The sequence below is a fragment of the Chryseobacterium sp. GVT01B genome (assembly GCF_019970045.1).
Taxonomy (GTDB): Bacteria; Bacteroidota; Bacteroidia; order Flavobacteriales; family Weeksellaceae; genus Chryseobacterium.
In genome coordinates this window covers 1-57,671 of sequence record NZ_JAHXYI010000008.1, presented here as the reverse complement: position 1 = coordinate 57,671, position 57,671 = coordinate 1, and the positions used below count along the sequence as shown (strand labels likewise).

Below are 57,671 nucleotides of genomic sequence, written 5' to 3'. Positions count from 1 at the left end.
ATCTTTGATGGTATCTGCAAATTCTGAAAAATTTTCTCTGGTTTTCAGTACTCTGTACTGATATAAATAAGACATCATTTTCTCCTTAGAACCGAAGTAATAAGAGATCATAGCGACGTTGATATTAGCTTTGGAACAAATATCTCTTACAGAAGTTCCCTCATATCCTTTCTTGGCGATGAGCTCTTCCGCAATATCCAGTATGTGAATCTGTTTTTCTGTAAATTTTTTTTTCATGAAGTGCACTTTGAGTAAAGTTAAGAAATTTTTAACACATTTATAAACGATCGTTTAATAATTTTAAATTAAATCTGAAAAATACTTATTTTTGAATATGGATTTTTTTGATTTTCACCATCATAAAAGATATATCAGAAACGGAATTTACAATCTGTCGAAAGGAACTCCACCAGATTTCCCTTATTCCATCGGTATTCACCCCAACGATATTGATGTTAATACTATAGAACAGCAGTTTTCATGGATGAAAAATACGATGTCTGAAAACTGTTTTGCTATTGGTGAATGTGGTTTGGATTCTTTAGTTTCTGTGGATCAGAAAATTCAGGAAGAAGTTTTTTTAAGACAGATAGAAATCGCAAATGAGGTAAAAAAACCTCTGATTATTCATTGTGTAAGAAAATTTTATGAGGTTATTTCTTTTAAAAAGAAGGCGGAACAACCAATGATCATTCATGGTTTCAATAAAAAAAGACAAATTGCTGAAAATCTTCTGAGCAATAATTTTTACCTGAGTTTTGGAAAAGCTGTTTTGTATAATTTATCTTTGCAGGATATTATAAAAGACACTCCATTAGACAGGATCTTTTTAGAAACTGATAATGAATATTTTAACATTGAAGAATTGTACATTAAAGTTTCGGAAATAAAAGCTATTTCCCTGGAACAACTGAATGAACAAATTTTAGAAAATTTACACTCGATAAAAAATGGATAAATACTGGCTGGAAAGAACTGAACTTTTGATAAAGGAAGAAGGATTGGATAGACTTATCAAGGCAAATGTGCTTGTTGTAGGTTTGGGCGGAGTAGGTTCTTTTGCCGCAGAGTTTCTGGCGAGAGCCGGAGTAGGAAATATGACCATTGTGGATGGTGATACGGTAGATATTACAAATATCAACAGACAGTTGCCTGCTTTACACTCTACTGTCGGAAAACATAAGGTGGATGTTGTTGCTGAAAGGCTTCTTGACATCAATCCACAGCTTAATTTAACGAAAATCAATGAATTTCTGAATCCGGAAAGAATGGAAGAAGTGTTGGATTCTGCAAAATTTGATTATGTTTTGGACTGTATCGACAGTGTTACTCCAAAACTTTCTTTGATTATCGCTGCCAAAAGAAGAAGGATCAAAATTGTAAGCTCAATGGGAGCCGGCGGAAAAACCGATCCAAGTAAAGTATTGGTAAGAGACATCAGTAAAACAGAACACTGCCATCTTGCAAGACAAGTCAGAAAAAGGCTGAAAAAAGTGAAAATTGACAAAGGTGTCCGTTGTGTTTTTGCCAATGATATTCAGGATGAAGAAAGTTTGAAAATGACTGACGGAACCAATTATAAAAGATCTTTTTACGGAACCATAAGTTATATGCCTGCCATTTTCGGGTTGTACACTGCTTCTGAAGTGATTAATCATTTATTAAATCAGGATTAAATTCACATTCCGTAAATGACAAATTCCAAGTATCCCAGAGCGGAAAAGCTCAAAAAAAATACGGAAATCAGTTTGCTTTTTGAGAAAGGCAAATGGAGAACCAGTGGAAATCTGAGAATCATTATTCTGAAAGACAAAGCCACCCTTCCAATAGAAGCACCCAGATTCGGGGTTTCTGTTTCAAAAAGATATTTTAAAAAAGCGGTACACAGAAACCGTATCAAAAGATTACTGAGAGAATGCTACCGCTTGAATAAAGAGTTATTTAAAGAAGCTTTTGGTGAAAAAACGATGGCTATGTTATTTTGGGTTTCTCCTGAGATGCCACCGAAGTTTCAGGATGTGGAGGCTCAGTTTATAAAGCTTTGTGAAGCGCAGAAAAAATAGTCTTTCATTAAAATAAAATGGTCTGTAGGTGGTTTTAGCTTGCAGATTTTTTTTGTTTCCCACAGATCGCACAGATTTTCACAGATAATTACGTAGAGAAAATATTCTTAAAATCACGAATAGCGAAGTTCGAAACCCGTAACCCGAATCCCCAAACTCAGAAATCAATAATACTCCACATATCATATACTTTTTGTAATTTAGGGAAAACAATAAATCTGAAAATTAATATGTTAGATAATATTCCCTATTTTTCTTATGTCATCAGCACATTTATCGGGATTGGATTAGCAGCAGCTACGGGATTTCGGGTATTTCTCCCGATGTTTATCGTAAGTCTTTCTTCTTATTTCAACTGGATTCCCATGAATGAGCATTTTGAATGGCTTGCAGGTCTTCCTGCATTGATTACAACAGGAATTGCCACAGTGGCTGAGATACTAGCCTATTACATCCCTTTTATTGATCATTTGCTGGATACGGTCTCTATTCCGATGGCAACGGTAGCGGGTTCTATACTATTTGCCAGTCAGTTTGCAGAGTTGGGAACATTCCCACAATGGGCGCTGGCATTAATTGCAGGTGGAGGTACAGCGGCTACCATCAGTTCCGGATTTGCAGGAATAAGGGCCGCTTCTACAGCCACAACAGGAGGGTTGGGGAATTCTGTGGTAGGAACCACGGAAACAGCCGGAGCTGGTCTCATGTCTGTTCTCGCCATGGCTGCACCGGTTATTGCAGCAATTCTTGCAATAATTACCTTAGTTCTTGTGATTGTTTTTGGACGGAGAGCATGGAAAAAATTACGAGGAAGTAAAAGTGATCCTCAGAATTTATAAATAAAAAAGGTACTGTTTAAAATCAGTACCTTTTTTATTTTAATTTTTACTTCTAAAGTCCTTAATATCCTGAATTTTAGATTCAAAGTATTCTTTTTTCTCAGGACTCTTTTTGATTAGTATTTCAAACGCTTTTATTGCTTTTGTATATAGTTTCTGTTCAAAGTAAAGATTTGCCAACGTCTCTGTCATCAAATGCGAGATGTCATCGTTCTTTTCTTTAACAACATAGGAGCTTTCTTCTTTTAACTGACTGATTCTAGGATTGTTTTCAATGAAGGTTTCAATAGCCTTTTCTTTGGTTTCTGATTTCTCTTTCTCTACATCTTCAGTTCTGTCGATCTTAAGCCAGCTTTGCCAGGTATTGATAAAACCGGGAACATTACTGTCTAATTGCGGCTGTGTTGTATTCTTCATAGTAACTTCCTGTATTTGCTCTACAGGTTCTTCTTTACTTTCCTTCTGCTTATCTTCAACCTTAAGGGTAGAAATATCGGTTCCAAAGAAAGAAACATTCATCACCGGAACTTCTTCTTTTTCAACAGCTTTATCAGTATTTCCTTCGGTTGTTTCAATTGGGACAGGTTGATTTTCAGCAACTTCTGAAGTTTCTTCTTTTGCTGAAACAGTATCTTCCTGAACAATTTCTGTAATAGCCTCCGTTTCAGATGGGGCTTCAGCTTCCATTATCTGTTCTGGTTCTTCTGCAGGAATTATTTCCGCTGCCGGAATTTTTATTTCAGGAGCCGCCGCTTCTGTTGACTTGCTGATTAATGAATCAGGCATATTAGATTCCACACTCATAGGCTTCCATGAAGTCTGAACTTCAGGAGCTTCTTCTTTTTCTTCTGCAACTTCAACCTTAACCTCCTCTTCAGCAGGTAATTGATTTACAACAGTTTCTTCTTTTACAGGCTCTTCTTTGATTTCTGAAGGTTTATCCTCACTTGTTGACCAGAAATGGAAATTCTGAGTTTCAGCGAAGCTAATTTCATGATCTCCAGCTGCTTCAGACTCTACCGTTTCTTCTTGAGCAACAGGTTTTGCCTCCTTCATCTTTTTCTCAACTTCTTCGATGAGACGTCTCATTTCCTCTTCATGCTTATTTACATGAGGCTGGGAAACTTCAGCTTTTTCAGAAATTTCTTCGTTGTTGGCCTGGATTTTAACATCCGGCATAAATGATTCCGTGCCATGGAAGCTTACTTCAGCATCGGACAATTCCACTGAAGACACTTCTTCATTACCTTGTGTATCTTCTTTTCCGGCAGAAATCTGATCTTCGTCGATAATGGTTTCTGGTGTAAAATTTTCTCCAGCATTCTCTTCTATTTCAGCTTGTATTTCTTGTTGAGAAGGTTCTTCTTCAGAAACAATTCCAGCTTCATTAGCTGTTGGTTCTGTTTTTACAGATTCTTCTACAACTTCTTCAATATTTTCTTCCGGTACTACAGGAGCTATCTCATGAAAACTGATATTTTCTTCTTCGTCAATCTTTTCTTCTTCTTTTTCTGAAGAAATCTGATCTTCGTGAATGATGGTTTCCGGTGTGAAGTTTTCTCCTGCTTTTTCCTCTGTTTTAGCTTGTTCTTCTTGCTGAACAGGCTCTTCCGCTACAGGTTCAGTCTTTTGAGTAACCAGAACCCCTGATTCCAGGGTAGACTCAATATCTATTGTTTCAGAATTTTGCTCGTCCAGGAAATTTTCTTCTCCTTCGAATAAAATTCTGTTTCGTTCACCATTTACATAAATATGTTTAACCTCCAGTGCAGTTGGTAAAACACATGCAGCATCATGCTCTTCTGCTGGTTTTTCTACAGAAACGCCCTCTTCTCTTTTGATAGGGAAAGCTTTGGTTTTCTGTATTAATTGAGCTGGTTTTTCAATTGTTTTAGAAGGTTTCTTCTCTTCAACAATCTCTGATTTGGACTCCTGTTTTATCTTTCCATTGATCAGCTGATACAAAATCTTCTTATCAGTTGTATAAGCTGCCGTTGTAGAAAGCTCTTTCTGATAGTTTTCTTTTTCGTACAGATGGATTCCATACAGATGAAGCGCCCTGATATTTTGAATATAAGGAAAAGTATGAATTTCTTCTTTCAAAAGACCAAGGTCTTCTAACTGAATATTTTTCGGATTTTTTATTAATTCTAAAACTCTCGGATTCATCTTACCAATTCGCTACAATGTCGTTAAATATCTTATTAATAATTCTATCTGTTACCAGCTTTACCTGCTGGTCTTCGATTTGACTTAGTGATACATCACTGTTGAAAGCAGCTTCATCGGAATACGTTCTGTCGAAACTTGCATCCGGATGAATTTTGTTTTCATAATGTACTTTTACGGTAATCGTAAGTTTATTCTGTGCCTGCTGAATCACTCCGCCAGAAGGGTTGGTCTGGGTATTGGAACTGATTGTAGTAGGAGTAATAGAATAGTCAGTAATCTCTCCTTCTATCAGGATATCAGGATTTTCTTTTGTTCCTTTCAGTGTTGTTCTCTGAAGGAATCTATTTTGTATTGCGGTAGAAAACTGTTGGGATAATGCAGGGTTTACAAGAGGTGCATTGTTCGGAAATTCATTAATCTGAACAGTTTTTTCATCTGTAAGAGATGATCCCGTAAAGCTGTAGCATGAATTTAAAACTCCCAACAATGCAAAAAGCATTACGGTAAGCAGTGATTGTTTCAGGCTGATATTTTTAATTTTAAAATTCATTTTTAGATCCAATTTCAATAATTTCATCATACTCAATTTGTTGAATAGCATCTTCATAAGCAAAATAGTTTGCAGTATATAAAAACGGAAGGGTAAGAAAAATTCCTATCCCGCAGGCAACAATACCAATCTGAGCTAAAATACTCACTATTAATGAGAAAAGAAAAATTGACAACAGATTTCCTTTGGTCATTACTTTTGAAATATTCCAGGCTTCTTTTATTTCTGTAATTCCTTTAAGGCTGATTAATGGAATGATATAAAAGCCTTTCAATACGAAGTAGTATATCGCTGCAATCAATAAAAACACATAAGGAAACACAAAAAGAGCGACCATTGGATTGGGTTCATTTCCCTCTGACATTGCTCCTGATATCCCCAGCACAGCAAATAAAGGAATGTAAAGTAATAAAACACCTCCAAAAACAATTAACTGTAGCATAAAGTAAGGCATGAAGTCATTAAAATTAAAAATATCTCCGGGACTTGCGGGCTGATTTTTGCTCAGCCTTTGAAGATATTTGTATAAATTACCCATCGCTAATAGCCCGCAAAACGGAATAATCGACATGATAAAGCACACTAAAAATGCTACAAAAATATTTCCGAAATCTTTCTTTAAAAGTTCGAAACCTTTATTAATATATTCTCCGAGTTTAAAATTGATCGGCTTAGGTGTTAAATTTACTTTCATTATTTATGTTGTGCTAATCTTCCAGATTATATTGTTTTATTTTTCTGTATAAAGTTCTTTGTGAGATTCCCAATTCATCTGCGGCTCTGTTTCTACGTCCCTTATGCTTCTCCAATGCTTTGATAATCAAATCCTTTTCGTTATTTTGAAGAGAAAGTGACTCTGGTCTGTTTTCTTCAATTTCAATATCTTCAATATCTTCATAACTGTCATCCGGAGTTGAGATAATCGTAGGATTCTGAACTACAGGCGCATCATTATGATTGTCAAAATAGACTAAAGACCCGGGATTTACCTGAGGTTGAGTCTCAGGGGTATAAATCCTGTTGATCAGATTTTTCTCGTGGTTGCTCAGATCTGCTGTTCCCCTGTTCTTAATCAATTCCGAAGTTAAGGATTTTAAATCATTAATATCATTCCTCATATCGAATAGAATTTTATACATGATTTCTCTTTCACTTCCAAAATCGTTTTGCTTAGGAGTATTCTGAGTATTCACTACCATTGGAAGGTGGGTTTCCATCGGAATATACTCGGCCAGTTTCTCAGCAGTTATATTTCTGTTTCTTTCCACAACGGTCATCTGCTCTACCAGATTTCTTAATTGGCGGACGTTACCGGGGAAAGAATAACTTTCTATGTAATGAACAGCACTCTGCTCCAGCTCCAGCTCCGGCATTCTGTATTTTTCTGCAAAGTCTATTGCAAACTTTCTGAACAGCAAATGAATGTCTCCTTTTCTTTCTCTCAAAGGCGGCATATCGATCTGAACGGTATTCAGACGGTAATATAAATCCTCACGAAATCTTCCGTCATGGATCGCTTTCATCATATTAACGTTGGTAGCCGCTACAATTCTTACGTTGGTTTTCTGCACCTGTGAAGAACCCACTTTCATAAATTCACCACTTTCCAGTACTCTTAAAAGACGAACCTGGGTCTGCAGCGGAAGCTCTCCTACCTCATCCAAAAAGATGGTTCCTCCGTCTGCTACTTCAAAATACCCTTTTCTTGTAGCTGTAGCTCCTGTAAAAGCTCCTTTTTCGTGACCGAACAGCTCAGAATCTATGGTTCCTTCCGGAATTGCTCCACAGTTTACTACAATATAAGGCTGATGTTTTCTTTTGGATTCTGAATGGATAATTTTTGGAATAAACTCTTTTCCAACCCCACTTTCCCCTATTACCAGTACAGAAATATCTGTAGGGGCAACCTGAATAGATTTTTCCAGTGCCCGGTTGAGTGCGGGAAAGTTTCCGATAATTCCGAAACGGTTTTTTATGTTTTGTAGCTCGTTGCTCATAAGTAAATTTTTGATTATTGATTTAATGTTAATCTTCTACAGCTCTTCAATCTCTTTTCTGTAGACTTTGTTAAAATGATGAGTGTAGACATCTTTCAAAGTCTTTCCTTCATCATACGTTTGCAGGGCTAACATTTTTAAATCTAAATAATCTTTGTTTCTGATCTTAGAAACTTTACTTTTAAAGTATATATTCTCGGCAAAGTTGTATTCTTTGCTTTGTTTTTCAAAATTTTCCAGGGCTTTATCATACCTTCCCAGCTCGAAGTAAGTCACTCCCAACTGGTAATGGTCAAACATTCCCTTCACATAACCTCTGGCTGCCAGAAGCTTTTCTATAATCCCAGCCGCTTTTTCTTTCTGTCCTAACGCACTGTAGGACATAGCTCTTACTACATCCAGATTATAGTCTCCGTTCTGAGACCTTCCTAAGTCTCCGGGATAATATTTTTTTAGCTGGTCTAAATCCTGAATAGCACCTTTATAATCTCTTAGAAACTGAAACTTTGTCCAGCCTCTGTATCCAAGGTGCATTTGAGGATCTAAAGCAACGGCTTTATCAATTAAAATTTTCCAGGTTACGAAATCTCCGTTCTTAAGATATGGAACTGCTTTTTCCATGTAAGCAAGGGAGAAATCAGGACACAGCTCAATAGCTTTATCAAAGCCTTCCTGAGATTCTGCGAAACCTTGTAAATCTGAAGCCCAGTTGTATAACTCACACGCTTTTTTGCAGTTCTCACCCTCTACTGCATTACAGTTGACCTGTGCAATAGTATTGGTGTAAACGATAAGCAACAAAAAGCTAAGGTAATACCTCTGAAACTTTTCCATTTTCAATTTTATAGGTTAAATACTGATAATAATCTACTTTTAAACCTTTTATCTCTTTCGGCATCCAGCCATCGAGTGATTTTGTAAACTGCAGCAATCTATTTTCCAATTCTTCATCAAGTACAGTTTCTTTCAGATCCGGACTCATATGCTGTAATCTGAACAGTCCTGTCTTTCCTTCACAATTTACTAAAAATCTTACGGTAATATAACCGTCGATCTTATTTTCAGAATATATATTTTCTTTTTTAAGTTTTTCTACGATCGCAATCTTCTCTCCTTTGTAGCTAAATTCCTTTGAACCCTGATAGTATTGAAAGCTGAAATGTCCCCATTTTTCCGAACCACATTTCTTAAAACCAGCATCATCCAGCTTTTCATCAAATTCAATATCACCTACAGTATTCGGATACTTTTTTGCTGTCTTTTCTGTCTGACAGGATACCAGAGCAAAGGAAAGCATTGCAAAAAGATAGACTGCTTTGATCACAACTTACTGTTATTCCGCTGTTCTCCCTAAAAGTGTGCCTTGTGTATTGTCATAGACAAAAACGTTCACAATGTCACCTATTTTCTGTCCTTCAAGCTGATCAAAGACACATACGGCATTTTGAGAGTTTCTTCCTTTCCATTGGTTTTTATTCTTTTTGGAAATTCCTTCAATCAGAATCTGATGCATTCTTCCTACATAGGATTTCATTCTTTGTTTTGAAAGCTCTCCCTGAAGTGCAATAACCTCAGCAAGACGTCTCTGTTTCACATCGGCAGGAATATTGTCTTCCATTTTCTTGTGAGCTGGAGTTCCCGGTCTTTCTGAGTAAGCAAACATATAACCATAGTCGTATTCCACTTCTCTCATCAGGCTTAAGGTATCCTGGTGGTCTTCTTCTGATTCATTACAGAATCCAACAATCATATCCTGAGAAAAGGCAACTTCCGGAACAATTTCTTTCGCTTTTTTAATCAGATCAAGATATTCTTCACGGGTATGCTGTCTGTTCATTGCTTCCAGCATATTATTGCTTCCACTTTGTACAGGAAGGTGTACATATTTACAGATGTTATTGTGTTTTGCCATCATTTTAAATACATCCAGACTCATATCCTGCGGATTTGAAGTGGAGAATCTGATTCTTAATTCCGGAACGGCTTTAGCCACCAAATCAAGAAGCTGGGCAAAATTAACGGCTGTTGCTTTCTGCATTTCAGAAGCTTTGGCAAAATCTTTTTTAGGACCTCCTCCATACCAAAGATAAGAGTCTACATTTTGTCCTAAAAGGGTAATTTCTTTATATCCGTTGTTGGCAAGATCTTTACATTCATCTATAATAGAGTGCGGATCTCGGCTTCTTTCTCTTCCTCTGGTAAAAGGAACTACGCAGAATGTACACATGTTATCACACCCTCTGGTAATGGTAACAAAAGCGGTAACACCGTTTCCGCCTAAACGAACGGGATTGATATCTGCATAGGTTTCTTCTTTGGAAAGGATCACATTAATTGCATCTCTTCCATCATCAGTTTCTTTTAAAAGATTAGGTAGATCTCTATACGCATCCGGACCTACAACCAGATCAACCAGTTGTTCTTCTTCTAAGAATTTGGTTTTTAATCTTTCCGCCATACAACCTAAAACACCCACTGTCATATTCGGTTTTTCTTTTTTCAGGTTTTTGAACTGGGAAAGACGCATTCTCACGGTCTGTTCTGCTTTTTCCCGGATGGAACATGTATTTAGAAGAATCAGGTCTGCTTCTTCTACTTTCATTGTTGTATTGTATCCCTGTTCATTAAGGATGGATGCAACAATTTCAGAGTCAGAGAAATTCATCTGACAGCCATAGCTTTCTAAAAACAGTTTTTTAGAATTTTCCGGTCTTTCAGCAATGGCAAAAGCTTCGCCCTGTTTCGTTTCGTCTATATATTTTTCCTGCACGACAATCAATTTAAGGTCCGCAATTTTAAATTACGAACAAATAAGTTTGCAAAGATACAAAATATTGTGACAGATTGTCAGGATTATCTTTCAGTAAATGTTATTGAAAACTGTACCGGAAATGAAATCCTCTCAACGATTGGAATATCTTTATAGAAAGCTGGTATCCAGATCTTTTTCATCCTTGCAAGAGTTCGCATAAAATCAATATTGAAATTTTTATTATCAACTTCAGGATAAATTCTGGGATTAATAATATGCCCGTCTTTACTGATATAAAACTCCAGATTTACTTTCCCGTTAAGCTGATAATCTGAAAAAATCGTCATAAAATTATCATGAAATAAGGTATGAAAAGCTTTCGACCCTTCAGGGTATTTGGTGTGCGCTACAAATTTATTGGCATCATAACCCGGCTGGTAATTGCTCATTACATCTTTTGGATATAAAATAAACTCGGTAATAGCTCCTATTTTCCAGCCTTTTGCTTCAGCCGGCTTCCATTTTTTAAGATTCTTAAGAACTTCTCTGGAAAGGTCATATGCACATTTGTTCCTGGCAATATTAGCCGTATCCTGATCTTTAATAAATTTAACTTCAGATTTTTCGGTGATGATAATTCTAGGTTGATAAATTTCTTTGCCATCACATTCCTTCAATTTACTATTGATAAGAAATTCATGAACATCTTTGTAAAAATTAACCATTCCTCCTTCATAAAAGATTTGTTTCTCCGGATATTCATCAAGTATCTGCGCTTTATACAGAGAGACAAAAGCCAGAAAAAACATAATAAAAGTCTTTTTCATTATTGTGTTTAAATTATTTAATCAATATCAGCTGACATTGAAGAGAAGTTCATTTTAACTTTAATCTGTGAAGCTACAGGTTGCCCGCCACAAGACGCCGGCGTCCAGTTTTTCTTTATTCTTCTTACGACATACTGCATGTCATCAAAAAAAACTTCGCTGTTCTGTACCTTAGGCATTCCTTTCACATCCACAACTTTTCCTTTGGCATCAAGCACCAAAGTAAATGCAAAATCTCCCGTCAGCGCATAGAAATCCGAATTGAGATAAGCATACATATACTTGTTCAGGATGTCTTTGTAAGCTGAAACCCCACCTTCATAAGCTGCCGGTTTAAAATCATTACATTTCACGGCAACCTGCATAAAAGGTTCTTTAATATCTATTTTTAAAAGGGTTTTATTATTATCTCTTATGAAGGAATCATCCCGTTCTTCCTGATCTTGTGCAAATAAAAAAGTACCTGCACACAAAGCCAAAAATAAAAGTACCGTTCTCATAATTTTGTTTCCTAATAATAAGCAAAGGTAAATATTTAGCTCATTTATAAAAAAGAAAAACTTCAAGCAAAGCATGAAGTTTTATCTATAGGTTCTGAATCTCAGGCAACTTTCCAATTATTTATTTCTTCTTAGAGCAGGCCTTTGATGTGTTTATAATTCGTCTTTACTGTTTCAAAAACCTCATCCATTTTACCGCCAAGCATCAGTTGAGCCATAGATTTGGTCATTCCCATGATTTGATCAAACTCAATTTTAGGAGGAAGAGCAAGTGCATTAGGATTAGTAAAGATGTTCAGAAGATAAGGTCCGTTGTGATCTAAGCATTCTTTGATTGCGCTTTCCACTTCTTCAGGAAGATGTACATTTTTACCTGGATATCCCATGGCATGGGCTACCATAGCAAAGTCGGGATTGATCATATCTGTTTCATTATCGGGCATTCCACCGACTTCCATTTCAAGCTTCACCATTCCCAGCGTTCTGTTGTTGAAAACAATTAATTTAACCGGTAGTTTATACTGAAAAATAGTCGCCATATCTCCCAACAGCATAGATAACCCTCCATCTCCACACATGGCGATAACTTCTTTTTCAGGATGGGCTAAAGCAGCTCCGATTGCCATCGGCATAGCATTGGCCATTGATCCATGATTAAAAGAGCCAAGCATTTTTCTTTCCCCGGTTCCTGTGATAAACCGGGCTCCCCATACGCAACACATTCCGGTATCAACAGTAAAAATGGCATCTTTTTGGGCAAGCTTATCTAAAGTATGGGCTACATATTCCGGCTGGATGGCATTCTCTTTTCCAGAATCTTTTACATATTCCAACTGATTTTCTTTTACTTTATCATAAAACGCCAACTGCTCATTCAGGAAGTGAACATCTGTCTTTTCTTCTAATAAAGGGAGTAATGCTTTTATTGTTTCTTTGATATCTCCTGCAAGACCTAATTCCAGTTTTGCTCTTCTTCCCAATCTTTCCGGACTTTCATCTATCTGTACAATTTTATTTTTTACCGGCATAAATTTCTGATACGGGAAATCCGTTCCTAAAAGAAGAACCAGATCTGCTTCGTGCATTGCATGATACGCTGAAGGAAATCCCAGCAGCCCGGTCAATCCCACTTCATTAGGATTATTAGGCTGAATGGCCATTTTCCCCCGGAAAGAATATCCTACAGGTGCTTTTAAAAGTTTAGATAATTCTATAACTTCTTTACTTGCTTCACCTGCTCCGACGCCACAGTATAATGTTACTTTTTTGCTGTTATTTACCAATGCTGCCAATTGCTTCAACTCATCATCTGAAGGTCTTACAACAGGATTGGTTTTAAAGATCTGGGTGGAAGTAGAACCTTCTTCTGCATCCAGTTCGGAAACATCTCCCGGAAGGCCTATCACAGCAACTCCTTTCTTGGAAATTGCATGCTGAATAGCTGTTTGAACGGTTCTCTGCACCTGTTCAGGGCGGGTAATCATTTGGTTATAGTAACTGCAGTCATCAAACAGTTTTATCGTATTGGTTTCCTGGAAGTAATCCATTCCCATTTCATCACTGGGAATTGTGGAAGCAATCACCAGCATAGGAACATGAGACCTGTGCGCTTCATATACTCCGTTAATAAGGTGAACGTGTCCCGGACCGCAACTTCCCGCACATACTGCTAAGCCATCCAGTTCCGCCTCTGCAGCAGCTGCATAAGCTCCTACTTCTTCGTGTCTTACATGAATCCATTGAATACTGCTTTTTTTGACGGCAATATTCAGATGGTTGAGACTGTCGCCGGTTACTGCATAAATTCTTTTCACATTGGCATTTTCGAGCATTTCAACAATTTGCTCTGCAATATTTTTTGCCATAATTGTTATGTTTTGGTATTATTTTTTGGTGAAGAACAGGGCCAGAGATGGATATCAACAACCCTATGTCTATCAAATTTAGCTAATAAAATTGGAACTTTCACCCGGCTTCAATGTTAAAAATTTGTAATTTAACTCTGAGTTTTTTACTATTTAAGCCCATAAGTTTTAGAAATACATAAGGCTTTATCCATCAATAATAACCAAGCATACTAATCTCAAAACAAAAACAGCCACCCAAAAAGGCAGCTGTTCATATATTATCATCTAAGTTTACATCACGACTTCGATCTGATTTCTCAGTAGGTCTTCAAACTCATCTCTTTTACGGATCAGGTGGGCTTTCCCATCCAGGAATAATACTTCTGCAGGTTTTAATCTTGAGTTGAAGTTTGAACTCATTTCAAAACCATAAGCTCCTGCATTATGGAAAGCAAGAATATCTCCTTCTCTCACTTCGTTCAGTTTTCTGTCCCAGGCAAAAGTATCTGTTTCACAGATGTTCCCTACTACGGTATAAATTCTTTCTGCCCCTTTTGGATTGGATAAGTTTTCAATCATGTGGTAAGAGTCGTAGAACATCGGACGGATAAGGTGGTTGAATCCGGAATTCACTCCCACAAAAACAGTAGCCGTTGTCTGCTTTATTACATTGGCTTTAACTAATAAATATCCGCTTTTCCCAACTAAGAATTTCCCTGGCTCAAACCATAGTTCGAATTTCTTTCCTGTAGATTTTGAAAATTCAGAAATTACTTTTTCTACTTTTTTTCCTAATGTTCTTACATCAGTTTCTTCCTCACTATCCTGATAAGGGATTTTGAAACCACTTCCCATATCCAGATATTTCAGATTCGGGAAATGTTCAGAAAGCTCTAACATGATTTCCAAAGCCTGCAAAAATACATCCGGATCTTTGATCTCACTTCCTGTATGCATATGAAGTCCTTCCACATTCAGGTTTGTACTTTTCATCACTCTTTCAATGTGACGAACCTGGTGAATGGAAATCCCGAATTTACTATCGATATGCCCTGTTGAAATTTTATAGTTACCTCCGGCAAAAATATGCGGGTTTATTCTTACTAAAATAGGATAGGTATTTCCATATTTGTTCCCGAATTGCTCAAGAATAGAAATGTTATCAATGTTTATATGAACACCAAAAGTCATTGCTTCCTCTATTTCAGCCAAGTCAACACAATTTGGAGTAAACAATATTTTTTCTTTTGAAAATCCTGCTTTTAATCCAAGTTTAACTTCATTAATAGATACACAATCCAAAGAAGCACCCAGATTCTTGACATACTTAAGGATATTGATATTCGTCAATGCCTTCGCAGCATAGAAAAACTTTGTATGTTTTAAAAAAGAAGATGTAAGTTTTTCGTATTGAACTTTGATGGACTCCGCATCATAAACATACACCGGTGTGCCAAACTCATTGGCAATCTTTAGTAATTCTTTTGAATTCATAATTTCATTTTAACATAAAAAAAGGCAGATCCTTCGAAAAAAGAGTCTGCCACATTGATTATTTTTTATGCAAGACAACTCTTTTAAATATTCCAAACCTTAGAGAACTTTACAGCTCCCTTTTTTCCAGTTTTTATTTGTTTAAAATTTTGCATTGCTACTATTTATTTTTTGCAAAAATACTATTTATTTTTTATTTTACGAAAATTGATTTGAAACGTACCTTCTTTCCGATAAAATGGGTAAAGCTTAAATTTCTCTGTTATTTTGGCAACGGCAGCGTCTCAAAGTCGCCTCGAAGCAGTGCCAGCTGTAATTCATTATTCAAATCTGCAGAAGATAACGGAAGATCAATTTTTAATTTAGCCAGCTTACTGAGAGTCTGAATCTGCGTGAACAGCTCATAAAAACCAAATGAAATTACTTTTCCGTTTTCGATGATTAAAAATAATTTTTCACCCAATTTTCTTCCCGGCCCCAGCCACAGTTCATTTCTTTTTCTGAATTCAATTTTCTGCTTCAACGCTGTATAATCATTAAACTCCTCCTGCAAACCAATAAACTGAACCGCTTTCGTTCCCTGGGTAAATGACCTGAATTTTAAGCCCGGTTTTTCTGTCTTATTGAGTGTGTTTTTTTCAACAACATATTTATTATTCCTGAAATAAAGACCGAAAGGCAATACTTCTTTCTTTTTAATATTCTTGGAGTTCAAAATCAGCTTTGCAATAATATCTGTTCCTGTAAGTTCAAAATTAATCTGCTCAACCCCTTTTTGAATATTCTCCCATTTCTTCGATTTGGAATTAAAAACCTTTTTCGAAAACTTGTTGATATCCTGGACGTAATCCGAGAAAATAATACGGCCTACTTCATCCTGAAAGTAAACAAAACCTTTATCATTAGGAAGATCCTGAGTAAGCTCTTTGATCTTATTGATATAGGTTTTTGCATTAGACTCATCATGCTGCTTCTGAATGATTTCGTTTTCAGTATCTTTTGAAATCAGGAGTTTAAAAAGTTCCAGTGTAGCTCTTGCATCACCTTCAGCCCTGTGATGATTAGTCAAAGGAATTCCCAGAGATTTCACCAGTTTCCCAAGCGAGTAACTTACCTCATCAGGAATCAATTTCTTCGCTAAAGGAATAGTATCTAAAGTATTGATTTTAAAGTCATAACCAAGCCTTTTAAAAGACTGGCGAAGCATTCTGTAATCAAAATCGATATTATGGCCTACCAAGGTCGTATTTTGAGTAATTTCAATGACTCTTTTGGCAATTTCGTGAAATTTCGGAGCAGTTTTGACCATTTTTGGGGTAATACTGGTCAATTTCTGTACAAAAGGAGTGATATCTCCTTCTGGGTTTACAAGGGATATAAACTGGTCCGTAATTTTCTGACCATCATATCTGTAGATGGCAATATCTATAATGCATTCATTTCTATAACCTGCACCATTACTTTCTATATCTATAATTGAATACATTGAATGTGTGTTAACTGCTGTTTTGTCATTGATATTAAAACTGTGTTTTATTCCCCGATAAAATCCAGTTCTATTTTTACTGTTATGTAAGATAACCTGCTAAAATAACAAAAAATATATCAAAATATAGCAGGTTATCTTTCAAAATTATCTTCTTCTGCCTCCCAGACCAAACATCCCGAGAATCGCTTTTGCTCCTTCTCTCATCAATGTATTGGTAAAAGTACGGCCGGCTTTACTCTGTAATACCTGTTCAAACATTCCCGGTTCTTCTTTCACAGGTCTTGTTTTTTGTGCAGGAGTTGGATTTTGTGCTGCCTGCTCCATTCTGTTAGTTAGCATTTCGTAAGCAGATTCTCTGTCAACAGCCTCTTCGTATTTTGCAACAAGTGCTGATTTACCGGTTAGATCAGAGATTTCAGCTTCACTCAGAACATCCATTCTTGATTCCGGAGAAATCAGATAGGTATGTACTAATGGGGTAGGTATTCCTTTTTCATCCAGAGCGGTAACAAATGCTTCTCCAATTCCTAAATTCTGGATCAGGCTGGAAGCATTGTAGTATTCTGTGGTAGGATAGTTTTCAACGGCTTTGGAAATTTCTTTTTTATCTTTTGCTGTAAAACCTCTCAATGCATGCTGGATTTTTAATCCTAATTGAGAAAGCACGTTTTCCGGAACATCTCCCGGGATCTGGGTAATAAAATAGATCCCAACCCCTTTGGAACGAATCAGTTTTACCATCGTTTCAATCTGCGAAAGAAGTGCTTTGGAAGCTTCATCAAAAATCAGGTGTGCTTCATCAATAAATAATACTAGTTTTGGTTTTCCACTATCTCCTTCTTCCGGAAACGTCATATAAATTTCAGCAAAAAGAGAAAGCATAAACGTTGAGAAAAGCTGTGGTTTATTCTGAATATCTGATACTCTTAAAATATTGACTACTCCTTTTCCGTCTCTTGTTTCCAGTAAATCCTGAACATCAAAGCTTAATTCACCAAAGAATCCTGCTGCTCCCTGCTGTTCTAAAGCAACAATAGATCTTAAAATTGTTCCTAAGGATGCTGGCGCAATAGATCCGTAATTTGCTGCAAGCTCAGCTTTTCCTTGTGCGTTATCCGTCACATACTGCAGGACTTTCTTCAAATCATTAAGGTCAATCAATGGAAGGCCTTTATCATCACAGTATTTGAAAACGATAGACATGATGCTTTGTTGAGTATCATTAAGCTCAAGAATTTTACTTAGCAAAACGGGACCAAATTCTGTAACAGTAGCCCTCAATTTTACACCCTCACCACCGGAAATACTCATCAGTTCTACGGGAAAACTCTGTGGATTGTAAGGAAGCTGTGTTTTAGCATATCTTTCTTCAATGACAGGATTCATCTGGCCTGCTTCTGCAATCCCGGAGAAATCTCCTTTAATATCAAGAACCAAAGATGGAATTCCCGCATGGGAAAGCTGTTCTGCAAACACCTGCAGTGTCTTTGTTTTACCGGTACCTGTGGCTCCGGCAATAAGACCATGACGGTTAATTGTTTTCAGGGGAATGGTTACGTTTACTTCTGTTACCACTTCTCCGTCCAGCATTCCTTTTCCTAATATAATATGTTCTCCTTTTGGAGTGTATCTTGCATTTAGTTCTTCAATAAATTGTGTTTTGTCTGCCATCTGATCGCTTTTTTAACTTATAAATATAAAATTTTTGGAGAATATTTAAAGATATTTTCCAATGAACTTATCTTTATTTCTTCGAAAAATAAATTTGTATCTGCATAAACAAATTTCAAACCATATGTATTAATCTGTGAACAATAGATGATTTCTAAGGAGAACATGATAAAAAACAGCATTTGCAAATTCATAAGTTGTAAGGCATTCTTTTTGCTGAAAAACACAATGGATTAAACATTCGTTTAACAAAGTATTGAAAGAAACTATCAATGGGATTTAACATTTCATTTAGAATTTATCTAATACTTTGTATCTTTAACTCATTAAAAAAAGACCCAATGAAAATTGAACAAATATATACGGGCTGTCTGGCTCAGGGTGCCTATTATATTGTATCAGAGAATGAAGCTGTCATTATAGATCCTTTAAGAGAAGTAAAACCTTATCTGGATCGTCTGGAAAAAGACAATGTCACTTTAAAATATATTTTTGAAACTCACTTCCACGCTGATTTTGTATCCGGACATTTGGATCTAAGCAAAAAAACAGGTGCTCCTATTGTATACGGACCTACTGCTGCTCCTGAATTTGAAGCTATTATTGCTGAAGACAACCAGATTTTTGAGATCGGAAAAGTAAAAATAAAGGTAATGCATACGCCGGGACACACGATGGAAAGCAGTACTTATCTTTTAATCGATGAAAATGGTGTTGAAAAGGCAATTTTCACGGGTGACACCCTGTTTTTGGGTGATGTAGGAAGGCCGGACCTTGCTCAGAAGGCAACTAATCTTACTCAGGAAGACCTTGCAGGAATTCTGTATGACAGTCTTCAGAACAAAATCATGCCATTGGATGACAGCATTACAGTTTATCCGGCTCATGGCGCGGGTTCTGCGTGCGGAAAGAATATGCAGAAAGAAACGGTGGATATTTTAGGAAACCAAAAGAAGACCAATTATGCGCTTAATCAACCAGACAAAGCATCTTTCATCAGAGAGGTTCTTGACGGTTTAACAGCACCACCGAAATATTTCGGAATGAATGTCGCATTAAACAAAGGCGGATATGAAAGTCTGGACGTTGTAATGAACAAAGGATTACAGCCTGTAGCACCAGAAGATTTTGAAGCATTGGCTGAAGAAACCGGAGCATTAATTTTAGATACAAGAGGAGCGGCGGACTTCCATAAAGGATTTGTTCCGAACTCTATCAACATAGGATTGAAAGGTGATTTTGCCCCATGGGTAGGAAACCTTATCGTAGATGTAAAGCATCCTTTATTATTGGTAACAGATGAAGGAACTGAAGAAGAGGTAATTACAAGACTAAGCAGAGTTGGTTTTGATAATGTAGTAGGCTATCTGAAAGGAAGTTTTGAAGCCTGGAAAAATGCAGGTAAGGAAACTGATGAGATCAAAAGAATTACCCCATCTGAATTTGCTGAGCAATTTACAGAAGATGCAAAAGTAATTGATGTAAGAAAACTGACTGAATATTCTGCAGAACATATTGATAATGCGTACAACAAGCCATTAGATGCAATCAGTGATTGGGCTCGCACAATTGATGATTCAGAACACTTTTTCCTTCACTGTGCAGGCGGATATAGAAGCATGATTGCAGCAAGCATTCTTAACTCACACGGAATCAGAAACTTTACTGAAATAGAAGGAGGTTTTAACGGTATAAAAAAGACTGAAAAATTCCCGACTACAGATTTTGTATGCCAATCCAAAACATCATAAGATCATGAATATTAAGTTTCGGGGACTTTTTCTAATAGTAATTATTACGCTAAGTTCCTGTAAAACAAATCATACAGCTGTCATACCCAAAGCTAACATCAAAGAAGTAGTTAACAGCTCTGATGTAACCTTGGTAGATGTCAGAATTCCGGAACAGTATGCTGCAGGAACGGCAAAAAATGCTATCAACATTCCATTAGCAGATATTCAAAACAACATAGAAACCCTGAAGGGCAAAAAAGTTGTTGTGTTCTGCAATAAAGGAGTTCAGGCAGATCAGGCTATGGAAATTCTGAAGAAAAATGGAGTGGAAGCCTATGATGGCACAAGCTGGAAGAATGTAAAAGCGATTCAGGACGAAACAACCAAAAAAACAAACTAATAAAACCAAAACTATGTCACAAAAATTTCAGGAAATCATTGATTCCGAAAGACCAGTACTGATCGATTTTTTCGCAACATGGTGCCAACCCTGTAAAGTACAGTCTTCGGTATTAAATACTGTAAAAGAAAATATCGGCGAAGGAGCTAGAATTATAAAGGTAGATGTAGACCAATATCCTGCACTGGCAGCTCAATATGGAGTTCGTGGAGTTCCTACTCTGGCTATTTTCAAAAAAGGAGAAATGCTATGGAAAGAAAGTGGAGTGCATGATGTGAATACATTAACTCATCTTCTCCAACAATATGTTTAGATAAAGACCAAAATAAAGGCTGAAGTTCAAATGAATTTCAGCCTTTATTTTTTATTTACAATTGAATGGAGAAACTATCCCGGTCATTTAAAAACTGGAAATGTTTTCTAAAATCTTTCAATTCATCCATATTCAATTCTGCAGAGACCAAATTCCCTTGTTTTTCAGAAATTTCTTTTCCGTCACCAAAGAAGCAGTGAGAACTTTCCTGATAAAATAAATCATTTCCATCTGTCCCGATTCTGTTTAAACCAAATACAAAAGATAAGTTTTCAATTGCTCTGGCTTTTAATAAGTGTTCCCATGCTCCTACCCTTTTCTCAGGCCAGTTGGCAACATATAAAATGGCATCATAATCATCATTATTCCTTGCAAAAACAGGAAAACGAAGATCATAACATACCTGAAGCAGGAAACGTATTCCTTTATATTCAACAATTACTCTTTCTTTTCCGGGTGTATAGACTTTATCTTCTCCGGAAAAAGAGAACAAGTGTCTTTTATCATAAAAAGATGTTTCACCATCCGGCTTTATAAAAAACATTCTGTTATAAAAGTTTCCGTTTTGTTCTACCGGAGCACTTCCGCAGAATGCTGCATTTTTCTCCTTCGAGATCTTTTTCAAAAACTCCAGTGACTCATTATTTCTGTCCGAAACTTCAGAAGCATCCATACAGAAGCCTGTTGAAAACATTTCAGGAAGAAGAAACAGATCCGCTTCCACATTTTGAAGTTCTTTTTCTATGAGTTTAAAATTCTCAGCTTTATTTTTCCAGATGATATCTAAATTAAGCCCTACAACTTTCATCTTTTATTCTTTTTAAATTATTACAAATCTGATGTATAAAAATACAGATTTTATGATTACAAAAGGAGAATTAAACCGTTGAAAAAATAGTTTTGTCCACAAAAACTGAGTTATATTTCTTAATAATTTATTAAAGTCTCGTCTTTTTACAATACCGTCATTCTTTCGGTTTCATTTTTGATAGAGATATTTTTTATTACTATCCTTAAAAATTTAAAATTTATGAAGAAATTGTTTTTTATGGTGACGATCTTCTTTTTTGGGGCTATGGCTAATGCTCAGGCCTGGACAGGAAAGGGAGATCAGAAAATACAACTGGGGCTGAGTGCCTGGGGATATGGAACCGGAGTAACGGGAACTTATGACTATGGGCTCAACAAACTTATTTCAGTAGGAGCCGGGATCAATGGCTATTTTGACAATTATAAAAACAACGATAAGGATAATCGTGTTTTTGTTTTCGGAAGACTGAACTTTCATTTACAGGAAGCACTGAACCTGCCTTCAAAATGGGACATCTACCCTGGTGTAGATCTTGGAGTTCTTGGAAGAGACTTCGGAGTTGGCGCTCACATTGGAGCCCGTTATTTCTTCACAGAGAAAATAGGGGTATTTGCAGAAGTAGGTAATAATGGCAGTCTGGGTGTTTCTTTCAATTTATAATCAAATCGTCTTTAAATATGACAAAGCTTCTCGTTTCGGGGAGCTTTTTTATTTGGCATAGTTTTGATAATTGTTACCTTTGCAAATTAAAATCTAAAATTTATTAATGGAAATAGCAATCAAACTTTTTCAGTTCATTCTGAGCATCTCTATACTTGTGCTTCTTCATGAGCTTGGGCATTTTTTACCCGCAATATGGTTTAAGACCAGAGCAGAAAAGTTTTTCCTGTTCTTTGATCCTTACTTCTCCATATTCTCCATGAAGAAAATCAACGGAAAATGGCAGTATAAGTTTTTATCAAAGAACCTGCCGGATTCTGAAGTAATAGAGGTAAACGGAAAGAAGGAAGAAGTTCCTATCGATATATCAAAACTTCCGGATAACGACTGGAGAAAACACCCTGAACAAACCAAATACGGTATCGGATGGCTTCCTTTTGGAGGATATGTAAAAATTGCCGGAATGGTGGATGAAAGTATGGACACTGCCCAGATGAAAAAACCGGCAGAACCATGGGAATTCAGATCTAAACCGGCCTGGCAGAGACTTATTATTATGTTGGGAGGAGTTACGGTTAACTTTTTCCTTGCATGGCTGATCTACAGCTGCCTTTCTTTCTTCAATGGAGAAACCTATACGGATATCACGAAATTCGACAATGGTATTGAAGCTACTTCTGCCGGAAAGAAAATGGGATTCCAGAATGGTGACAAAATCATCAGTGTAGATGGAAAACCTGCAGAAAGACTTGAAAACACTTCAATCAATATTCTTTTAGGAGATCATGTTACTGTAAACAGAAACGGGCAGGAAGTTACTTTCCCGGTAAATGCTGACGGTGTTGCAGATGTTCTTAAACAAAGAGAAGCAAAATTGTATATCACTCCAAGAGTTTCTATGGTGATTGATTCACTGGCAACTCCTTCTTCTCAGGCATCAGGTCTTGCAAAAGGAGATAAAATTGTAGGAATCAACGGTAAAAAAGCAGCATTCTTTGATGAAGTAAGCACTCTTTTAAGCGAAAATAAAGGTAAAACGATTACTGTAGATGTTGAAAGAAACGGAACTCTACAGACTTTACCAGCCGTTTCTGTTGATAAAAACGGAAAACTGGGTGTAGCAATTGATACAAAAAGCATCGCAAAAACGATCGTAACCAATAAAAAATACTCTTTTGGAGAGGCTATTCCAAGAGGATTTACAAGAACTATTGAAGCATTGACAACTCAGGTTAAGCAATTCAAAATCATGTTCAACTCTAAAGTTCAGGGGTATAAAAATGTAGGAGGTCCTATTGCGATTGTAAAAAATATGCCTGTAGATAAAGATGCTGATGGAAGTTTTAAAATCAACTGGGTTGCTTTCTGGAGCTTTACAGCAATGTTCTCCGTATGGTTGGCATTCCTGAACCTTATTCCTATTCCTGGACTTGATGGCGGACACGTTTTATTTACTTTATATGAAATTATTGTAGGAAAACCAGTTCCTCAAAAAGTATTGGAAAACGCACAGATGATCGGGGTTATCTTCCTGTTAGGATTGATGTTACTGATCTTTGGAAGCGACATCTTCAAGGTATTTACAGGGAAATTATAATTTTTTTAAAATTTTTCTTAAAAATATTTGTAGGGTATAAATATTCGTCCTATATTTGCACCACTTAAAACAAAGGACATTCCTCCTTAGCTCAGTTGGTTAGAGCATCTGACTGTTAATCAGAGGGTCGCTGGTTCGAGCCCAGCAGGAGGAGCAAAAAGACTTACAGAAATGTGAGTCTTTTTTTATGCCTTAATCTGAACAATTGTACATATCCAGCCTGGAAAAGACAGATATCGGTAACTTATATTAACTTTTATGAAGTATTGGTCTGCTTCACTGAATATTATCCACCTTTCCAGCTATTTTTCATGTAACGATTTCCATAATCATTCGACTATTCTTTTTTAGAGTTATTCAAAGTGCTAAAATTCTCAGCAAATGGATATTTCTTTACCTAAACAAAGAGTAATAAAATCAACATTATAGTATTGTATCAATACCCATTATACCATGAAGAAAACTATTATTTCGTTATTAACAGCATTTTCTATTATAGGGATTTCGGCACAGGAAAAGTCTTATTTTTTATCAAGTCCCTCATTGAGTCCTGATGGAAGAACAGCGTATTTCGCTTATGACGGCGATATCTGGAAAGCAGACTCCAATGGCGGAAACGCTTCAAGAATTACAGCACTGGACGGAGAAGAAATCAATCCCCGATTGTCACCGGATGGAAAATGGCTTGCATTCAGTTCTAACCAATACGGAAATTATGATGTGTATGTAATGCCTGCGGGAGGAGGAACTATAAAGCAGTTAACCTTCCACACAGGAAGAGACGAAATGGAAAGCTGGGCATGGGACAGCAAAACTATTTATTTTACCTCAAGCAGAAATAATAATTTCGGCAGTTTTAAAACTACAATTGAAGGAAAAACTCCACAAAAACTTTTCAATAATTATTTTAACAATACCAATGGACTTGTAGAAACTCCTGCGGGAGAATATCTTTTCACCAGCTCTTCAGAAAGTGCTCATCAGGTGCAGCGTAAGCGTTACAAAGGAGAAAATAATCCTGACATTTTAGGATATAGCCCAAAAAGCAATTCCTTCAAACAGTATACAAACTATGAAGGGAAAGATTTTAATTCAAGCGTAGATAAAAACGGCATTATTTACTTTATTTCTGATGAAAATAACGGAGAATACAATCTTTACAAACTTGAAAATGGTAAAAAAACAGCTTTAACACAATTTGATACTTCTATAAAAAAGCCTTTTGTTTCCGCAGACGGCTCTAAAGTTATTTTTGAAAAGGATTATCAGCTTTATACTTATGATGTAGCCTCAAAAAATACTACTCCACTTAATATCAGTTTAAACACCAATAAAACATTAGATAAAGAGCAAAACTTCAATGTGGAAAATAACATTTCTTATTATGATGTCTCTCCGGATGGTAAAAAAATGGCATTTATAAGCCGTGGAGTTTTATTTGTATCAGATATTGAAGGAAAATTTGCACAACAGGTCTCTGATGGAAAAGAACGTGCAATGGAAGTAAAATGGCTGAAAGACAACCGCACCCTGCTTTACAGTCAGACCTATAATGGATACCAAAACTGGTTTACGATTCAGGCAGACGGAAAAGGACAGCCAAAGCAATTAACGGAAGATTTACGCAATAATCGTAATATAACGCTCAACGGCGATCTTTCAAAAGCAGTTTATTTAAGCGGAAGAGATGAAGTAAGAGTATTGGATTTAAAAAGCTTCAAATCTACAACGATCGTAAAAGACGAAATCTGGGCTTTCCAAAACTCAAGACCATCTTTTTCGCCAAACAATGAATACGTCCTGTTCTCTGCAAAAAGAAACTTTGAACTGGATATTTTCATTTATAATATTAAAAAAGGACAAACCTTAAACCTGACCAATACTGGCGTGTCGGAGGAAGATCCAGTGTGGTCACCCAATGGTAAGTATATTTATTTTGCCAGCGACAGAACCAACCCATCTTATCCTTTAGGCATGCAGAAGTCTAATATTTACCGCATGGCTTTAGATTGGTTTGACGAACCTTTTAAATCTGAAAAATTCGACAGTCTCTTTACTGAAGAAAAAAAGGAAACAAAATCTTCTGATAAAGCGAAGGATAAAGACAAGAAAGAAAAAAAAGAAGAAGACAAAGAAAAGGAGAAGAAGGAAGAAAAAGAACCGGTAATCAAAGAACTGAAGGTAAACCCTGAAGATACTCTGGACAGAATAGAACTGGTTACCGACCGATATGGATATCAGGACGATCCTGCAGTTTTCGCTGATGATAAAAAAGAAATTCTGTTATTCAACTCTAATCAGGATAATGGAAAAAGACAGCTGTACAAAAAAGTATTCACAGATTTTGAGCCTGCCAAATCTGAAAAAGTTTTTGATAAAGCAGCGTATTATCTTACTAAAAATGAGAAAAACCTGTTTGCTTTGATCGAAGGAAACATTTATAAAACAACTGTAGCGGCTTTAAAACCTGAGAAAATAAACATTCAGTATAGTTTTGACAAAGATCTGGCTTCAGAATTTACACAGATGTATGCCGAAGCATGGACTGGTGTAGAAGAAAATTTTTATGATGAAAAGTTTCATGGTATTGACTGGAAAGCGAAAAAGGAACAATATGCCAAATATCTTCCGTATGTACACAACAGAAATGATCTGCGGATTTTATTAAATGATCTTTTAGGAGAGCTTAACTCTTCTCACACCGGGTTTTCTTCAACCGGAAAAGAAGAAGCAATGTTCCTGAACTATTTCACCAACGAAACAGGAGTTATCTTCAAAAAAGATCAACCTTACACGGTGGAAAGTATTGTAAGAAAATCACCGGCTTTCCGTTCCGGAGTTGATATTAAACCTGGGGACCAATTGATTGCTGTCAACGGAAAAAAAATCAACCCGAATGAAAACCGTGAGGCCTATTTTACGAGTCCCAAAAAACAGGATGAGCTTGTTCTTACTTTCAACCGCGACGGTAAAAATGTAACAACCAAAGTACACCCAATATCAAACGGTGAACTAAAAGGATTGCTTTACGATGACTGGATTTACAACAATCACCAGCGTGTTGATAAGCTCAGCAACAACCGTATTGCTTATTCCTGCATGAAAAATATGTCTACAGATGAGCTGGACCGCTTCCTTCTTGATATGGTGGAACAGGAAAACAGAAAAGACGCTGTAATTCTTGACCTGCGTTACAATACAGGTGGAAATGTTCATGATAAGGTATTAAATTTCCTTTCTCAGAAACCTTATTTACAATGGAAATATCGTGAAGGAAAAATGACGACACAGCCTAACTTTGCTCCTTCCGGTAAACCTATCGTACTGTTGATTAATGAAGCTTCATTAAGTGATGCCGAAATGACCGCAGCAGGATTTAAAGCACTGAAACTGGGTAAAATCATAGGCCAGGATACCTATCGATGGATTATTTTCACTTCGGCTAAAGGTTTGGTAGACGGATCTTCTTACAGACTGCCTTCGTGGGGAACTTATACTTTAGACGGACAAAATCTTGAAAAAACAGGTGTAAAACCAGACATTTATGTTAAAAACACGTTTATGGATCGACTTCAGAATAATGACCCGCAGCTGGAAAGAGCTGTTCAGGAAATATTAAAAGATCTGAAAAAATAATAAAAAGAGACTTACAGAAATGTAGGTCTTTTTTTTACATTTTGTTCATTCAGATATAATCTCCTCATTAAATATTTGTTATATTAGTCCTTAAAAATCAGCATGAAAAGAACATCAACCGGAATACTTATCTTTTGCTGCCTCTTTATTTTTCCGTTGAATCTTCACGCACAGAATCATAAACTTGACATTAAGCGTATACAATACCTTCACACTTTAAAACAGCATCTAAATACATCGTGGCCCACATTTGGTTCCTCCAAATATACCGCAGACATTGCTTACTTCACTCCTACCGAAACTTTTATAACAGGCCGCCCTATTTCAAAAACATTAAAAAGACAACCATTAGCAACTTATAAAAAAGGAAATCTTTCGATAGAAAAAACAGAACGCCTGGATACCACATCATTTCATATGTTGACCGCATATGAAAATGATGACCGCAGCAAATTATGGTACCGCTATCCCGTTATACTCTGCAGTGATTATGATACGACCTCTAAATACATTGATGATATTCCTGATACCCAAACCTGGGCCACCACCATCTTACACGAGTATTTTCATGGGTTTCAGTTTCGTCATCCGGAATTCATCCGGTTTGCAAATGATTCAATAACTGTCAGTATCACGAAATTACAGTCATATTACGATCATTATTCATGGTTCAGCGATAGCATAGAGAGAGAAAATGAAATTTTGTTAGCCTGCATAGACAGCCGGAGTATCAAGAAAACAAAAGCACTCTTTAAAGAATATAAAGCAAAAAGAAGCCAGAGATTATTAAAGTTTTATCAGACTGAAAAATTTGATCTGGCATCTCAGGAAGAATTTATGGAAAAGATGGAAGGCAGTGCAAGGTATATAGAATACCAGTTATACCTAGCATTTAAAAATATTCCAATCAATAAGGAACTCATGAAGATCGACAAATATTATAATCCTTCAGCATTGAAATCTTTTAAACTGGAAGATAAGCCGTGGATGTATAAAAGTAATTCTATTCGCTATTTTTATTCTACAGGCTTCAATATGCTCCGATTACTGGATAAATTAGAGATTGATTATAAAGAACATTTTTTTGATGATAACAATATGACGCCATATCAACTATTAAATCAAAAATTATCTGATTAGTATTTGATAATATCCAATTTTCTTATCTAGTTGGTCGTTTTCATTTTATTTAAAATTGCAAAGCATAGCCATAAAATAAAAATCCAACATTTTTTTGTAAGTGGGGCAGCATTATTCTGGCATTTATTGGGGCTGCTAGGAACTTAATTAAAAAATAATCAAAATATTTCTTATTGAAATTCAATACATTTAGTTAAAAATCACCCTGATCTCAGGATAAAACTTGCTTTGAACAGATATTCCTATTATATTTGCAGCACCTTAAACAAAGGAAATTCCTCCTTAGCTCAGTTGGTTAGAGCATCTGACTGTTAATCAGAGGGTCGCTGGTTCGAGCCCAGCAGGAGGAGCAAAAAGACTTACAGAAATGTAAGTCTTTTTCATTTATAACCCATAAAGAAAGAACGGTGAAATAATGCATCAACGCTTTAACTTTTCATTTGTTATTAATCCTCTGATTCTTATCCTGTAAGCATTAAAATTTCTCATTTAATTTTAATGAACCCATATATAATTTTCGCTACATTTGTCGTTTTATATAGTAGACTAAAAATATTTTATTTTTTTACCTGTTTTTTAAATAAACTGCATACTTTTTGTTTATGCTAATTGCTTGAAGAAACGAATGATGTTAAACAATAACTCCCAAAAACACTATCTTTTATTTTTTTTCCTGATACTCTCCAGTTCCGTATGTGCTCAAAACCGTGTCAGCGGCAGGATTGTTGACGAAAAAAGCAATAAAGAACTCAATAAAGTTGATATTTTTATCAACAACGAGAAAACACCTTCCCTGACGACCACTTCAGGTAACTTCGCTATTCAGTCAGACAGCATCATTCATCAGCTAAAATTTTCCAGAAAAAGTTATACTACAGAAACGCTTGATATTACCCCCGAAAATGCTGAAAATATTTTCGTACAGCTTTCTCAGGCTAAAGTAAGTGACATCCAGGAGATCGTTCTTCAAAGCGGCAAGACTAAATACAAGAATAAAAAAGAAAACCCTGCTTACGCCATTATGCAAAAAGTATGGGCCCAAAAAAGAAATAACGGGTTAGAAAAATTTGATACCTATTCGTATAAAGAATACGAAAAGACCCAATTTGACCTGAACAATCTGGACAGCGCTTTCATGAAGAAAAAGATTTTCAATAAACTGGATTTCATTTTCGATTATGCTGATTCTACAGCCAGCGGAAGATTGGGACTTCCTATCTTTTTAAATGAAGCCGTATATGAGAATTTTGGTAAAAACAGACCGGATAAGGACAGCAAAAGAACATTGGTCGCTCAAAAAACGTCAGGTTTCCAGGACAATCAGGTCATTACTGTTTCAGCTAAAAACTTATATAGGGATATCAACATCTACGACAATACGCTGAACTATTTCGATATTGGATTTCAAAGCCCAGTGGGAACAGATGGATTCAGTACCTATGACTATAGTCTTATGGACACCATCACGATTCGTGGTGAGAAAGCTTTCCAGATCAGATATCAGCCGAAGAGAAAAGATATCCTTGCCTTTCAGGGAAATCTTTATATAGATACGGACACCTATGCAGTTTTAGGAGCAACATTAAAGTCAACCCAGAAAATCAATGTAAATTTCGTCAACAGTGTCTATACACAAGTGGAATATGACAATCCTGATGAAACCACTTTTCTTCCTAAAAAACTGATTACAGAATTTGAAATGAGCCCTTTTTCAAAAAAGAAAGGAGCCAAAAGTATTATAGCCAAAAGATCGGTAGATTATTCTGAATATGAGTTTAATAAGCCTTTGGATCCAAAAGTATTCAAACGCACTGAAGAGGAATACGAGGATAAATTTACCAATAAAGACGACGCATATTGGACCAAAGCCAGACCTGACACTTTATCTAAAGCTGAACAGGGTGTTTATAACATGCTTGACCAGCTTCAGCAGACCCCGAAGTTCAACCGAATGGTAAAACTGTTTGAAACCCTTGGTTCACGATATTACAACGCCTTTAAAGGAATAGATATCGGCCCTATCTTCTCTATTTACGGAAGGAATGAAGTAGAAGGAGACAGAATAAGATTAGGAGCAAGAACCTATTTCGGATTGAATGATACCTGGAGAGCTCAGTTTTATACAGCTTATGGTTTCAAAGATCAGCAGTTTAAATATGGTGTTGAAGCACGGTATATGTTCAATAAGCTTAACCGTTTTATGATTGGAGCAGGAACCAGCAGAGATATTGTTCAGCTTGGAGGGCAGCTTACCTCAGGTGATGGTGTTACCCCGCAATCTTCATCTTCCAGTACCTTTTTTGCAAGAGGAGAAAACATTTCTTTAAGCTCTGTAAACAAAACAAGTGTTTTTGCGGCTATTGAACCCTGGAAAAACTTTCAGATAAGAGTGGATGGAGTAATGCAGAGCATCAAATCCGCTATTCCGGAAAAATTCAACCTGATGTATTACAAAGATGGCCAGCTAAGACAAACAGTGAATGACTCACATGTTACCATCAGCTTAATTGCTAAACCCGGCGCTAAATTTTCTCAAACAGGAATTGACCGCTATCAGGCCCGAAACCTGGCACCAACCATTGTTTTAAGATACACCAGAGGTATTGAAGGTTTATTTAATGCTGACTTCAATTATGACAAGCTTCAGTTCATGCTTTATAAGCCGTTTTTGATTGGCAGCATGGGAAAACTGGTAGTGAATTTTGAGGCAGGAAAAAACTTCAGTACAGTTCCTTTAGCATTACAGAATATTATTCCGGCCAACCTATCCTATGGTTTGGTACCGAATACATTCTCTCAACTTAATTATTATGAATTCGTGACTGATGCTTATACAACTCTTCAGCTTGAGCATCATTTTAACGGTAAAATTCTTTCTTATATTCCTTTGATTAAAAAACTGAAATTCCGGGAGGTTGCGTTTATCAGAGGAGCCTATGGAACATTAAGCGATGCATCAAAGGCAATCAACGTAGAAGGCTTTAGATATTCCGCACCAAGTGAACATATCTATTATGAATACGGATTCGGAATTGAAAATATAGGAATCGGAAACCTTAGAATTTTCAGGGTAGATTTCAACTGGAGAGGAAATTATCTTGACAGGCCGGATATTTCAAAATTCGGTGTTAAAGCAGGATTCCAGGTAGGATTCTAAACAGAAATAATATAAAACAGGTTCGGCGGCTTCAAAGAAGCCGCCGAACTTTTATTTTTCAGCTTTATACAAGGTATTAAAAGCACTCACAACCTTCTACATCAAGCAGACAACGCATTTTCTGCTCCTTTGTCAATCCACAAAATACATTACATGATGTAATAGGTTTTGCCGGACACCATACTTCACCTCCGTTAATACTTCTCAGACTGCTCTTCGTTAATTTTTTCAAATTTTTCATGATTATTTAGTTTTATTTGTCGCCTACTCTCTTTGCTTTTCGGCTTCCGCAATGATTTTTATTTGATAACGGGCAAATATATAATTATTTCACCACCAAAGGATATTATTTAAGTTTTTTTAACTTAATATAAAAGCCGAACCCAATTTAGGGTTCAGCTTTTCAAAATCTTAAAGAAGAATATTTAATATTATTCAAAACATTCTGTACATGCCTGAGAAAGTATACAGTGTGATTTTTGCCATGGTGACCATCTGCACCATTCATCACAGGATTGAAACATAGAAGGACAGACTGCAGCTACTCCTCCGGTCATTTCTTTTAAATTCTTTTTGGTTAGTTTTTTTAGATTTTTCATAGATATTTTGTTTTAATATATGCCTACTCTTCATGCTTTTCGGCTCCCGCAACTAATTCATAACTGGACAGTTAACAAATATAAAAATATTTCACAAACAATTGAATATTCCAAAAACTTATTACAATTGTAATAACAAAAAAGCCTCAGCAAATGCTGAGGCTCTAATTTTTATAAAACGCTTAAAAATTATGCGTTTGGTTCTACAGATACAAAAGATCTGTTGTTTGCTTTCTTTCTGAAAACTACTTTACCATCTACTAATGCAAACAAAGTGTGATCTTTACCGATTCCCACGTTATCACCTGGGTGGTGCTGAGTACCTCTTTGTCTAACAATAATATTTCCGGCAATAGCTGCTTGTCCTCCGAAAATCTTCACACCTAATCTTTTAGAGTGAGACTCTCTACCGTTCTTGGAACTACCGACTCCTTTCTTGTGTGCCATTTTATTACTGGATTATTTATTAAGTGCTTTAAATTGATCGATATTCTTAATGATAGCAGCATCTACTTCTTCATGAGTAAGAATATTCTTTTCTAATTCCACTTTAACTGCTTTACCTAAAGTAATTAAAGTTTCTCTGTTCTCTTTAGACTGAGACAAGTTGTTTTTCTTTAAGTGATAGTTCAACTCGTGATCTTCACCAAAGTTAACAGTTGCGTTGTCAGAAAGAACTTCACCTTTCACAGTTTCTTTTTTAGCAGCAGCTTTTTTAGCTCCACCTTCAAATCCTGTAATACCAGTGATTACGATTTGAGTTAAAGATTGTCTGTGACCGTTTTTCACTTTGTAACCTTTTCTTCTTTTCTTTTTGAAAACGATTACTTTATCAGCTTTAACGTGGTCAAGGATCTCTGCTTCTACAGTGATTCCGTTTACAGCTGGGGCGCCTACAGTGATTGCACCGTTTACAGTAAGAAGAACTTTATCGAAAGAAACTTTTCCTCCTTTATCTCCTTTTAAACGGTTTACAAACAACTTCTGGTCTTGCTCAACTTTGTATTGAAGCCCTGCTATTTCTACAATTGCAAACATTGTTTATAAATTTTTAGTTATTTCGAGGTGCAAATATACACATAAATTTCTAATTAGCTTACAATCAAAGCAATGTTTTTTTAATTAAAATCCTATTCACTATGTTTTGAATAATTTTTTTTAATAATGTACTCACACTTAAGAGATAATTTCATACCTTCGTTTTACCAAATTGAATTTATATATGAAAAGAAACTTTAATCTCTGCTTACTAGCAGGCGCCATTGCTGTCACTTCGTTGACAGCATGTAGTGATGACCAGATGGACAACAGTGTTCAACCTCAGCAAGAAGAACTTAGTGCAAAAATTGATCAGCCTGGAGATCTGGAAAAAATCTGCTCTTATGTAGATAATAACTGGAGCGCTAATTCGGTCTTATTAACCGGACTTCAAAATTCCACAGACACCAATTTTATGAACGGTCAGATGACTAAAATTGCAAGCATGTGGGGAAGAAGCAATCCTACACTGAGATTTGTGAATGATCCATCCAATTACAATTCAACGTACAATGCAATTTCCTACTCTACCGGAAAGATCTATTACGGATACGCCATCTATTATGATGCAAAATCAAAAGGCGGTGATATCGTTAATGCAATGATTCTTGCCCACGAGTATGGACATCAACTGCAGTATATCTTCAATCTTCCGTCTGTGTCAGAATCAACTTACAGACCTAATGAGCTTGAAGCTGATGGTTTTGCAGGATACTATTTGAGAAGACCTAACGGGTACAACAAAACAAGCTTCCCGGAAATTGCAGCAGCTTATGAGTTTGCTCAAAGTATCGGAGATTACCAGACAAATAATGTAAACCATCACGGAACACCTGCGCAGAGAAGATCTGCAGTGCGTTTAGGATTCCTTTTGGGACAGTATGACCTTAACGCGTCCAATTTCGATTATAACTTCTTCTATTATTATCAGGGAGTATTAAACGGAACTTACAAGATGGCTAAGAATACCGTGAATCCTGAAATTGATGCTTACATGAGTCAATATATAGATGAGCTGAAAAAAATTCAGTCTGGAGAAATTTCTGCTGAAGAATTTAAACATCTTCAATAAACGAGAACATTCATTTTTAGCATATTTAAGAAAGGAGGCGGGCAGTATGTTCCGCCCCTTTTTTTGTTTAAAAAAATCTTTTTATGTTCTATAAAATCAATTTGTTTGTATTTTTGAAAAAATAAAAAAACTTCCAAGCAATCTATAATGAACAGAGATCTCTATATTGATTTCGCCAAAGGACTGGCAACACTTTCCATCATATTTATCCATACCGCCTTCTGGTCTGGACAATTTTATATTCCCGCCGAAGTAAGAGTCTTCTCTCTGGTTTTTGACGTAGCTCTTTTCTATGCCTTGAGTGGGATTACTTCCGGAGCCAATATTGAAAAAACACTGTACCGTCTGTTGAAACTGCAGATTACCTATATGATATTTGTAACTTTCCTGTTCTTTTTAGATTATTTCTTTAAAGTTTTTGGACTGAGCTTCTTTTCTATGGAATGGCTCCAAAGCTTTTATTCCACATTCGGATCTAAATATTCTGCTATCAGCATTTCAACAACTCCTCAATGGGAAAATTTGGGCAACTGGTATCTGCATCAATATACCAATGCTGACACTTTTCCTGTGGTGATGGGAAGTTTCTGGTATCTTAAAGTTTATTATGTTCTCACTGTTTTTGGTGTCCTTATCTTAAGGTTCTTCCCGAAACACATCAACTGGTTCATTGGGCTTTGCATTGGTTTAACCTTATTATTCAACATTTTCCCGGAATATTATCCAACTGGACAGGTGGGATATGTAGCATTTTATCTTGCAGTATTTTTAATTGGAAACAAAATGCGTGGAAAAAAAATTCCCGCCAAAGCAATTCCTATGCTATATGCACTTGCTGGAGCCACTCTCGTATGGATGTTCTGGTACTATGGAGGAGAAATCTTCTATAAAATCAATAAAAACAAATTCCCGCCAAAAATCCCTTATATCATCTGGGCATTATTCTCCCTGGTAACCTTATTTGTTCTTTATAACCGATTAAAGATTACAAAAGAAAATTTCATTACCCATATCGGAAAGAATGCTATTTTCTTCTACTTTGCACAGGGAATCAGTTCTTCATTGGTGTATTTTCTGGTGGTTCCATTAAAAGAAAATATGCCGTGGTGGATTTTAATGATCATTATTTATGGCATTAATATCATTTTAGCCTTCATAATTTCTGCCGGGTTAAAAAAAGTGGATAGCCGGGGTTGGAGTATTTTGGAATTCCTAAGAAGAAAGACCGCCTCTTAAGACTTTAACGATCAAATTGAAATAAAGTCACATTTCTTACCTCAATTTGTTTAAATTTACAGAAATTTTACAACATGTTTAAGTTGAAACTCCCTACCGATCCAAGGTGGGCAAATATTGCAGAAGGAAACATCGGAGAAATTTTAACAGATCATGCCTGGTGCGAGCAAAAAGCAGCTACCAATGCCATAGGCCTGATTACAATGCTTCCGGAATATCCTGAAATTGTTACAGAACTTCTTGCCATTGCACAGGAAGAACTGGATCATTTCAATCAGGTTCATGAGATCATTAAGAAAAGAGGACATACCTTCGGAAGAGCAAGAAAAGATGATTATGTGAATGAACTGGCGAAATTTATCGTGCAGGGAACAAGAGAAGACCTCATCGTAGACAAAATGCTTTTCGCTGCTATGATTGAAGCAAGAAGCTGCGAAAGATTCAAGGTTCTTACCGAAAACATCAAAGACGAAGAACTTAAAGTTTTCTATAAAGAACTTATGATTTCCGAAGCCAATCATTATACAACTTTCATTGGATTTGCAAGACAGCTCGGAAATCCTGAGAAAGTAAACAAACGTTGGGAAGAATGGCTGGAATATGAAGCCAGCATCATTAAATCCTACGGAAATAAAGAAACCATTCACGGTTAAAATATAAAACAGTAAAGAATACACATTGAAGAAGCCAAGCTTTGAAAATATTGCCAATTTATTCCTGAAAAACTTTTTTCAGGGACTGGTTATTATTGGTCCTATCGGGCTTACCATTTTTGTAATCTGGTATATTGTAAGTGCAATTGACAATCTTGTTCCTTCTCTTGCAAAGCAAATCCCAGGGCTTGTTTTCGTATCAATCATTCTGTTTACAGCTATTTTAGGATATCTGGGAAATAAATTCGTGGTCGGAAGATTCTTTTTTGATACCATGGACAGCTTACTGGAGAAAACTCCGGGAGTAAAGCATATTTATACCCCTACAAAAGACGTGATGTCTTCATTTGTAGGTGATAAGAAAAAATTCAACGATCCTGTATGGGTAAAAACCAATGAAAATCCGGAAATCTGGAGAATTGGTTTTTTAACTCAAAAAGAAATGTCGGACGTTGACAAGCATAATTACGTTGCGGTATATCTTCCCCACTCGTACGCCATTTCGGGCTGGGTAATTGTTACTGAAGAAAAAAACATCAAACCTGTAGTGGGAATGACAGCGGCTTCTGCAATGAAGTTTGCAGTGAGCGGCGGTGTAGCCGGATTCCATTCTGATGAAAATATATTTAAAGCTCCGGAATAATACTTCCCAGGCCTTATTTATACATTGATGAATTTTGAAAATTATTTTCAAACACATTTTCTTTACAAACAATTTAAAACATATTTTAACTCATGAAATTACCGTACGCGGAACCTTTCCGCATCAAAATGGTGGAGGAAATCTACCAATCTACCAGAGAAGAAAGAGAGCAATGGCTTAAAGAAGCTAATTATAACCTTTTCAATTTAAGATCTTCACATGTTTATATTGATTTGCTTACCGATTCAGGAACCGGAGCAATGTCTGATAGACAATGGTCTGCTTTGATGACAGGAGATGAAAGCTACGCAGGTTCCCGTTCTTTTGAACAATTACAGAAAACTGTAGAGAATATTACAGGATTCAAATATTTATTACCTACACACCAGGGAAGAGCTGCAGAAAACGTTCTTTTCTCCGTATTGGTAAAAGAAGGTGATGTAGTTCCGGGGAACTCTCATTTTGACACTACTAAGGGGCATATCGAGATCAGAAAGGCACATGCCATCGACTGTACTATTGATGAAGCTTTTGATATTAATGACCTTCACCCTTTCAAAGGAAATATCAACCTTGAAAAGCTGGAAGAAGTTTATAAAAGCCATCCTAAAGAAAATATTCCTTTCTGTTTAATTACCATTACATGTAACTCTTCAGGAGGACAGCCTGTATCACTAGAAAACATGAAGGCCGTAAAGGCACTTTCAGACCAATATGGAATCCCTGTATTCTTTGATTCAGCGAGATTTGCAGAGAATGCTTACTTCATCAAAAAAAGAGAAGCAGGACAGGAAAACAGAAGCATCAAAGAAATCTGTAAGGAAATTTTCTCTTACGGAGACGGGATGACAATGAGTTCTAAAAAAGACGGTTTAGTAAATATTGGTGGATTCATTGCTTTGAATAATGAAGAAGTTTTCAGAAAAGCTTCCAACTTTACTATTATTTACGAAGGATTTATTACTTACGGAGGAATGGCCGGAAGAGATATGGCAGCATTAGCTGTAGGTCTTGACGAAGCTACTGAGTTCGCTTATCTTGAAAGCAGAATTTCTCAGGTTGAATATTTAGGTAATAAACTGATCGAATACGGAATCCCGGTTCAGAAACCAATCGGAGGACATGCTGTATTCATTGATTCTTTAAACTTCCTTCCCAATGTTTCCCGTGAAGAATATCCGGCACAGACGTTAGGACTTGAAATTTACAAAGAAGCAGGGATCAGAACTGTAGAAATAGGAACACTATTGGCAGACAGAGATCCTGCAACAAGAGAAAACCGTTATCCTAAGTTAGAATTGGTACGTCTGGCGATTCCTAGAAGAACCTATACCAATAACCATATGGATTATATTGCTGCTGCTATCAAGAACGTTTATGAAAGACGTGAAGAAATAGCAAAAGGATATAAGATCACCTGGGAACCGGAAATCTTAAGACACTTTACTGTTCAGCTTGAAAAAGCTTAATCATAAAACCGGAATTTTTTCCGGTTTTTTTATGCATTAAAATTCAAAAGTTTCCTATACAAGAACAATCTCGTCCCTCTTATTTTCAAAAAAACAAACATAACTAGTTTAAAACCATTCATATATTATATTTTACAAATAAATATAAATCAAACATATTTCTTTATCACACATAACATATTATTCTTTCCACTTTATTTTTTCAGAAAACCCAATTAAATTAATTTCTTTTTTGAAATAGTGAATGTTTTTAATTTTAATTTTGTATCGATCTGGTAAAACAGATATAAAAATACTTGAGAACCAACCTGAAAAACCGTTATTCCCAAAATGAAGAAAATTGCTGTCGTGGGCGCCGGTATCTCCGGCTTAAGCATGGCGAATTACTTAGAAAAACATAAGATTGATTATCACATTTACGAAAGAAGAAAAAAGAAAGATCTGACAGGCCATGGCTTTCTTATTCCACAAGAAGGGATGGAATATCTTTATCAGATCATAGATCCAGACCTTCTCCTTCAGCATGGAAATTTTTTAAAGAAATACATACAATATTCCCATACAGGGAAAATACTGGCAGAAAAAGAGCTTAAACATGTTTTTGCCATTTCAAGACATTCATTAATTGATCTGCTGGTTCAAAACATTTCTCCTGAAAAGATAACCTATGAACAAACGATAATCCCCGATAATCAACAGAACGGAAAATTAAAACTTTCTGATGGAACTGATATTGATGCAGAAATAGCGATCATTTCTGATGGCTCCCGAAGCCGTATCAGAAGCCAACTTTTTAAAGACCAAACCATGAAAGTGGTAAGGGAAAGTGAAGTAGTGAATATCATTCAGGATAAGGAAATTGCAGATTCTATTGAAAATGACTTTATAAAATTCCATCATGAAGACGGCGGGTTAACTTTTGGAATTCTTAAACTCACCCATGATACCATTCTTTGGTATTCACAGTTTGATAATGAAAAATACATGATCAACGAGTGCTCAGCAGAAAATCTAAGGAAATATATGCTTGAAGTTTTTGAAAACTGGCATCCGGTAGTTCCATCAATTATACAGAAATCAGACTATAGAAACGTACATTTATGGTGTGTTTATGAGCTGGAAAAGCTGAATCCGTTTTATAAAGATAACATTGTATTCATCGGAGATGCAGCGCATCCACTGATCCCATTTACAAGCCAGGGTGTAACCTCTGCATTGAAGGACTCTTTCATATTAACGAAATATTTAGTTGAAGAAGGGGATAAAACGGAAGCCTTCAGAAAATATCAAGCAAAAAGGAAACCTGAAATTGAGGTTCATATCAATAACGGAAGAACATTGCTCAATCAGTTCCTGCTCCCGCTCAATCAACAATCAGAAAATATTTTACCCATATCTTATAAATAAATATGTTCAGCAATAACGATATCAATTTTGAAGCACTGAAAAGAAAGGCCTACAACGGAAGATGGGCAACTTTAGAAGAAGGAATTATTCCTCTTACCGCTGCAGATCCGGACTTCAGGACAGCCCCTGAAATAGAACAGGGAATTATTGAATACCTGAAAGACGGCTATTTAAGCTACGGGCCGTTTTCCGGTCTTCCGGAATTCAAAAAAAGTGTTGCAGATCATTTTAACAATGAGAAACACGGAAGCTTTTTTCCGGAAAATATTCTGGCAGTCAACAGTGCTGCTCAAGGAATGTTTCTGATAGCGTCTTATGTTCTGAGCCCGGGAGATGAAGCCATTATTCTGGATCCTGTAGATTTTCTTTTCAAAAAATCAGTAGAAACAGCTGGTGGAAAAGTGATGCTTTGCCCTGTAAATACAACAACGGGAGATATTGATTTTGAAAAACTGGTTTCTTTAATCAATTCTAAAACCAAGCTTATCAGCATCTGCAATCCGCACAATCCATTGGGGAAAGTGTATTCTAAAGAAGTTTTAATAAAAATAGCAGAAATCGCTTCAGCTCATGACCTTTGGGTAATGAGTGATGAAATCTGGAGCGATATTATTTATGATAACAAAAACTTCCATACCTATTCTTCCGTTTCTGAGAAGGCGAAGAGAAAAAGTTTTACCGTTTACGGCTTTTCAAAATCATTTGGAATTGCAGGACTGAGAATTGGAGCTGTATTGTGTAATGACCAGGATATTCTTGAGGATTTTACAGAAAAATCCAATTTTAATTCAACAATAGAAGGCGTTTCTACGTTGTCCCAGATTGCCGGAAGTGTAGCTTTGGAGAAAGCAAAGCCTTGGTATAAAGAATTTTTAGCTCATTTACAGAGTAACAGAAATTTTGCTTTTACATTATTAAGCCGTTCAGAAATTCTAACTCCCAATCTGCCTGAGGCTACTTTTGTGCTGTTTCCGAAGATTGAAAACAGAATGTCCAGCGATCAGTTTGCCCAACATGTTTTAAAGCAGGGAAAGGTTGCCATTGTTCCAGGATCAGAAAGATGGTTCGGAAAAGGAGCGGAAGGACATATCAGAATTTGTTTTTCCACCTCACAGGAAATTTTAGAAGAAGGAATTAACCGAATCATTACCAGCTTTTAACATTAAAATTTTTCATCAAATTCAAATATTAAGTTATTATTTTACCGAAATTAACGCAAATCAACACTAAATTAAGAAATTCATACTAAATATTTAATTTTACTATTGATTTAAAAATAAATATTGATAATTTTGATTAAATCACTATCCAAAATTATCTATATGAAAATAAAATACATCTGCATTCTTTTTCTTGGAGTTTCCACTCTATCCTATGCCCAGCAAATAAAGGATACCCTGAAAGAATCTAAGATAGACGAAGTAGCCATCACCGGTAGCCGGAATAAAAAAAGAACAGTAGTAAATACACCTGTTCCTATTGACATTATCGACATCAAACAGGTAAGCCAGTCAACAGGGCAAGTAGAGATCAACCAGCTCTTACAGTTTTCTGCTCCTTCTTTCAATTCCAACAAACAATCAGGATCTGACGGTGCTGATGCAGTAGATCCTGCCACCCTAAGAGGACTTGGGCCGGACCAGACTTTGCTGTTGTTGAATGGAAAAAGATATCACCAGTCTTCACTGATCAACCTTTTCGGAACCAAAGGAAGAGGAAATACCGGATATGATATGAATACCATTCCGATTGGTGCAATAAAAAGAGTGGAAGTCCTTCGTGACGGAGCCTCAGCTCAATATGGATCTGATGCCATTGCAGGGGTAATCAATGTTATTTTGAATGACCGTGACAAAGGTTTTGAAGGAAATGCCTTTTATGGAATGAATCTTTTTAAAAGCCCGGGGAATAATGATGTTGTCTCAGATCATAAAGTAGATGGAACCACCTTTGATTTCAGTGGAAATTTAGGAACTAAAATAGGCTCAAAGGGAGGTTTTGGAAATTTTACAGTAGAGTTTATGAACAAAGATTATGCGATACGAAATGCAAATCCTGACTTATATACTGCTCCGAGACAGCGTTTCGGGGATGCAAAAGCGCAAAATATTTACTTTTTCGGAAATATTGAGCTTCCTTTATCTGATGGTCTGAAATTCTATTCCCGTCAAGGTTTTTCTCACAGAAACACCAAGGCCTACGCATGGACCAGATCAGCAGATGCAGACGGAAATATTCCTGAAATTTATCCTACAGGATTCAATCCGATTGAAAACACAAGCATTACAGATTTTACTTTTGACAACGGCCTGAAGTTTAAGGTTGCAGGATGGGACGTAGATTTTTATAATGCTTTTGGCAACAATAGATTTACCTATCAGATTGACAATACGATTAATGCCACTTTAGGGGTCAAATCGCCTACAAGCTTTAATGCTGGAGGTCATTCATTATTACAGAATACAACAGGTTTTAATGCTGTAAAACAGTTTAAAGTGCTGGAAGGGTTGAATATCGCTTTCGGATCGGAATTCAGGTATGAAAAATTTGATATTATCAAAGGAGAAGAAGCTTCTTATAGCATGTATGATGTAAATGGAAATCCTGTGACTGCCAGTACACCCCAAAACCTTCTTGTCACTAATCCTTTAAGCGGTAATGTAAGACCAGGTGGTTCCCAGGGATTCCCTGGATATTCTACAGATATTGGTAAGAGCAGAAATAACTTTGCGGCCTATGTAGATACTGAGCTTGATGTTACAAAAAACTGGATGATAAGTGTTGCCGGAAGATTTGAAAATTATAATGATTTCGGAAGCACTTTAAATGGAAAATTTGCGACAAGATACGCGATCACTCCGCAGTTTGCCTTCCGTGGTTCAGTTTCCACCGGGTTCAGAGCACCTTCTCTGGCTCAGAAATACTACAGCCAGCAGTTTACCAACTTTCAGGGTGGCCAATTGGTCACGATTCAGCTAGCTTCTAACGATAGTAGCATTGCAAGCAGTCTGGGAATTCCTCAGTTGAAGCAGGAAACCTCTGTGAACGGAAGTGCCGGATTTACTTTCAACACAGGAAAATTCACGGCGACAGTGGATGGATATTACATTCAGGTTAAAAACAGAATTGTTCTTACCGGATATTTTGCACAGGCAGACCTGCCGGCAGACGTTCAGGCAGATAATCCATTTATTGACCAGGTACAGTTTTTTTCCAATGCGATCGATACCCGCACGAAAGGAGTTGATCTTATCTTAAGCTATAGTGAAAACATTGGGTCAGGGAAACTGACTGCTACCTTAGCCGGAAACTATAATGACATGGAAATCACCAAAGTGAACACCTCAGAAAAGCTTGCAGGAAAAGAAGATATTTACCTGAGCGAGAGAGAAAAGGCTTTTATCCTCGCTTCTGCTCCAAAAACAAAAGTCAATTTAAACCTCAATTATAAGATAAACAAATTCAATGCGAATCTGCAGTTGGTAAGGTTTGACAAAGCAACACTGATTGGGTATGACGGTACAGAACAGTTATATAATCCAAAAGTAACTACTGATCTTTCTTTTGGTTATGAATTTTGTAAGAATCTGAACCTAACCCTGGGTAGTAAAAATCTGTTTAACAGATATCCTACGCTGCAAACCACTCATGTAAGTGATGGAAACACAGAAGGCGGAGGTATTTTTGACCCCGTTCAGATGGGATTTGCCGGAAGACAGGTTTTTGCCAGACTTAACTTTAAGTTTTAAGAGAATAAAAAGAAACTGTATCAAAGGTTAATAATTTCACCTTTGTCATCCTGACGAAGAAAGAATCTCATTTATAAACCAATAACATAAGATTCTTCACTACATTTCATTTCGTTCAGAATGACATTTTGATACAGTTTTTTTCTATTTTTTTGAAATTTTATAAAGCTTACCACTATCGGTTACCGCATAAAGATTTCCGTCCATTCCGTTCAATACATCACGGAACCTTTCTTTTTGATCTGCGAGAAGACGTTCTTCACCGATCACTTTATTATCTTTCATGACAATTCTGTCAATATGCTCGCCACTTAAGCACCCGATGATCAGATTTCCTTTCCACTCTTCAATATTTCCTGTATAAAAAGTAATTCCGCTTGGTGAAATCACAGGATCCCAGTAATAGACGGGTTGCTCAGTGCCTTCTCTTTGGGTGATTCCCTGCCCTACTTTGTCTCCTGAATATTCAATTCCATACGTTACATCTCCCCATCCGTAATTTTTTCCGGGTTGAATCAGATTGATCTCATCACCGCCTCTCGGTCCCATTTCTACATCCCATAAATTTCCATTAGGATCAATTGCCATTCCTTGTGGGTTACGCACACCATAAGCATAAATTTCAGGTTTATAACCCTGCTTTCCGATAAAAGGATTTCCCGGAGCCGGCTTGCCATCTTTTGTAATTTTTAGAATCTTTCCAAGATAATTATCTGTTTTTTGTGCATATACACGGGTTACTTTATCCGATCTTTCCCCTGTACTGACAAATAAATGCCCATCTTTATCAAAAGCCAGACGGCTTCCATAGTGTTTATCTCCGTCGTAAGAAGGTTCAGCACGGAAAATAACTTGTACATCTGAGATATTTTTGAGATCTGCAGACAGCTTACCTTTCGCCACGGAAGTTAAATTTCCTTTTCCAAACGGCTCTGAAAAACTAAAGTAAATAATATTGTTGGTAGTAAAATCAGGATCAAGAGCTACATCAAGCATGCCTCCCTGCCCTTTTGAATCCACTTTTGGAAAGCCTTCTATTTTTGACACTTGTTTTCCATCTGTTGAAACAACATTCATGTGACCATTCTTATCCGTAATCAGAAATCTTCCGTCAGGTAAATTAATAATTCCCCAGGGTCTTCCTAAATCTTTATTCAGAATCTCTACATTATAAGCTGTTTTGCTCTTTACGGCCTTGATTCTTGTCTGCTCTTTAAATGCCGGTTTGTAATCAGAATTAGGCTTATCTGTCTCTACACTTCCATCGTTTCCTGTCTTCTGAGCGTTTGCATGATTTTCTTTGCACGATAACAAAACAAGAAAAAGGCTCATTATCGGGACATAAAATTGATTGATTCTCATAATATTAGGATTGGTGATTGTACAATGAATGGAAAAATAATGCCATAAAATTTGCTGGTTCCATTTTTTATTCTACATTTGTAGAACAAATTACAACATTGTAGAATGAAAGAGATTAAATTAACAGATTCTGAAAAAATTCTCATGGAAATTCTTTGGGAGAAGAAAAAAATTTTCATGAAGGATATTCTGGAAACCTATCCTGACCCCAAGCCTGCTGCAACTACTATTGCAACCCTGCTAAAAAGAATGCAGAACAAAGATCTTGTAGGTTATAAAGTGTATGGAAATTCCCGTGAATACTATCCAAAAATAGAAAAAGGGGAATATTTCAAGGAAGAAATGACTTCCATGATTGATCGTTTTTTCAACAGCTCGGTAACACAGTTTGCCTCCTTTTTTACATCGAATGCAAAGCTCAGTCAAAAGCAGCTGAAAGAACTCCGTGATATCATTGATGATCAGATAAAAGAATAGATATGGCAGCCATTATTTTGAAAATAATTCTGTGTTCTTCTGTTTTCATTTGCGTTTATTATCTCTTCCTTGAAAAAGAAAGAATGTACAGATTCAACAGATGGTATTTATTAAGTGGTATACTCCTTTCTTATATCATTCCATTTATCAATATTACGATACAAAGACCAGAAGCTAAAATAGAGCCTCAAGCTCAAATGATGATTGAAGAAACTGCTCAGCAAATGATTTTTATTCAGCCGGAACAGGAAAGTTTCAACTGGATGAATATTGTGTGGGGCGTGTATGTTATAATCACACTTTTTCTACTCATGAAAAGTCTTTTAGCTCTTTTAGCTGTCAGAAGAATTAAAGGGGAAAAATGTATTTACGAGCATTACAATATCATATTAACAGGCGAAAGTCTTTCTCCGTTCAGCTTCTGGAATACAATATATATTGGGAAAAATTACATGGCAAATAATAGAATTGACCAAAGGATTCTCCTGCATGAAAAGGCTCATATTGATCAGAAACACAGTATAGACTTATTAATACTGAATCTTTTAAAGATTTTTACCTGGTTCAATCCTGTTCTTTTCTTATACAAAAAAGCTGTGATCACGAATCACGAGTTTTTAGCAGATGAAGCAGTATTGAAAAAGAATTATAATATTAAAGAGTACCAAAATCTTATTCTTGATGAAATTCTTAGCCACCAAAATCCTGCTTTGACTCATTCATTTAATTTTAATAACACCAAAAAAAGATTTATTATGATGAAAACAAAAAAATCGAAATTCAGCCTGTTAAGAAAAGCAGCAGGAGTCACAACACTAATTGCTGCCGCTGTTTTATTTTCTGAAAGAACATATGCAGGGAGTTCCGCAAATATTCAGATACCAGAAAAAATAGTCGAAACTTCTGCTCACACTCATGGACAGGATTCTTATCAGGAATTCAAGGACATATTGGCTAAGTATGCTGATTTGCTGAATAATGGAAAATATGCTGAATTTTCAAAAAAGGTCTCAGAAAGTGATAAAAAAAGACTGGAAGAACTTTATCCTTTACTGAATGAAACTCAGAAAAATGAACAGAAGATCACATTCTTTGCGTTGCCTGAATTGAAAAAAAGAATTCCAACAGAGAGTGAGTTGAAATCATTTTTAAATAAAAAAGACTACGCAGTCTGGATTGATTCAAAAAAAATAGAAAACAGCATTTTGAAAAACTATAAAAAAACAGACTTTTCAAATGTTTATATCAGTAAAATTTATCCAAATGCCAGAACAGCACAAAATCCTCAGCCTTATCAGGTTACTTTAATGACTCGGGCTTATTTTGAAAAGACGAGACAAGAAGGAAAATCTTCTGTCATAATGGGATTCAAAAGACAAGATTTAAAAGCCGTTTCAGATACAATAGTTCCAAGAATAAATGGCTTAAACGAAAATAATCAGGGTAAAAACACAAATACAGCCATCAATACTCCACCGAATGCTAATGAGCTTCCGGCACAATACGTTGATGGGGATAAAAGTTTTAGAATGCAAATAAATAAGGGCATTGATACCAGTAACTTTGAACCTAAATATGGTACTATAACATCAACTGCCTATATTCACATCGATGAGACAGGAAAAACAACACAGGTAACCACTTCAGGAGATAATGAAATACTAAACCGTGAACTTCTTAAAACTGTCACTGAAATAAGTAATAACACAATCTGGAAACCTGCTACGAAAGATGGTAAACCCATTGCTTCTGTGCTAAAAGTCCCCGCAACAATGACTTTTACAAGACCTTAATATTGAAAGCGCTAAAAATTAGCGCTTTTTTATTTTTTCAATTATTCCTGTTGAGACTGTTAAAATTTTATTATCAAAATATTCACCTTCAAAACATTATCTTGTCTAATAATTTCTTTCGTATTTTTGTTGTATACATTCTTTTCTATGGATTTTAAGCTTCAATCAGAATATAAACCTACCGGAGACCAGCCTCAAGCTATTGAAAAACTTACCGAAGGAATAGAGATCGGTGAGAAATATCAAACGCTGCTCGGAGTTACAGGCTCCGGAAAAACCTTTACTGTTGCGAATGTTGTAAAAAATGTTCAGCGCCCAACTTTAGTTCTGGCACACAATAAGACTCTTGCAGCACAGCTCTTCATGGAGTTTAAAGAGTTCTTTCCGGAAAATGCCGTGGAATACTTTGTAAGCTACTATGATTACTACCAGCCTGAGGCGTATATTGCAACAACAGGGACTTATATTGAAAAAGACCTGAGCATCAATGAAGAAGTTGAAAAGCTGCGTCTTTCTGCAACTGCCAGCCTTCTCTCAGGAAGAAGGGATGTTTTGATTGTCGCGTCTGTTTCCTGTATTTATGGTATCGGAAACCCTACGGAATTTCATAAATCTTTAATTTCCATCGCTATTGGTGAGAAAGTGACAAGAACAGCACTCCTCCATTCATTAGTTAATGCATTATATGCCAGGACATTAAACGAGTTTCAACGAGGAACATTCCGTGTAAAAGGAGATGTGATTGATGTATTCCCCGCTTATACTGATAATGCTATCAGAATTCAGTTTTTTGGAGATGAAATTGAAAAAATTCAAAGCTTTGACCCAGTTACAGGGAATGTAGAAGACAATTTTGATCAGATACAAATTTATCCTGCCAATCTTTTTGTAACATCAAAGGAGACCTTAAACGGAGCCATTAAAGATATTCAGGATGATATGGTAAAACAGGTTGATTTCTTCAGCTCTGTTGGAAAGCCATTAGAAGCCAAGCGACTTCAGGAAAGAACTGAATTGGATCTTGAAATGATCAAAGAATTGGGCTATTGTTCAGGAATTGAGAACTATTCGAGATATCTGGACGGCCGTCTTCCGGGCACAAGACCTTTCTGCCTGATTGACTATTTCCCTAAAGACTTTTTAATGGTTATTGATGAAAGCCACGTAACCGTTCCACAGGTTCACGCTATGTACGGAGGTGACCGAAGCAGAAAAGAAGCATTAGTGGAATATGGTTTCAGACTTCCGGCTGCAATGGACAACAGACCTTTAAAGTTTGAAGAATTTGAAGCCATTCAGAATCAGGTAATCTATGTATCAGCAACTCCTGCAGATTATGAACTTGAAAAAACCGGAGGAGCTTATATAGAGCAGATTATTCGTCCGACAGGACTTCTTGATCCTATTATTGAGGTAAGACCTACCATCAACCAGATTGATGATTTGATGGAGGAAATCCATAAAAGATCGGATGCTGATGAAAGAGTACTGGTAACGACTTTAACAAAGAAAATGGCTGAAGAACTTACGAAATATTTTACCAAATTCGGAATCAGAACAAGATATATTCATTCTGATGTTGAAACGCTGGAACGTATTCAGATTATGCAGGATCTTCGTCTGGGGCTTTTTGATGTACTTATTGGAGTTAACTTATTACGTGAAGGATTGGATTTACCTGAAGTTTCGTTAGTAGCTATTCTGGATGCTGATAAAGAAGGAATGCTGAGAAGCAGAAGATCAATGATTCAAACCGTAGGACGTGCTGCAAGGAATGTGAACGGAAAAGCAATAATGTACGCTGATAAAATCACTAAATCTATGCAGGCCACTCTTGATGAAACCGAATACCGCCGTGCTAAACAAATGCAGTACAATGACGATCACGGCCTGAAGCCAAAAGCATTAAATAAAAAGATTTCTGAAAACCTTGTCGGAAGAAGCAAAGACTTCCCGGATGAGAAATATACCCAAAAAGAAATCCTTCAGAAAGTTGCCGAAACAAAAGCAACCTATGCAAGTGAAGATATAGAGAAAATGATTACTCAGAAGCAGAAAGAAATGGAAGCGGCTGCGAAAAACCTTGACTTTATAAAAGCGGCCAAGCTTAGAGATGAAATTGCGGCATTGAAAGCTTAATAAGCCTGATTTATAAAATAGTTCGGCGGCATCGAAGATGCCGCCGAAACTTTATACCGAGATTGGTTTATTTAATTTTTACAATCCGTTTCTTACTGCTGCTCGGATAGGAGTCAAAAGATCCATCAGACCATTTAATTTGATCTCATAAACTGTCGAAAGCTGCATTCCCAGTTTTCCCTTCGGCATTCCGTTTTTGTTGAACCATTCCAGATAGCTGATTGGAAGGTCAATCAGAACCGTTCCTTCGTACTTGCCGAATGGCATTTTCATTACACAGATTTCTTTTAATATTTCGGGATTCAGTCCTTCCACTTTTTATATAATTAAATTAATTTTTCTTCAAGATCATTTTGCCCGGGCAGTTCAAGATCCGGAGGAGTTTCTTCATCCGAAAATTCATTTCTGTATACCTGAACCAGAAGAAGGGTCAGTGAGATCAGAATAGGCCCGAAAATAAGTCCCATGAAGCCAAAAATATTCATTCCCATGATAATTCCAAATACGGTATTCAAAGGGTGAATGTTTTCCAGTTTCTTTAAAAGGGTAAAACGAAGGAGATTATCCGTAAGACCTACCACAACAACACAGTAGATTGCTAAGCCGATACCTTGACCTGTATTTCCTTCAGCGATCATAAAGATACACACCGGAACATATATAATAGCAGTTCCTACCACAGGAATTACTGAAGCAGCAGCCGTTAGAGCAAAAAGAAGTATTGCTCCCGGCGCTCCAAAAATAAGGTATCCGATAAGCGCTACAATCCCCTGTCCTACTGCTACAACCGGAATCCCGATAGCATTGGCCATAATCAGTTTTCTCATTTTATCGCCTATCAAAGAAATATTTGATCTCTTCAACGGCGCGGAAGAAGTAAGGATCTTTTCAAAGAGTCTTGGCCTTTCCAGCATAAAATACAGAATAAAATACATGGACATCACTACTGTAAGCGTATTGAAAGTCCCGCTGACTGCTGAAGTAGAAAATTTCCCTACATTATCTTTCAACTTTGCCATGTTTTCTTTGCTCAGAATATCAAATCCTGTTTTTGAAAATATGTAAGAATGTATTTTATCCAGGAAAATATTGAACTTGGCCATATAAGCCTGTGCATTTCCCAGTTTATCAATAATCAGATCGGCAATAAAGTAGATAGGAAGAATAAGAACAATAAGACTCGCAAACATTAATGCAAATGCAGCAAGTGAAGGTTTCCATTTTTTTTCTTCCTGCAGGTAAAAGTTATACTTTCTGCAGACTACATAAATGGTGATTGCCCCCAAAACAGAGGGAATAAACAATGCCAGATTAAAACAGATCAACCCTGCCAGCACTATAATAATGGCCAGCAAAGACATCTGCTTTATCGCAACACTGCTTATTTGTTTGTCCTTATTCATCATGTATTTTAATTTTATTTACTGTACATAATTTGTCTTGGTTTTCCTAAGAAAGCACAATACGTAGAGTACATTACAATCATAATAAACGGAGCGGTTAAGATAACCCCAATTCCGCAAAGAATAACCCCTGCAATAGAGATCAGAAATCCTAAGAATCCTGTTAGTAAGAAAATTCCATAGTTTTCTTTAGCAATATTGAATGATTTTCCTAAAGCATCTGTAGCTGAAGCATTTTCAAATAACAGAATAGGATATCCTAATAAAAGGAAAGGATATACAAAAATAATAGGCAGCACACACAATGCAAGGGCAACTGAAGAAATAATCCCAGATAGAAGACTGTAGATCAATATGTTTACAAAATTCTGACGGTATCCGATGAATAGATCAGAAAACTCAATAGGGCTTTTGGTATTATATTTATTCACCATGTAAATCAATCCTACATACAAAGGAGATAATAAAAGACCGAAAAGACTGGAAGCTCCCATATACAAAGGAAGTCCCGGAGCGCTCCAATAATTGAAGTCACCTCCTGAAGATTTCATATCTTCTACGATAGAAGCAGAATCAAATCCGGTAAGCATCTGAATAACAGACCCTCCAACCAGATAAATAATCATTGCTACGATTCCGTAGCCGAAAACACCTTTATACATTTCAAAGGCATGAGAAATAATCGACCCCGTATCTCTGTTAGGCACAGAGCCTTGCTGATCAAATTCGTTAAATTCAGACATAGTTTAAATATTTAATGATTTTACCAAAATTAGTTTTTTTTAGTAAAAAATCATATTAAACACGAATGAATTTTAACTTTTCTCAGAAAAAACGGTTTTATACAGTGAATAAATCATCGCATTCCAAAAAGGAAATGTGAAAAGCCCTCCTATCAAAAACAGAGCAAAGCCTAAATATTTAAACAGAAAAGCAACGATTACACAAACCATTATTTCCACGAAATACATTTTAAGTGCTTTAAAATTCAGAGAAATTGCTTCAAATATCCTTTTATCCGTAAAAAACATAAGTGGCGCAACAAATAGGGTCACAGCAACCCAAGCAACCGCCAATACTACGGTAGGAATCGTAAATCTGTAAATAAAGAACCAGAAAAGAAAATACCCAACATATTTGAAAAAGTTGAGTCCGTTGTACCCGGCAAAGAGATCCCCGATCACAATATTTTCTTTAAGATCAATTTTTCTGAAAATCTGGAACATCCCGAGATTCAAAGGGTACAAAAATGCTGTTGTTCCCCAAATGGCTAGTGTAAACATCTGATAATTTTCGGTAGCCGTTATTGCTTCCATTTTTTTCAGATATACTTTTGTCCCCTGTAAAAAGGCTTCCTCCAATTCTTTATTGTACGAGAAAACATCATATTTCGTTCCAAAAAGCATAACGGCGGTAAGCAATATTGCGAAAAAGATGATGGAAAACATCAACTGAAAAACCAGTGTTTTATTCCAATAAAAAAAAGCCTGCTTCAATATAAAATCTAGTCCCGGTTTCTGAGGATATTTGTTCTGCATCATAAAAAATTTATGCAAAAGTAAACATCAATAATTATTTTTGCAGAATGTTTTCAGTGAATCATCAAAAATTTATGAAAATGGACGAGCTTTCTCTTCAGAAGGTTCCCTATTTTTTCGTAATCGACTTTCTCTCGGAGAATGTCGAAATATATCAGGAACATGAAATTGAAAAATCAGGTTTAATAATTGATTTTCAAGAGTTTTCAAACACGAAAGAAACACAAGCACTAGATAAAAAAGTAGTTTGGAAATCGTTTCCTGAAACGTTGGAAAGCTTTAAAATTGGTTTTGACAAAGTTCAGAAAAATATTCGTTTAGGAAACTCTTATTTAGTAAACTATACTAGAAAAACGAAGATAGAGACAAATTTAACCTTAGAAGAAATTTTTTATCATTCAAATGCGAAGTATAAAGTATTTTATAAAGATTTTTTTGTATTTTTTTCTCCTGAAACTTTTGTAAAGATCATTAACGGTAAAATTTTAACCTATCCCATGAAAGGCACCATTGATGCCTCTATTGAAAATGCTGCGGAAGTACTGAAGAATGATAAAAAGGAAAAAGCAGAACATTACACTGTAGTAGATCTGCTCCGGAATGATCTGAGCATGGTGGCTGATGATGTAAAGGTGGACCAGTTCCAGCATATTGATTTCATCAAAACCCAACAAAAGGATCTGTATGCAATGAGTTCTGAGATTTCAGGAATGATAAAACCTGAATTTGATGGAAAAGTAGGAAGTATCATGCAGAAACTTCTTCCTGCAGGTTCTATTTTAGGAGCTCCAAAGCCTAAAACACTGGAAATAATTCTGGATGCAGAAGGGTATGAAAGAGGTTATTACACCGGCGTTTGCGGCTGGTTTGACGGCCAGAATGTTGATAGCTGTGTGATGATCCGTTTTATAGAAAAAGAAGGAGAGCAGCTTTATTTCAAAAGCGGAGGCGGTATAACGCACATGAGTAAGTTAGAAGACGAATATCAGGAAATGAAAAATAAAATCTATGTCCCAATTCATTGAAAGCATTAAAGTAGAAGATCAGGAGATTTTTCTATTGGATCTACACCAGAAACGTGTCAATCAAACATTTTCCCATTTCGGGAAAGAAGACTCTATTGATCTGGCCAAGATCTACAAAAATCTGCAGCATGATGAAGATGGTCTTTTCAAATTAAGAATTTCTTATGATCTCGACAAAAGAGTCAGAACACAGATGATTCCTTATGCTATTCCGGAGATTCAGAACTTCAAACTCGTAGAAAATAACAGTTTTGATTATTCATTCAAATTTGAAGACCGTAAAGAGTTGGATAAAATGAAAATGAAATCCAAGACAGAAGAAATTATCATTGTTAAAAATAACCACATCACCGATACCTCTTTTTCCAATCTTTTATTTTTAAAAGGGAAAGACTGGTTTACCCCCGCTACCTATCTGCTGAACGGGGTACAGAGACAGCATCTTTTAAAGCACAAAAAGATCAAAGAAACGGAGATTACTTTACAAAATATAAAGCAGTTCACCCATTTCCAGATCATTAATGCATTGAATGATTTTGATGATATGTTCATCTACCCTATCGACAGAATTATCAACCTGCCGGGGAATGAAGAATATCTTGATCTTTAAGATTATTTCATAAATTCAAAGTATGACTTCAGTACATCTGCGCTATTTTTCCCGTGAGTATTTACTTCCAGGATTTTTGGCTGTGCATCAGGTTTGAAGAAATTCTCCAGAACTCTGTCAAGCGTAATTTCATCCTCTACTTTTACGTAGGAGAACCCAAAGTGCTTGGCAAGAGATTCTGCATTCTTACGGTGTTTTGTGGCAATAAACTCGTCTAATGTATTCGGGTTGGCATTTCCAGGCCCCGGAATGATTTTAAAGATATTTCCTTCACCGTTATTGAAGATCATAATTCTTACAAACGGCGGAATATATTGATTCCAAAGTCCATTGATGTCATAAAAGAAACTTAAATCTCCTGTGATCAGCAAAGTAGGATTTTCATTTTTAATAGCAAATCCCATTGCCGTAGAAGTAGATCCGTCAATACCGCTGGTTCCTCTGTTACAGTACATTTTTCGCTTCCCAAAATCAAACAGCTGTGCATATCTGATGCCGGAAGAATTACTGAAATGGATGTTATAATTTTCAGGAATCGTCTGCGAAGCCTTATTGAAGAAATAAAAATCTGAGAAGTCAATCGTATTCAAAAACTGCTCGTGTTTGGCATCTTTTTTATCCCTTAAAACATCCCAAAGATTAAAATAAGGTCTGGGCTCCAGATTGATAAATTTTAACAGTTTTGAGAAGAAAACTTCAGGCTTAACTTCAATTTTTTCTGTCAATGAGAAATAAGTATCCGGTTGCCATACTTCATCCAGGTGCCAATGCTGTTTAGGGCGAGCACTTCTCAGGAACTGTTTTACTTTTTTAGAAACTACGTTCTGTCCGACTGTGATCAACAGGTCAGGAGCATAGGTTTTATAGTCTTCTTCTGTAAAATTAAATATATAACGGTCTATATGTTTGAAAAACTTCTCGTGATGTAGGTTAGAGTTAGCCTCACTCAAAACAATAACAGAATGGTTTTTCACCAATTGAGTCAATTGATTTTCCAATTCTGGACTGTAATCCCTTGTTCCTACCAACAGCATAATTCTTTGTGAAGTATGCCAATCCGCAATCAGATTTGAAGGGATTTCATATTCTTTATGCTTGATAGTTTTTTCTACAGTAGGAAAAGTAGGAAGTTCCGAAACAAGCTCATACAAAGGCTCCTCCAAAGGAATATTAATATGCACAGGCCCCTGCTTTTCAAAGCAAAGTTCAATGGCTTTTTTTATGGTATCAAAATTAATATCTTCTGCATGTTCCTTGCTGTCTTCCAAAAGCTGGAAGTCACCATAGGAATGCTGATGAAAAACATCCTTCTGTCTTATCGTCTGCCCATCAAACAAATCAACAAAATCAGTTGGTCTGTCAGCAGTAAGCACCAATAATGGAATATTCTGATAAAAAGCTTCAGTAACAGCAGGATAGTAGTTTACCACTGCAGATCCGCTGGTACAGGTAATTGCTACCGGTTTCTTTTCGCTTTTCGCCATTCCCATTGCCACAAAAGCAGCACTTCTTTCGTCTACAATACTGTAACAGTTAAAACTATCTACCTCCGAAAAATGAATGGCCAAAGGAGCATTTCTTGACCCCGGAGAAATCACGATATCAGCAATTCCGTACTGTTGAAGAAGATGTGCAAGTATTTGGATACTTCTCTTAGAAGAATATTTTTTCATACAGCAAATTTAACTTATAAATAATGATTTTAAAATCATTTAAATTAAAAAAAATGTAATTTTGCTGTTCGTAAATTTCTAAAAATGGATAAAATACCTAGTGTAGACCTGCGTGATTTCCTTTCGGACAACCCGGAACGCAAACAGAAATTTGTAAATGAAATCGGAAAAGCTTATGAAGAAATTGGTTTTGTAGCCTTAAAAGGCCACTTTCTTGATGACAACCTAGTGGATGATTTGTATGGAGAGGTAAAAAACTTTTTTGAACAGCCAGTGGAAACGAAACAGAAGTATGAGATTCCAGGAATTGGTGGCCAGAGAGGTTATGTAGGATTCGGTAAAGAAACTGCAAAAGGTTTCAAAAAAGGAGACTTAAAAGAATTTTGGCACTTTGGACAATATCTGTCTGATGATTCAAAATACAAAACTGAGTATCCTGACAATGTAATCGTTGATGAACTTCCAAAATTCAACGAAGTTGGTAAAGAGGCATTCCAGATGCTTGAGAAAACCGGACAGTATGTTCTAAGAGCTTTAGCATTGCACCTTGGCTTAAATGAATTTTATTTTGATGACAAAATCGCAGAAGGAAATTCTATTTTAAGACCTATTCACTATCCGCCAATTACTGAAGAACCGGATGACGCAGTAAGAGCAGCAGCTCATGGAGATATCAACCTTATTACTCTTTTAATGGGAGCACAAGGAAAAGGTCTTCAGGTTCAGAACCACAACGGAGAATGGATTGATGCCATTGCAGAACCGGATGAATTGATGATCAATGTTGGAGATATGCTTTCAAGACATACCAACAACAAATTGAAATCTACTATCCACAGAGTGGTAAACCCACCAAGAGAGTTGTGGAGTACTTCAAGATATTCAATTCCTTTCTTTATGCATCCTGTAAGTGCAATGTCATTAAATGCACTTGAAAACTGTGTAGACGAAAACAATCCGAAACTATACGAAGATACAACTGCCGGAGAATTCCTGCATGAAAGATTGATCGAACTGGGATTGATTAAAAAATAAATAAAGAGGCTGTCTCGATCCTGAGACAGCCTTTTTTATTCCTATTTGTATCACTATCCTGTTATACAATAAAATTCAGGGCATGGTGTAGGCTGAGTAAAAGTTCCCCACGGACAGATACATGTATAAGAATCACCGCCACCACCTGGGTTTCCTCCTTCTCCCGGATTTCCTCCATAAGGTACACATTTTCCACCTGAACAGATCTCTCCCGCAGAGCACCCTCCTTCTCCTGGTCCTCCACCCTCAAAACAATATGCCGGAAAGTCTATTCCAGCAACAATACTTTTCTTGTCTTCTCTTGAAAGTTTTTTTAGATTTTTCATAGTTTTTGATTTTTGGTATTTCCTACTCTAAAAGCTTTTCGGATAACGCTTGCTTAAAAATAATATTTATTTAACTAATAATCAAATATTTAAATGAAATTAAGTTTCAAACAGATTCAAGAGACTATAATTTTACTAAACTTTATTTTTTTATATACCATATCTTGTTTAATTAAAAATATTTTAACTATTTTTACTTTAACTACAAATTTTTAATTAAAACAATATGAAAAATTTAAAAAAACTACAAAAAGGCCAATTAAAAAACATTTCTGGAGGTGTTACTCTTCCTGAAGCGGATTTCTGCATGTATTATTGCAGCGGAGTAATTATTTGTGCTACGTGCAGTGATGATTTCAAATGCCCAGACACAAATAGTGATATGTAAGATTGAAAATCAAAATGTCATAAAATGGGAACCGTTTCTTTGTTGAAGCGGTTTTTTATTTCTGTATGCTTACAATGAGGTAGATTTTAACTCCTCTTATAGCATTTCCACAATAGATGTATTTTTTAAAAAAGAGATTATTTATGAGCTTAAAAATAATGTCTGATAGTAATAAGTAATACTGGTATTAAATTAAAGAATGCTTCAACATTAATAAAGAAGAGCTTTCTCCCGCTATCCATTCATACTCCTCGCGCCAAGGCTTTCCTACGCTCAAACCCAACAGCTTTACCACTCGTCCTGCGGGGTAACCATTACTATCGTGGCTAGGGAAGACGAATGATGAATTATAAATTATAAATTATGAGTTATTGGGTACAGATTAAGA

Annotated in this window: 52 protein-coding genes and 2 tRNA genes (1 of these 54 running past the window's edge); 28 read left to right on the top strand and 26 right to left on the bottom strand. The window is 36.2% G+C overall.

Annotation, left to right across the window (positions count from 1 at the left end):
• Positions 1-237 carry the 5' end (the start) of a TetR/AcrR family transcriptional regulator gene (locus LC457_RS19365; protein ID WP_027372956.1) on the bottom strand. Its footprint begins 393 nt before the window's first position, so 237 of the gene's 630 nt are visible here — the first part of the coding sequence; it begins with the start codon at positions 235-237; its stop codon lies beyond the left edge, outside the window.
• Between the two features lie 97 nt (positions 238-334).
• Here LC457_RS19365 and LC457_RS19360 point away from each other — a divergent pair, with 97 nt between their 5' ends.
• From LC457_RS19360 to LC457_RS19345, 4 genes are all read left to right on the top strand, one after another.
• The gene (locus LC457_RS19360) at positions 335-958 is read left to right on the top strand and encodes a TatD family hydrolase (protein WP_223601319.1); all 624 of its coding nucleotides are present in this window, start codon (positions 335-337) and stop codon (positions 956-958) included.
• On the top strand, positions 951-1,676 hold the full coding sequence (locus tag LC457_RS19355) for a ThiF family adenylyltransferase (protein ID WP_213277412.1): 726 nt from the start codon (positions 951-953) through the stop codon (positions 1,674-1,676). The genes LC457_RS19360 and LC457_RS19355 overlap by 8 nt, the downstream gene beginning before the upstream one ends.
• A gap of 15 nt (positions 1,677-1,691) precedes the next feature.
• Positions 1,692-2,063 (top strand): ribonuclease P protein component, encoded by a 372-nt coding sequence (rnpA, locus tag LC457_RS19350; RefSeq protein ID WP_223601318.1) that lies wholly within the window; start codon positions 1,692-1,694, stop codon positions 2,061-2,063.
• Positions 2,064-2,293: 230 nt separating this feature from the next.
• Positions 2,294-2,902 carry a DUF4126 domain-containing protein gene (locus tag LC457_RS19345; protein WP_223601317.1) on the top strand — a complete coding sequence of 203 codons (609 nt, stop codon included), beginning with the start codon at positions 2,294-2,296 and terminating at the stop codon, positions 2,900-2,902.
• A gap of 39 nt (positions 2,903-2,941) precedes the next feature.
• Here LC457_RS19345 and LC457_RS19340 read toward each other — a convergent pair whose 3' ends face one another.
• The 13 genes from LC457_RS19340 to LC457_RS19280 all read right to left on the bottom strand — a co-directional run bounded on the left by LC457_RS19340 (position 2,942) and on the right by LC457_RS19280 (position 18,201).
• On the bottom strand, positions 2,942-5,071 hold the full coding sequence (locus LC457_RS19340; protein ID WP_223601316.1) for a hypothetical protein: 2,130 nt from the start codon (positions 5,069-5,071) through the stop codon (positions 2,942-2,944).
• Between the two features lies 1 nt (position 5,072).
• A complete protein-coding gene (locus tag LC457_RS19335) occupies positions 5,073-5,624 on the bottom strand; it encodes an LptE family protein (RefSeq protein ID WP_149835395.1) in 552 nt (183 codons plus the stop codon).
• A complete protein-coding gene (locus LC457_RS19330) occupies positions 5,614-6,318 on the bottom strand; it encodes a hypothetical protein (protein WP_223601315.1) in 705 nt (234 codons plus the stop codon). Before LC457_RS19330 ends, LC457_RS19335 begins: the two co-directional genes overlap by 11 nt.
• Before the next feature lie 13 nt (positions 6,319-6,331).
• Complete coding sequence (locus LC457_RS19325; protein WP_223601314.1) at positions 6,332-7,621, bottom strand: sigma-54-dependent Fis family transcriptional regulator; 1,290 nt, start codon at positions 7,619-7,621, stop codon at positions 6,332-6,334.
• A gap of 36 nt (positions 7,622-7,657) precedes the next feature.
• Positions 7,658-8,455, bottom strand: coding sequence for a tetratricopeptide repeat protein (locus LC457_RS19320; RefSeq protein WP_223601313.1), 798 nt, complete (start codon positions 8,453-8,455; stop codon positions 7,658-7,660).
• Positions 8,427-8,945, bottom strand: coding sequence for a hypothetical protein (locus LC457_RS19315; protein ID WP_223601312.1), 519 nt, complete (start codon positions 8,943-8,945; stop codon positions 8,427-8,429). Before LC457_RS19315 ends, LC457_RS19320 begins: the two co-directional genes overlap by 29 nt.
• A 9-nt stretch (positions 8,946-8,954) precedes the next feature.
• A complete protein-coding gene (gene miaB / locus LC457_RS19310) occupies positions 8,955-10,391 on the bottom strand; it encodes a tRNA (N6-isopentenyl adenosine(37)-C2)-methylthiotransferase MiaB (protein ID WP_223601311.1) in 1,437 nt (478 codons plus the stop codon).
• Between the two features lie 83 nt (positions 10,392-10,474).
• Positions 10,475-11,200 carry an energy transducer TonB gene (locus LC457_RS19305; protein ID WP_223601310.1) on the bottom strand — a complete coding sequence of 242 codons (726 nt, stop codon included), beginning with the start codon at positions 11,198-11,200 and terminating at the stop codon, positions 10,475-10,477.
• A 17-nt stretch (positions 11,201-11,217) separates the two neighbouring features.
• Positions 11,218-11,700 (bottom strand): hypothetical protein, encoded by a 483-nt coding sequence (locus tag LC457_RS19300; protein WP_223601309.1) that lies wholly within the window; start codon positions 11,698-11,700, stop codon positions 11,218-11,220.
• 131 nt (positions 11,701-11,831) lie between these two features.
• A complete protein-coding gene (locus LC457_RS19295; protein WP_223601308.1) occupies positions 11,832-13,565 on the bottom strand; it encodes a thiamine pyrophosphate-dependent enzyme in 1,734 nt (577 codons plus the stop codon).
• A 273-nt stretch (positions 13,566-13,838) separates the two neighbouring features.
• A complete protein-coding gene (lysA, locus tag LC457_RS19290; RefSeq protein WP_174774481.1) occupies positions 13,839-15,041 on the bottom strand; it encodes a diaminopimelate decarboxylase in 1,203 nt (400 codons plus the stop codon).
• A 262-nt stretch (positions 15,042-15,303) separates the two neighbouring features.
• Positions 15,304-16,527: a PolC-type DNA polymerase III gene (locus tag LC457_RS19285; RefSeq protein ID WP_223601307.1), complete on the bottom strand. Its 1,224-nt coding sequence runs from the start codon at positions 16,525-16,527 to the stop codon at positions 15,304-15,306.
• A 147-nt stretch (positions 16,528-16,674) separates the two neighbouring features.
• Entirely contained in the window at positions 16,675-18,201 is a 1,527-nt protein-coding gene (locus tag LC457_RS19280) for a helicase HerA-like domain-containing protein (protein WP_223601306.1), read from the bottom strand.
• 341 nt (positions 18,202-18,542) lie between these two features.
• On the opposite strand from LC457_RS19280, the gene LC457_RS19275 reads away from it, so the two are divergent.
• From LC457_RS19275 to LC457_RS19265, 3 genes are read left to right on the top strand one after another with little or no spacing between them, the layout of a single operon-like run.
• Positions 18,543-19,952: a rhodanese-like domain-containing protein gene (locus LC457_RS19275; protein WP_223601305.1), complete on the top strand. Its 1,410-nt coding sequence runs from the start codon at positions 18,543-18,545 to the stop codon at positions 19,950-19,952.
• A 4-nt stretch (positions 19,953-19,956) separates the two neighbouring features.
• Complete coding sequence (locus LC457_RS19270; protein WP_223601304.1) at positions 19,957-20,334, top strand: rhodanese-like domain-containing protein; 378 nt, start codon at positions 19,957-19,959, stop codon at positions 20,332-20,334.
• A gap of 13 nt (positions 20,335-20,347) precedes the next feature.
• On the top strand, positions 20,348-20,647 hold the full coding sequence (locus LC457_RS19265) for a co-chaperone YbbN (protein WP_213277426.1): 300 nt from the start codon (positions 20,348-20,350) through the stop codon (positions 20,645-20,647).
• A 55-nt stretch (positions 20,648-20,702) separates the two neighbouring features.
• Here LC457_RS19265 and LC457_RS19260 read toward each other — a convergent pair whose 3' ends face one another.
• A complete protein-coding gene (locus tag LC457_RS19260; RefSeq protein WP_223601303.1) occupies positions 20,703-21,455 on the bottom strand; it encodes a nitrilase family protein in 753 nt (250 codons plus the stop codon).
• A 222-nt stretch (positions 21,456-21,677) separates the two neighbouring features.
• On the opposite strand from LC457_RS19260, the gene LC457_RS19255 reads away from it, so the two are divergent.
• The 7 genes from LC457_RS19255 (at position 21,678) to LC457_RS19225 (ending at position 31,648) form a co-directional block, all read left to right on the top strand.
• Positions 21,678-22,118 carry a DUF6646 family protein gene (locus LC457_RS19255; RefSeq protein WP_047381880.1) on the top strand — a complete coding sequence of 147 codons (441 nt, stop codon included), beginning with the start codon at positions 21,678-21,680 and terminating at the stop codon, positions 22,116-22,118.
• Positions 22,119-22,224: 106 nt separating this feature from the next.
• Complete coding sequence (gene rseP / locus LC457_RS19250; RefSeq protein WP_223601302.1) at positions 22,225-23,715, top strand: RIP metalloprotease RseP; 1,491 nt, start codon at positions 22,225-22,227, stop codon at positions 23,713-23,715.
• A gap of 80 nt (positions 23,716-23,795) precedes the next feature.
• Positions 23,796-23,869: transfer RNA gene (locus tag LC457_RS19245), tRNA-Asn, on the top strand.
• Positions 23,870-24,168: 299 nt separating this feature from the next.
• Entirely contained in the window at positions 24,169-27,351 is a 3,183-nt protein-coding gene (locus LC457_RS19240) for a S41 family peptidase (RefSeq protein ID WP_223601301.1), read from the top strand.
• Positions 27,352-27,453: 102 nt separating this feature from the next.
• Positions 27,454-28,491: a hypothetical protein gene (locus LC457_RS19235; RefSeq protein ID WP_223601300.1), complete on the top strand. Its 1,038-nt coding sequence runs from the start codon at positions 27,454-27,456 to the stop codon at positions 28,489-28,491.
• 276 nt (positions 28,492-28,767) lie between these two features.
• Positions 28,768-28,841, top strand: a tRNA-Asn gene (locus tag LC457_RS19230).
• Positions 28,842-29,119: 278 nt separating this feature from the next.
• Complete coding sequence (locus LC457_RS19225; RefSeq protein ID WP_223601299.1) at positions 29,120-31,648, top strand: DUF5686 family protein; 2,529 nt, start codon at positions 29,120-29,122, stop codon at positions 31,646-31,648.
• Between the two features lie 76 nt (positions 31,649-31,724).
• Here LC457_RS19225 and LC457_RS19220 read toward each other — a convergent pair whose 3' ends face one another.
• From LC457_RS19220 to rplU, 4 genes are all read right to left on the bottom strand, one after another.
• Positions 31,725-31,889 carry a hypothetical protein gene (locus LC457_RS19220; RefSeq protein ID WP_223601298.1) on the bottom strand — a complete coding sequence of 55 codons (165 nt, stop codon included), beginning with the start codon at positions 31,887-31,889 and terminating at the stop codon, positions 31,725-31,727.
• Between the two features lie 190 nt (positions 31,890-32,079).
• Positions 32,080-32,247: a hypothetical protein gene (locus LC457_RS19215; RefSeq protein WP_223601297.1), complete on the bottom strand. Its 168-nt coding sequence runs from the start codon at positions 32,245-32,247 to the stop codon at positions 32,080-32,082.
• A 189-nt stretch (positions 32,248-32,436) separates the two neighbouring features.
• A complete protein-coding gene (gene rpmA / locus LC457_RS19210; protein WP_027372929.1) occupies positions 32,437-32,694 on the bottom strand; it encodes a 50S ribosomal protein L27 in 258 nt (85 codons plus the stop codon).
• 12 nt (positions 32,695-32,706) lie between these two features.
• Complete coding sequence (gene rplU, locus LC457_RS19205; protein ID WP_076597840.1) at positions 32,707-33,285, bottom strand: 50S ribosomal protein L21; 579 nt, start codon at positions 33,283-33,285, stop codon at positions 32,707-32,709.
• A gap of 184 nt (positions 33,286-33,469) precedes the next feature.
• On the opposite strand from rplU, the gene LC457_RS19200 reads away from it, so the two are divergent.
• From LC457_RS19200 to LC457_RS19165, 8 genes are all read left to right on the top strand, one after another.
• Positions 33,470-34,357, top strand: coding sequence for a metalloprotease (locus LC457_RS19200; RefSeq protein WP_223601296.1), 888 nt, complete (start codon positions 33,470-33,472; stop codon positions 34,355-34,357).
• A gap of 147 nt (positions 34,358-34,504) precedes the next feature.
• A complete protein-coding gene (locus LC457_RS19195) occupies positions 34,505-35,593 on the top strand; it encodes an acyltransferase family protein (RefSeq protein ID WP_223601295.1) in 1,089 nt (362 codons plus the stop codon).
• Between the two features lie 74 nt (positions 35,594-35,667).
• On the top strand, positions 35,668-36,246 hold the full coding sequence (locus tag LC457_RS19190) for a tRNA-(ms[2]io[6]A)-hydroxylase (protein WP_149835378.1): 579 nt from the start codon (positions 35,668-35,670) through the stop codon (positions 36,244-36,246).
• Positions 36,247-36,271: 25 nt separating this feature from the next.
• A complete protein-coding gene (locus LC457_RS19185) occupies positions 36,272-36,889 on the top strand; it encodes a DUF502 domain-containing protein (RefSeq protein ID WP_047377240.1) in 618 nt (205 codons plus the stop codon).
• A 92-nt stretch (positions 36,890-36,981) separates the two neighbouring features.
• A complete protein-coding gene (locus LC457_RS19180) occupies positions 36,982-38,358 on the top strand; it encodes a tryptophanase (protein WP_223601294.1) in 1,377 nt (458 codons plus the stop codon).
• 330 nt (positions 38,359-38,688) lie between these two features.
• A complete protein-coding gene (locus tag LC457_RS19175; protein WP_223601293.1) occupies positions 38,689-39,765 on the top strand; it encodes an FAD-dependent monooxygenase in 1,077 nt (358 codons plus the stop codon).
• Between the two features lie 2 nt (positions 39,766-39,767).
• Positions 39,768-40,925 carry a pyridoxal phosphate-dependent aminotransferase gene (locus LC457_RS19170; RefSeq protein ID WP_223601292.1) on the top strand — a complete coding sequence of 386 codons (1,158 nt, stop codon included), beginning with the start codon at positions 39,768-39,770 and terminating at the stop codon, positions 40,923-40,925.
• Positions 40,926-41,087: 162 nt separating this feature from the next.
• Positions 41,088-43,514 carry a TonB-dependent siderophore receptor gene (locus LC457_RS19165; RefSeq protein ID WP_223601291.1) on the top strand — a complete coding sequence of 809 codons (2,427 nt, stop codon included), beginning with the start codon at positions 41,088-41,090 and terminating at the stop codon, positions 43,512-43,514.
• Between the two features lie 144 nt (positions 43,515-43,658).
• On the opposite strand, the gene LC457_RS19160 is transcribed toward LC457_RS19165, so the two are convergent.
• Positions 43,659-44,876 carry a PQQ-dependent sugar dehydrogenase gene (locus tag LC457_RS19160; RefSeq protein ID WP_223601290.1) on the bottom strand — a complete coding sequence of 406 codons (1,218 nt, stop codon included), beginning with the start codon at positions 44,874-44,876 and terminating at the stop codon, positions 43,659-43,661.
• A gap of 105 nt (positions 44,877-44,981) precedes the next feature.
• On the opposite strand from LC457_RS19160, the gene LC457_RS19155 reads away from it, so the two are divergent.
• From LC457_RS19155 to uvrB, 3 genes are all read left to right on the top strand, one after another.
• Positions 44,982-45,353, top strand: a complete 372-nt coding sequence (locus LC457_RS19155; protein ID WP_142718766.1) for a BlaI/MecI/CopY family transcriptional regulator — start codon at positions 44,982-44,984, stop codon at positions 45,351-45,353.
• A gap of 2 nt (positions 45,354-45,355) precedes the next feature.
• Positions 45,356-47,146: a M56 family metallopeptidase gene (locus LC457_RS19150; RefSeq protein WP_223601289.1), complete on the top strand. Its 1,791-nt coding sequence runs from the start codon at positions 45,356-45,358 to the stop codon at positions 47,144-47,146.
• Between the two features lie 147 nt (positions 47,147-47,293).
• Positions 47,294-49,285, top strand: a complete 1,992-nt coding sequence (uvrB, locus tag LC457_RS19145; protein ID WP_223601288.1) for an excinuclease ABC subunit UvrB — start codon at positions 47,294-47,296, stop codon at positions 49,283-49,285.
• 78 nt (positions 49,286-49,363) lie between these two features.
• Here the strand turns inward: uvrB and LC457_RS19140 are convergent, their stop codons facing one another.
• The 4 genes from LC457_RS19140 to LC457_RS19125 form a co-directional block, all read right to left on the bottom strand.
• Positions 49,364-49,591, bottom strand: a complete 228-nt coding sequence (locus LC457_RS19140; protein ID WP_047420761.1) for a DUF3820 family protein — start codon at positions 49,589-49,591, stop codon at positions 49,364-49,366.
• A 20-nt stretch (positions 49,592-49,611) separates the two neighbouring features.
• Positions 49,612-50,691 (bottom strand): AI-2E family transporter, encoded by a 1,080-nt coding sequence (locus LC457_RS19135; protein WP_223601287.1) that lies wholly within the window; start codon positions 50,689-50,691, stop codon positions 49,612-49,614.
• A gap of 11 nt (positions 50,692-50,702) precedes the next feature.
• On the bottom strand, positions 50,703-51,431 hold the full coding sequence (locus LC457_RS19130; RefSeq protein WP_047381924.1) for a beta-carotene 15,15'-monooxygenase: 729 nt from the start codon (positions 51,429-51,431) through the stop codon (positions 50,703-50,705).
• A gap of 72 nt (positions 51,432-51,503) precedes the next feature.
• Positions 51,504-52,226, bottom strand: coding sequence for a hypothetical protein (locus LC457_RS19125; RefSeq protein ID WP_223601286.1), 723 nt, complete (start codon positions 52,224-52,226; stop codon positions 51,504-51,506).
• 47 nt (positions 52,227-52,273) lie between these two features.
• On the opposite strand from LC457_RS19125, the gene LC457_RS19120 reads away from it, so the two are divergent.
• Complete coding sequence (locus LC457_RS19120) at positions 52,274-53,251, top strand: aminodeoxychorismate synthase component I (RefSeq protein ID WP_223601285.1); 978 nt, start codon at positions 52,274-52,276, stop codon at positions 53,249-53,251.
• Positions 53,235-53,861 (top strand): aminotransferase class IV, encoded by a 627-nt coding sequence (locus LC457_RS19115; protein WP_223601284.1) that lies wholly within the window; start codon positions 53,235-53,237, stop codon positions 53,859-53,861. Before LC457_RS19120 ends, LC457_RS19115 begins: the two co-directional genes overlap by 17 nt.
• Before the next feature lie 2 nt (positions 53,862-53,863).
• Here the strand turns inward: LC457_RS19115 and menD are convergent, their stop codons facing one another.
• Entirely contained in the window at positions 53,864-55,534 is a 1,671-nt protein-coding gene (gene menD / locus LC457_RS19110) for a 2-succinyl-5-enolpyruvyl-6-hydroxy-3-cyclohexene-1-carboxylic-acid synthase (protein ID WP_223601283.1), read from the bottom strand.
• Between the two features lie 84 nt (positions 55,535-55,618).
• Between menD and LC457_RS19105 the strand changes: the two genes are divergently transcribed.
• Positions 55,619-56,569 carry an isopenicillin N synthase family oxygenase gene (locus LC457_RS19105; RefSeq protein WP_142718760.1) on the top strand — a complete coding sequence of 317 codons (951 nt, stop codon included), beginning with the start codon at positions 55,619-55,621 and terminating at the stop codon, positions 56,567-56,569.
• 53 nt (positions 56,570-56,622) lie between these two features.
• Here LC457_RS19105 and LC457_RS19100 read toward each other — a convergent pair whose 3' ends face one another.
• Complete coding sequence (locus LC457_RS19100) at positions 56,623-56,895, bottom strand: hypothetical protein (RefSeq protein ID WP_223601282.1); 273 nt, start codon at positions 56,893-56,895, stop codon at positions 56,623-56,625.
• Between the last annotated feature and the right edge of the window lie 776 nt (positions 56,896-57,671).

Bases quoted from the DNA above. Each gene is read 5' to 3' on its own strand.
- LC457_RS19360 (WP_223601319.1), top strand. From the start codon at position 335: ATGGATTTTTTTGATTTTCACCATCATAAAAGATATATCAGAAACGGA.
- LC457_RS19325 (WP_223601314.1), bottom strand. From the start codon at position 7,621: ATGAGCAACGAGCTACAAAACATAAAAAACCGTTTCGGAATTATCGGA.
- LC457_RS19300 (WP_223601309.1), bottom strand. From the start codon at position 11,700: ATGAGAACGGTACTTTTATTTTTGGCTTTGTGTGCAGGTACTTTTTTA.
- LC457_RS19155 (WP_142718766.1), top strand. From the start codon at position 44,982: ATGAAAGAGATTAAATTAACAGATTCTGAAAAAATTCTCATGGAAATT.
- LC457_RS19175 (WP_223601293.1), top strand. From the start codon at position 38,689: ATGAAGAAAATTGCTGTCGTGGGCGCCGGTATCTCCGGCTTAAGCATG.
- LC457_RS19180 (WP_223601294.1), top strand. From the start codon at position 36,982: ATGAAATTACCGTACGCGGAACCTTTCCGCATCAAAATGGTGGAGGAA.
- menD (WP_223601283.1), bottom strand. From the start codon at position 55,534: ATGAAAAAATATTCTTCTAAGAGAAGTATCCAAATACTTGCACATCTT.
- LC457_RS19135 (WP_223601287.1), bottom strand. From the start codon at position 50,691: ATGATGAATAAGGACAAACAAATAAGCAGTGTTGCGATAAAGCAGATG.
- LC457_RS19220 (WP_223601298.1), bottom strand. From the start codon at position 31,889: ATGAAAAATTTGAAAAAATTAACGAAGAGCAGTCTGAGAAGTATTAAC.
- LC457_RS19275 (WP_223601305.1), top strand. From the start codon at position 18,543: ATGAAAATTGAACAAATATATACGGGCTGTCTGGCTCAGGGTGCCTAT.
- LC457_RS19225 (WP_223601299.1), top strand. From the start codon at position 29,120: ATGTTAAACAATAACTCCCAAAAACACTATCTTTTATTTTTTTTCCTG.
- rpmA (WP_027372929.1), bottom strand. From the start codon at position 32,694: ATGGCACACAAGAAAGGAGTCGGTAGTTCCAAGAACGGTAGAGAGTCT.
- LC457_RS19345 (WP_223601317.1), top strand. From the start codon at position 2,294: ATGTTAGATAATATTCCCTATTTTTCTTATGTCATCAGCACATTTATC.
- LC457_RS19265 (WP_213277426.1), top strand. From the start codon at position 20,348: ATGTCACAAAAATTTCAGGAAATCATTGATTCCGAAAGACCAGTACTG.
- rnpA (WP_223601318.1), top strand. From the start codon at position 1,692: ATGACAAATTCCAAGTATCCCAGAGCGGAAAAGCTCAAAAAAAATACG.
- LC457_RS19270 (WP_223601304.1), top strand. From the start codon at position 19,957: ATGAATATTAAGTTTCGGGGACTTTTTCTAATAGTAATTATTACGCTA.
- LC457_RS19200 (WP_223601296.1), top strand. From the start codon at position 33,470: ATGAAAAGAAACTTTAATCTCTGCTTACTAGCAGGCGCCATTGCTGTC.
- LC457_RS19125 (WP_223601286.1), bottom strand. From the start codon at position 52,226: ATGCAGAACAAATATCCTCAGAAACCGGGACTAGATTTTATATTGAAG.
- rplU (WP_076597840.1), bottom strand. From the start codon at position 33,285: ATGTTTGCAATTGTAGAAATAGCAGGGCTTCAATACAAAGTTGAGCAA.
- LC457_RS19235 (WP_223601300.1), top strand. From the start codon at position 27,454: ATGAAAAGAACATCAACCGGAATACTTATCTTTTGCTGCCTCTTTATT.
- LC457_RS19150 (WP_223601289.1), top strand. From the start codon at position 45,356: ATGGCAGCCATTATTTTGAAAATAATTCTGTGTTCTTCTGTTTTCATT.
- LC457_RS19305 (WP_223601310.1), bottom strand. From the start codon at position 11,200: ATGAAAAAGACTTTTATTATGTTTTTTCTGGCTTTTGTCTCTCTGTAT.
- LC457_RS19295 (WP_223601308.1), bottom strand. From the start codon at position 13,565: ATGGCAAAAAATATTGCAGAGCAAATTGTTGAAATGCTCGAAAATGCC.
- LC457_RS19285 (WP_223601307.1), bottom strand. From the start codon at position 16,527: ATGTATTCAATTATAGATATAGAAAGTAATGGTGCAGGTTATAGAAAT.
- LC457_RS19165 (WP_223601291.1), top strand. From the start codon at position 41,088: ATGAAAATAAAATACATCTGCATTCTTTTTCTTGGAGTTTCCACTCTA.
- LC457_RS19215 (WP_223601297.1), bottom strand. From the start codon at position 32,247: ATGAAAAATCTAAAAAAACTAACCAAAAAGAATTTAAAAGAAATGACC.
- LC457_RS19255 (WP_047381880.1), top strand. From the start codon at position 21,678: ATGAAGAAATTGTTTTTTATGGTGACGATCTTCTTTTTTGGGGCTATG.
- LC457_RS19105 (WP_142718760.1), top strand. From the start codon at position 55,619: ATGGATAAAATACCTAGTGTAGACCTGCGTGATTTCCTTTCGGACAAC.
- LC457_RS19130 (WP_047381924.1), bottom strand. From the start codon at position 51,431: ATGTCTGAATTTAACGAATTTGATCAGCAAGGCTCTGTGCCTAACAGA.
- LC457_RS19100 (WP_223601282.1), bottom strand. From the start codon at position 56,895: ATGAAAAATCTAAAAAAACTTTCAAGAGAAGACAAGAAAAGTATTGTT.
- lysA (WP_174774481.1), bottom strand. From the start codon at position 15,041: ATGAATTCAAAAGAATTACTAAAGATTGCCAATGAGTTTGGCACACCG.
- LC457_RS19190 (WP_149835378.1), top strand. From the start codon at position 35,668: ATGTTTAAGTTGAAACTCCCTACCGATCCAAGGTGGGCAAATATTGCA.
- LC457_RS19240 (WP_223601301.1), top strand. From the start codon at position 24,169: ATGAAGAAAACTATTATTTCGTTATTAACAGCATTTTCTATTATAGGG.
- LC457_RS19260 (WP_223601303.1), bottom strand. From the start codon at position 21,455: ATGAAAGTTGTAGGGCTTAATTTAGATATCATCTGGAAAAATAAAGCT.
- uvrB (WP_223601288.1), top strand. From the start codon at position 47,294: ATGGATTTTAAGCTTCAATCAGAATATAAACCTACCGGAGACCAGCCT.
- LC457_RS19160 (WP_223601290.1), bottom strand. From the start codon at position 44,876: ATGAGAATCAATCAATTTTATGTCCCGATAATGAGCCTTTTTCTTGTT.
- LC457_RS19320 (WP_223601313.1), bottom strand. From the start codon at position 8,455: ATGGAAAAGTTTCAGAGGTATTACCTTAGCTTTTTGTTGCTTATCGTT.
- LC457_RS19170 (WP_223601292.1), top strand. From the start codon at position 39,768: ATGTTCAGCAATAACGATATCAATTTTGAAGCACTGAAAAGAAAGGCC.
- LC457_RS19120 (WP_223601285.1), top strand. From the start codon at position 52,274: ATGTTTTCAGTGAATCATCAAAAATTTATGAAAATGGACGAGCTTTCT.
- LC457_RS19195 (WP_223601295.1), top strand. From the start codon at position 34,505: ATGAACAGAGATCTCTATATTGATTTCGCCAAAGGACTGGCAACACTT.
- LC457_RS19115 (WP_223601284.1), top strand. From the start codon at position 53,235: ATGTCCCAATTCATTGAAAGCATTAAAGTAGAAGATCAGGAGATTTTT.
- LC457_RS19335 (WP_149835395.1), bottom strand. From the start codon at position 5,624: ATGAATTTTAAAATTAAAAATATCAGCCTGAAACAATCACTGCTTACC.
- LC457_RS19280 (WP_223601306.1), bottom strand. From the start codon at position 18,201: ATGGCAGACAAAACACAATTTATTGAAGAACTAAATGCAAGATACACT.
- LC457_RS19330 (WP_223601315.1), bottom strand. From the start codon at position 6,318: ATGAAAGTAAATTTAACACCTAAGCCGATCAATTTTAAACTCGGAGAA.
- rseP (WP_223601302.1), top strand. From the start codon at position 22,225: ATGGAAATAGCAATCAAACTTTTTCAGTTCATTCTGAGCATCTCTATA.
- LC457_RS19355 (WP_213277412.1), top strand. From the start codon at position 951: ATGGATAAATACTGGCTGGAAAGAACTGAACTTTTGATAAAGGAAGAA.
- LC457_RS19340 (WP_223601316.1), bottom strand. From the start codon at position 5,071: ATGAATCCGAGAGTTTTAGAATTAATAAAAAATCCGAAAAATATTCAG.